The 44,474-nt window shown below is 42.7% G+C and carries 44 protein-coding genes, 1 tRNA gene and 1 pseudogene; 28 read left to right on the top strand and 18 right to left on the bottom strand.

Going from position 1 to position 44,474, the window contains the following annotated elements:
- The 3 genes from AC1DPZ_RS02045 to pfkA form a co-directional block, all read left to right on the top strand.
- On the top strand, window positions 1-333 hold a 333-nt coding region (locus tag AC1DPZ_RS02045; RefSeq protein ID WP_477400893.1), incomplete at its 5' end, for a protein-disulfide reductase DsbD domain-containing protein.
- Between the two features lie 18 nt (window positions 334-351).
- Window positions 352-2,085, top strand: a complete 1,734-nt coding sequence (locus AC1DPZ_RS02040) for a protein-disulfide reductase DsbD family protein (protein WP_477400891.1) — start codon at window positions 352-354, stop codon at window positions 2,083-2,085.
- A 150-nt stretch (window positions 2,086-2,235) separates the two neighbouring features.
- Entirely contained in the window at window positions 2,236-3,213 is a 978-nt protein-coding gene (gene pfkA, locus AC1DPZ_RS02035) for a 6-phosphofructokinase (RefSeq protein ID WP_477400889.1), read from the top strand.
- A 128-nt stretch (window positions 3,214-3,341) separates the two neighbouring features.
- On the opposite strand, the gene AC1DPZ_RS02030 is transcribed toward pfkA, so the two are convergent.
- Window positions 3,342-3,884, bottom strand: a complete 543-nt coding sequence (locus AC1DPZ_RS02030; RefSeq protein ID WP_477400887.1) for a 5' nucleotidase, NT5C type — start codon at window positions 3,882-3,884, stop codon at window positions 3,342-3,344.
- 145 nt (window positions 3,885-4,029) lie between these two features.
- Here AC1DPZ_RS02030 and AC1DPZ_RS02025 point away from each other — a divergent pair, with 145 nt between their 5' ends.
- The 5 genes from AC1DPZ_RS02025 to AC1DPZ_RS02005 all read left to right on the top strand — a co-directional run bounded on the left by AC1DPZ_RS02025 (window position 4,030) and on the right by AC1DPZ_RS02005 (window position 9,898).
- Window positions 4,030-4,557 (top strand): 30S ribosomal protein S16, encoded by a 528-nt coding sequence (locus AC1DPZ_RS02025; protein WP_477400886.1) that lies wholly within the window; start codon window positions 4,030-4,032, stop codon window positions 4,555-4,557.
- Window positions 4,558-4,636: 79 nt separating this feature from the next.
- A complete protein-coding gene (rimM, locus tag AC1DPZ_RS02020) occupies window positions 4,637-5,164 on the top strand; it encodes a ribosome maturation factor RimM (RefSeq protein ID WP_477400885.1) in 528 nt (175 codons plus the stop codon).
- A 126-nt stretch (window positions 5,165-5,290) separates the two neighbouring features.
- Window positions 5,291-6,646, top strand: coding sequence for an APC family permease (locus tag AC1DPZ_RS02015; protein ID WP_477400884.1), 1,356 nt, complete (start codon window positions 5,291-5,293; stop codon window positions 6,644-6,646).
- A gap of 130 nt (window positions 6,647-6,776) precedes the next feature.
- On the top strand, window positions 6,777-8,189 hold the full coding sequence (locus AC1DPZ_RS02010; RefSeq protein ID WP_477400882.1) for a glycosyl hydrolase 53 family protein: 1,413 nt from the start codon (window positions 6,777-6,779) through the stop codon (window positions 8,187-8,189).
- Window positions 8,190-8,245: 56 nt separating this feature from the next.
- Entirely contained in the window at window positions 8,246-9,898 is a 1,653-nt protein-coding gene (locus tag AC1DPZ_RS02005) for a M28 family metallopeptidase (RefSeq protein ID WP_477400880.1), read from the top strand.
- Between the two features lie 179 nt (window positions 9,899-10,077).
- Here AC1DPZ_RS02005 and AC1DPZ_RS02000 read toward each other — a convergent pair whose 3' ends face one another.
- Window positions 10,078-10,440 carry a TM2 domain-containing protein gene (locus AC1DPZ_RS02000; protein ID WP_477400879.1) on the bottom strand — a complete coding sequence of 121 codons (363 nt, stop codon included), beginning with the start codon at window positions 10,438-10,440 and terminating at the stop codon, window positions 10,078-10,080.
- A 354-nt stretch (window positions 10,441-10,794) separates the two neighbouring features.
- Complete coding sequence (gene gltX, locus AC1DPZ_RS01995) at window positions 10,795-12,315, bottom strand: glutamate--tRNA ligase (protein ID WP_477400878.1); 1,521 nt, start codon at window positions 12,313-12,315, stop codon at window positions 10,795-10,797.
- A gap of 654 nt (window positions 12,316-12,969) precedes the next feature.
- On the opposite strand from gltX, the gene AC1DPZ_RS01990 reads away from it, so the two are divergent.
- Window positions 12,970-14,181 (top strand): sensor histidine kinase, encoded by a 1,212-nt coding sequence (locus AC1DPZ_RS01990; protein ID WP_477400876.1) that lies wholly within the window; start codon window positions 12,970-12,972, stop codon window positions 14,179-14,181.
- On the top strand, window positions 14,159-14,674 hold the full coding sequence (locus AC1DPZ_RS01985; RefSeq protein WP_477400874.1) for a DinB family protein: 516 nt from the start codon (window positions 14,159-14,161) through the stop codon (window positions 14,672-14,674). The genes AC1DPZ_RS01990 and AC1DPZ_RS01985 overlap by 23 nt, the downstream gene beginning before the upstream one ends.
- Before the next feature lie 105 nt (window positions 14,675-14,779).
- On the opposite strand, the gene AC1DPZ_RS01980 is transcribed toward AC1DPZ_RS01985, so the two are convergent.
- The 3 genes from AC1DPZ_RS01980 to dusB all read right to left on the bottom strand — a co-directional run bounded on the left by AC1DPZ_RS01980 (window position 14,780) and on the right by dusB (window position 16,853).
- Window positions 14,780-15,154, bottom strand: a complete 375-nt coding sequence (locus AC1DPZ_RS01980; protein ID WP_477400873.1) for a DUF6249 domain-containing protein — start codon at window positions 15,152-15,154, stop codon at window positions 14,780-14,782.
- A gap of 272 nt (window positions 15,155-15,426) precedes the next feature.
- Window positions 15,427-15,813 (bottom strand): Co2+/Mg2+ efflux protein ApaG, encoded by a 387-nt coding sequence (gene apaG / locus AC1DPZ_RS01975; protein ID WP_477400872.1) that lies wholly within the window; start codon window positions 15,811-15,813, stop codon window positions 15,427-15,429.
- Window positions 15,814-15,860: 47 nt separating this feature from the next.
- Complete coding sequence (gene dusB / locus AC1DPZ_RS01970; protein WP_477400894.1) at window positions 15,861-16,853, bottom strand: tRNA dihydrouridine synthase DusB; 993 nt, start codon at window positions 16,851-16,853, stop codon at window positions 15,861-15,863.
- A gap of 40 nt (window positions 16,854-16,893) precedes the next feature.
- Between dusB and AC1DPZ_RS01965 the strand changes: the two genes are divergently transcribed.
- From AC1DPZ_RS01965 to AC1DPZ_RS01950, 4 genes and pseudogenes are all read left to right on the top strand, one after another.
- The gene (locus AC1DPZ_RS01965; RefSeq protein ID WP_477400870.1) at window positions 16,894-17,841 is read left to right on the top strand and encodes a lysostaphin resistance A-like protein; all 948 of its coding nucleotides are present in this window, start codon (window positions 16,894-16,896) and stop codon (window positions 17,839-17,841) included.
- Entirely contained in the window at window positions 17,841-18,053 is a 213-nt protein-coding gene (locus AC1DPZ_RS01960; RefSeq protein ID WP_477400869.1) for a putative signal transducing protein, read from the top strand. Before AC1DPZ_RS01965 ends, AC1DPZ_RS01960 begins: the two co-directional genes overlap by 1 nt.
- The gene (locus tag AC1DPZ_RS01955) at window positions 18,050-18,853 is read left to right on the top strand and encodes a phosphatidate cytidylyltransferase (RefSeq protein ID WP_477400867.1); all 804 of its coding nucleotides are present in this window, start codon (window positions 18,050-18,052) and stop codon (window positions 18,851-18,853) included. Before AC1DPZ_RS01960 ends, AC1DPZ_RS01955 begins: the two co-directional genes overlap by 4 nt.
- Window positions 18,854-18,876: 23 nt before the next feature.
- Window positions 18,877-19,530: pseudogene (locus AC1DPZ_RS01950) on the top strand (phosphatidylserine decarboxylase family protein); the annotation flags it as partial.
- Window positions 19,531-19,985: 455 nt separating this feature from the next.
- On the opposite strand, the gene serS reads toward AC1DPZ_RS01950, so the two are convergent.
- Window positions 19,986-21,257: a serine--tRNA ligase gene (gene serS, locus AC1DPZ_RS01945; RefSeq protein WP_477400866.1), complete on the bottom strand. Its 1,272-nt coding sequence runs from the start codon at window positions 21,255-21,257 to the stop codon at window positions 19,986-19,988.
- 148 nt (window positions 21,258-21,405) lie between these two features.
- On the opposite strand from serS, the gene rsmI reads away from it, so the two are divergent.
- From rsmI to lnt, 3 genes are read left to right on the top strand one after another with little or no spacing between them, the layout of a single operon-like run.
- Window positions 21,406-22,125, top strand: a complete 720-nt coding sequence (gene rsmI, locus AC1DPZ_RS01940) for a 16S rRNA (cytidine(1402)-2'-O)-methyltransferase (protein WP_477400865.1) — start codon at window positions 21,406-21,408, stop codon at window positions 22,123-22,125.
- Between the two features lie 7 nt (window positions 22,126-22,132).
- Window positions 22,133-22,669 carry a DUF1572 domain-containing protein gene (locus AC1DPZ_RS01935; protein WP_477400864.1) on the top strand — a complete coding sequence of 179 codons (537 nt, stop codon included), beginning with the start codon at window positions 22,133-22,135 and terminating at the stop codon, window positions 22,667-22,669.
- Between the two features lie 18 nt (window positions 22,670-22,687).
- The gene (gene lnt / locus AC1DPZ_RS01930; protein ID WP_477400863.1) at window positions 22,688-24,313 is read left to right on the top strand and encodes an apolipoprotein N-acyltransferase; all 1,626 of its coding nucleotides are present in this window, start codon (window positions 22,688-22,690) and stop codon (window positions 24,311-24,313) included.
- Between the two features lie 26 nt (window positions 24,314-24,339).
- Here the strand turns inward: lnt and AC1DPZ_RS01925 are convergent, their stop codons facing one another.
- From AC1DPZ_RS01925 to AC1DPZ_RS01900, 6 genes are all read right to left on the bottom strand, one after another.
- Window positions 24,340-25,200 carry an N-acetylglucosamine kinase gene (locus AC1DPZ_RS01925; RefSeq protein ID WP_477400862.1) on the bottom strand — a complete coding sequence of 287 codons (861 nt, stop codon included), beginning with the start codon at window positions 25,198-25,200 and terminating at the stop codon, window positions 24,340-24,342.
- The gene (locus AC1DPZ_RS01920) at window positions 25,197-25,550 is read right to left on the bottom strand and encodes a response regulator (protein ID WP_477400860.1); all 354 of its coding nucleotides are present in this window, start codon (window positions 25,548-25,550) and stop codon (window positions 25,197-25,199) included. Before AC1DPZ_RS01920 ends, AC1DPZ_RS01925 begins: the two co-directional genes overlap by 4 nt.
- A 74-nt stretch (window positions 25,551-25,624) precedes the next feature.
- Window positions 25,625-26,944, bottom strand: coding sequence for a TolC family protein (locus tag AC1DPZ_RS01915; RefSeq protein WP_477400859.1), 1,320 nt, complete (start codon window positions 26,942-26,944; stop codon window positions 25,625-25,627).
- A gap of 5 nt (window positions 26,945-26,949) precedes the next feature.
- Window positions 26,950-30,078, bottom strand: a complete 3,129-nt coding sequence (locus AC1DPZ_RS01910; protein WP_477400857.1) for an efflux RND transporter permease subunit — start codon at window positions 30,076-30,078, stop codon at window positions 26,950-26,952.
- Window positions 30,079-30,083: 5 nt separating this feature from the next.
- Window positions 30,084-31,163, bottom strand: a complete 1,080-nt coding sequence (locus tag AC1DPZ_RS01905) for an efflux RND transporter periplasmic adaptor subunit (protein WP_477400856.1) — start codon at window positions 31,161-31,163, stop codon at window positions 30,084-30,086.
- Between the two features lie 10 nt (window positions 31,164-31,173).
- Window positions 31,174-31,629 carry a MarR family winged helix-turn-helix transcriptional regulator gene (locus AC1DPZ_RS01900; RefSeq protein WP_477400854.1) on the bottom strand — a complete coding sequence of 152 codons (456 nt, stop codon included), beginning with the start codon at window positions 31,627-31,629 and terminating at the stop codon, window positions 31,174-31,176.
- Window positions 31,630-31,797: 168 nt separating this feature from the next.
- Here AC1DPZ_RS01900 and AC1DPZ_RS01895 point away from each other — a divergent pair, with 168 nt between their 5' ends.
- The 10 genes from AC1DPZ_RS01895 (at window position 31,798) to rplS (ending at window position 38,009) form a co-directional block, all read left to right on the top strand.
- The gene (locus AC1DPZ_RS01895) at window positions 31,798-33,552 is read left to right on the top strand and encodes a M61 family metallopeptidase (RefSeq protein WP_477400853.1); all 1,755 of its coding nucleotides are present in this window, start codon (window positions 31,798-31,800) and stop codon (window positions 33,550-33,552) included.
- A gap of 153 nt (window positions 33,553-33,705) precedes the next feature.
- Window positions 33,706-34,125, top strand: a complete 420-nt coding sequence (locus tag AC1DPZ_RS01890; RefSeq protein ID WP_477400852.1) for a hypothetical protein — start codon at window positions 33,706-33,708, stop codon at window positions 34,123-34,125.
- Between the two features lie 8 nt (window positions 34,126-34,133).
- Window positions 34,134-34,334, top strand: coding sequence for a helix-turn-helix transcriptional regulator (locus AC1DPZ_RS01885; protein ID WP_259091615.1), 201 nt, complete (start codon window positions 34,134-34,136; stop codon window positions 34,332-34,334).
- Between the two features lie 15 nt (window positions 34,335-34,349).
- Complete coding sequence (locus AC1DPZ_RS01880; protein ID WP_477400851.1) at window positions 34,350-34,736, top strand: VOC family protein; 387 nt, start codon at window positions 34,350-34,352, stop codon at window positions 34,734-34,736.
- A gap of 35 nt (window positions 34,737-34,771) precedes the next feature.
- Entirely contained in the window at window positions 34,772-35,143 is a 372-nt protein-coding gene (locus AC1DPZ_RS01875; RefSeq protein WP_477400849.1) for a VOC family protein, read from the top strand.
- 116 nt (window positions 35,144-35,259) lie between these two features.
- Window positions 35,260-35,934: a tRNA (guanosine(37)-N1)-methyltransferase TrmD gene (gene trmD / locus AC1DPZ_RS01870; RefSeq protein ID WP_477400848.1), complete on the top strand. Its 675-nt coding sequence runs from the start codon at window positions 35,260-35,262 to the stop codon at window positions 35,932-35,934.
- A 189-nt stretch (window positions 35,935-36,123) separates the two neighbouring features.
- A complete protein-coding gene (locus AC1DPZ_RS01865) occupies window positions 36,124-36,690 on the top strand; it encodes an RNA polymerase sigma factor (RefSeq protein ID WP_477400846.1) in 567 nt (188 codons plus the stop codon).
- A gap of 41 nt (window positions 36,691-36,731) precedes the next feature.
- Window positions 36,732-37,223 carry a hypothetical protein gene (locus AC1DPZ_RS01860; RefSeq protein ID WP_477400845.1) on the top strand — a complete coding sequence of 164 codons (492 nt, stop codon included), beginning with the start codon at window positions 36,732-36,734 and terminating at the stop codon, window positions 37,221-37,223.
- A 4-nt stretch (window positions 37,224-37,227) separates the two neighbouring features.
- Window positions 37,228-37,473 carry a hypothetical protein gene (locus AC1DPZ_RS01855; RefSeq protein ID WP_477400844.1) on the top strand — a complete coding sequence of 82 codons (246 nt, stop codon included), beginning with the start codon at window positions 37,228-37,230 and terminating at the stop codon, window positions 37,471-37,473.
- A gap of 188 nt (window positions 37,474-37,661) precedes the next feature.
- The gene (gene rplS, locus AC1DPZ_RS01850) at window positions 37,662-38,009 is read left to right on the top strand and encodes a 50S ribosomal protein L19 (protein ID WP_295720757.1); all 348 of its coding nucleotides are present in this window, start codon (window positions 37,662-37,664) and stop codon (window positions 38,007-38,009) included.
- Between the two features lie 724 nt (window positions 38,010-38,733).
- Here rplS and AC1DPZ_RS01845 read toward each other — a convergent pair.
- Genes AC1DPZ_RS01845 through AC1DPZ_RS01830 form a run of 4 tightly spaced genes read right to left on the bottom strand, consistent with a single transcriptional unit; the run spans window position 38,734 to window position 43,475 of the window.
- On the bottom strand, window positions 38,734-39,249 hold the full coding sequence (locus AC1DPZ_RS01845; protein ID WP_477400842.1) for a glutathione peroxidase: 516 nt from the start codon (window positions 39,247-39,249) through the stop codon (window positions 38,734-38,736).
- Between the two features lie 41 nt (window positions 39,250-39,290).
- A complete protein-coding gene (gene ybeY, locus AC1DPZ_RS01840) occupies window positions 39,291-39,722 on the bottom strand; it encodes an rRNA maturation RNase YbeY (protein ID WP_477400840.1) in 432 nt (143 codons plus the stop codon).
- Window positions 39,722-40,144: an ATP-binding protein gene (locus AC1DPZ_RS01835; RefSeq protein ID WP_477400838.1), complete on the bottom strand. Its 423-nt coding sequence runs from the start codon at window positions 40,142-40,144 to the stop codon at window positions 39,722-39,724. Before AC1DPZ_RS01835 ends, ybeY begins: the two co-directional genes overlap by 1 nt.
- A gap of 1 nt (window position 40,145) precedes the next feature.
- Window positions 40,146-43,475: a DUF4175 family protein gene (locus AC1DPZ_RS01830; RefSeq protein ID WP_477400837.1), complete on the bottom strand. Its 3,330-nt coding sequence runs from the start codon at window positions 43,473-43,475 to the stop codon at window positions 40,146-40,148.
- A gap of 256 nt (window positions 43,476-43,731) precedes the next feature.
- On the opposite strand from AC1DPZ_RS01830, the gene AC1DPZ_RS01825 reads away from it, so the two are divergent.
- Window positions 43,732-43,805 (top strand) — tRNA-Pro (locus AC1DPZ_RS01825).
- Between the two features lie 378 nt (window positions 43,806-44,183).
- Here AC1DPZ_RS01825 and AC1DPZ_RS01820 read toward each other — a convergent pair.
- The coding region (locus AC1DPZ_RS01820; protein WP_477400835.1) for a hypothetical protein at window positions 44,184-44,474 on the bottom strand (291 nt) is incomplete at its 5' end.

Below are 44,474 nucleotides of genomic sequence, written 5' to 3'. Positions count from 1 at the left end.
GTTTTTTTAAAAGCAACCATCCAACCCGGCTGGCATATCTATTCGCTTAATGTTGGTGACGGCGGCCCTATAAAAACATCTTTTGAGTTTGCGCCATCAAAACTTTACGCAACAAGCGGTAAAACTACCGAACCAACTCCAATATCTAAATTCGAGAAAGCATTCAGCATGAATGTTACTTATTTTGAAAAGGAAGTTGTTTTTCAGCAAAAGATCAGCCTTAAATCACCTACAGCAACTAATGTAACAGGCAAGCTAACTTACATGACCTGTAACGATAAAAAATGCCTGCCGCCAGAAGATGTTGACTTTACCATTCCATTAGGCAAATAAACATTCGCTGGTATATCCATGAAAATATTTAGCAAGATCAACTGGTTGCCTACATCTATTGCTGTGGTAACCTTACTCATCATATTTGGCATAAACGCGCCAAAGCCGGTTTATGCAGCGCAAAAAGGGGGCAAGGATACAACTGTATCAACCGGCGGTATCCAATTTACTGATATACCAACCGCTGCCGATAGTATAGCGATCAGGAAAAAAGCTGCCGACTCTGCTGCTAAGGCGGCAGCTGCCAAAATCGTTGTTAAGCATGACGCGCCCAAACCCGCGAAAGCCAAAACGCTTTGGCAGATATTTATAGAAGGCCTTATTGGCGGTTTTACTGCTGTTATTTTGCCTTGTATTTATCCATTGTTGCCATTAACTGTAAGCTTTTTTACCAAAAAGAGCGGCAGCCGGAGCAAAGCAGTTATGCAATCGCTTATTTACGGTATCTCCATCATTATTATATATGTAACACTGGGCTTGCTGATCTCTATCATATTTGGTTCAAGCGCATTAAATGAGCTTGCCACAAATGGTATCTTTAATATTTTCTTCTTCCTGCTGCTCATCGTGTTCGGGATCTCGTTCCTGGGCGCATTTGAGATTACGCTGCCCAGCTCATTGGCCAACAAGCTGGATGAAAATGCCGATAAAGGCGGCCTTGTCGGCATTTTCTTTATGGCATCAACCCTGGTAGTGGTTTCATTTTCGTGCACCGGCCCTATCATAGGCACTTTACTGGTTGATGCCGCGTCAAAAGGCGATAGGCTTGGGCCGGCAATGGGTATGTTTGGCTTTTCCCTGGCCTTAGCTCTTCCATTTACTATTTTTGCCCTGTTCCCATCAGCCTTAAAGAGCTTACCAAAATCGGGGGGGTGGCTAAATAGCGTGAAGGTAGTTTTGGGTTTTCTGGAACTTGCTTTCGCATTAAAATTTTTATCGAACGTTGACCTGGCCTATCATTGGCATTGGCTTGACAGGGAAGTGTTTTTATCCCTTTGGATAGCCATTGGGTTAATGATTGGGCTTTACCTGCTGGGCAAAATTAAATTTTCGCATGATAGCGATGCACCATATCTCTCAATCCCAAGGTTATTTTTATCAATAATTGTATTTGCATTCGTTGCCTATATGATTCCGGGTCTATGGGGCGCTCCGCTCAAATCTATCGGTGCCTTTTTACCACCAATAGGCACACAAGATTTTGATCTTTCGCCGATACCTGGGGGCGCTGCTGCCACAACAGCAAAACAAGATGGCAAAGAGCGAAAATACGCGGCAAATTATTCGGCACTCGCAATAAAAGGCCTGGCGCCCTGGTATGATTACGATCAGGCATTGCAGGTTTCAAAAGAGCTGCACAAACCAATATTGATTGATTTTACGGGCTTTGCCTGCGTTAATTGCCGCAATATGGAAGCCAACGTATGGTCGGACCCGGTGGTATTTAAAAAGCTACAGAACGAGTTTATCCTTTTACAACTTGTGGTGGATGATAAAGCGGCCTTAGATATTAAAGATCAGTATACATCAACTTACAGCTTTAAAAAGATAACTAACATTGGCGATAAGTGGAGCGAATTGGAAGCAAGCCGTTTCAACTCAAATTCGCAGCCGTTATATGTAATGCTTGATAGCGATGGCAAGGAAATGACCGATAAAAATGGAACAGTTTTGCCGCATTATAATGCCGATTACCATATTGATCGTTACATAAAATTTTTAGATAGCGGCATTGCTGCATACAAAAAGTAACATCGTTTAAAAATTAAGTGTAAATTCGCGGCAACTTTTAAAAGTTTGCCGCGTTTTTAATTTGATGGGGCTGGCTGCTTTAAAAATACTTAATTTTTTTATTATTCAATTTTTTAAGGTAGGGTTAAGCCAACCTTATCAGGATAAAAAATGACGCAGATTAAAACTATCGGACTTTTTACTTCAGGTGGAGACTCCCCGGGAATGAACGCAGCTATAAGGGCGGTTGTACGTACGGCTATATATTATGGTATTGATGTTACAGGCATCCGTCGTGGTTATGAAGGAATGACCAAAGGCGATTTTTTGCCGATGAACCGTAAATCGGTATCAAACATTATACAACGCGGCGGTACTATTTTAAAAACCGCACGCTGTGATAATTTCAGAACGCCCGAAGGCCGTAAACAGGCGTACGACCAGCTAAAAAAACATAATATTGATGCCCTTATTGGTATTGGCGGCGATGGTACATTTACCGGCGCCAAGGTATTTGGAGCCGAATATGACATCCCTATCATTGGCCTGCCCGGCACTATAGATAACGATTTAATGGGCACCGATTTTACCATCGGCTATGATACAGCTATTAATACGGTTGTTGAGGCCGTGGATAAGATCCGCGATACGGCAGAATCRCATGACAGGTTGTTTATTGTTGAGGTAATGGGTCGCGACTCGGGGCTTATTGCTTTGCGTACAGGTATCGCAGCCGGTGCCGAAGCCATTTTGATACCCGAAAGCAAGGGCGGCATGGAAGGCTTATTTAACCGCCTTGAAAATGGCCGTAAAGACAAAACCTCAAGAATTGTAATAGTTGCCGAAGGCGAAGAAGCCGGCGGTGCATTTGAAGTTGGCCGCCTGGTACAGGAAAGATTCCCTAATTATGATACCCGCATCTCGATACTGGGCCATATACAGCGCGGTGGTGCACCAAGTTGTATGGATAGGGTGCTGGCAAGTCGCGTTGGCGCCGCTGCCGTTGAAGCATTAAGAGATGGCCACCGTAACGAAATGATAGGCATCATTCACAACGAAATTGCCTATACACCTTTCGAACACGCCATTAAACACCATGTCGAGATCAATCCCAACCTGTTAAAACTTGTAGAGATCTTGTCAATGTAATTGGCGCAATCTTTACAATATCAGACTTACGAAGTAATTAAACTTCGTAAGTCCCTAATCGCTATGCCATCTCCCTTCAGATGAAGTGATCCGTTTCATAGTAGACAACACTTTTACAGGCTATTGAACTATGTGTTTAATAGCTTTTCTGCTACTTCCTGCCAGCTATTAACCCTTTCATAACCATCTATCAATAAGTTATGCGGTGAGGTAAACAGCAGTTTACGGCCTTTAAAAGTCACAAAGTTTTTTATCCGGTCGTCTATCATAATATCCACATCCAGTATTTTGTGGCCGCAAAAGATGATATTAGTCCAGGATATAAAAGGGAAATGCTCCTCCAGCCACTCCTGCTTATCCTCCAGCGAGTATTTAAATTCCATGGCTGCCGAGGCTATATATACATCGTATTTTTCCATAAGGGCCTTTACCACTTCCTGGCTCCCCGGCATCACTTTCAGATCACGGAAAAAGCCTCTCTCGTTAACGTATTCCCTTACAGAACTAACCAGGTGCGGGGGCAGGGTTTCGCCAAATTCCTTGCCATGCATATCGGCCAGTAATACTTCCGTTTCATGACGGTCTTTATATACCTCGATAAATTTATCAATAGTATCCGCCAATACCTCATCCATGTCAATAGCAATGCGTAGTTTTCTGTTGATGCTCATGGTGGCTCAAATTGCAATTTTTTTTATTGAAATGGCAACCAATAAATAATTAATTGCAAGGCCTTTAAATTGTTAAGAATAATTTATACCTTTGCATCCCCGCAGAAAGAACTCCGGGGACATGTTGAATACATAAAATAAAGAAATGGCAACTAAGATCAGACTGCAAAGACACGGTAAAAAAGGAAAGCCTTTTTACTACATCGTAGTAGCAGATGCCCGCGCTCCACGCGACGGTCGTTTTATTGAGCGTTTAGGTTCATACAACCCAAACACCAATCCTGCAACTATCGACATTAATTTCGACAAAACTTTAGAGTGGGTTAACACAGGTGCCCAGCCTACCGATACTTGTCGTGCTATCCTTTCATACAAAGGTGTGCTGTACAAAAAACACTTAGAAGGTGGTGTTAAAAAAGGTGCTTTAACCGAAGAACAAGCCGCAGCAAAATTTGCTGAGTGGACTGATTTGAAAGAAGGAAAGATCACCGGCAAAAAAACCAGCCTGGTATCTGCAAAAGACGAAGCACGTAAAGCTGCTTTGGCTGCTGAGGCTAAAAAGAAGGAAGAAAAAGCTGCTGCAATTGCTGCTAAAAACGCTCCTGTTGCCGAAGAAGTTGAAGCCACAGCTGACGAAGAAGCTCCGGCTGCTGATGCTGAAAGCGCAGAATAATTTTTTGATTAAAATTTACATAATGGCGAAGCAACCTCACAATAGGTTCTTCGCCATTATTGTTTAATAACGATTTTTTATGAAGACCGAAGATTGTTTCAGGGTTGGCAGTATCTTAAAAACCAAGGGCTTAAAAGGCGAAATGCAAATCTATGTAGATTTCGATGGCCTTGATGCTCTTAAATTCGACGCCGTTTTTATTGACATGGCTGGCAAAATGATCCCTTATTTTGTGCAATCCATTAAATACCTGCAAAAAAGCAATGCCTATTTGTTTTTGGAGGATGTGGATACCATTGAAAAGGCTGCCCTGATGGTAAAAAGAGACATATACCTGCCCAACAAACTAAAACCTAAAAAGAAAAAAGCTGAATTCACCCTGAATGATGTGGAAGGCTTTATCGCTATTGATGAAACGCATGGTGAGCTGGGCGAGATAACCCAGGTACACGAATACCCACAACAGCTAATTGCTACTATTCAATACAAAAACAAAGAAGTACTGTTCCCGCTTAATTTGGAAATCATTAAAGGAATTGATATTGAAGCCGGCGAGATCTATATTGATTTGCCGGAGGGCTTGCTGGATGTTTATTTACAAGATTGAGGATAAAGGTATATTTTAAGATAATCAGAGCTAAGTGCCGGTAGATTATAGGTTTGTGAGCAGCACATTTTAAATAAAGCACGCAAAACTTCGACAATTAGCACTTAAATTATATTTTTATACCTTATGCCATCACCCGCTGCATTAAGAAAGATAAGGCCCGTACAGCTTGTTGCTGTTATTTTCTTCACTGTATCCGGCGGGCCCTATGGTTTAGAACCGCTTTTGAGCTATGCCGGCGACCACGCCGCACTGGTAATACTCCTGCTTACCCCGCTTTTATGGGATGTACCGGCCATATTCACCGTGTTGGAGCTTAACAGCATGATGCCGGTAACAGGCGGTTATTATAAATGGGTAAAATATGCACTGGGCACGCGCTGGGGTTTTTACGAAGGCTGGTGGACCTGGCTTTATACCTTTGTAGACCTGGCTATATACCCCGTACTTTTTGTACAATATGCCTCCTTTTTTTATCCGGTTTTACTGCAGTACCAGGTGCCGGTTTGCCTGCTTATCATCTGGGCATCTGCAGGGTTAAATATATTGGGTATAGTACCGGTTGGAAAAGTAAGCCTGTTTTTAAGCGCCGTTGTTTTAGCCCCGGTGTTAATTTTAATTGTTTTGGCAATCCACCACCATCCCGGGCCATTAACAATTCCTGCACCATCATTAAAGCGCCTCACATTCCCATCTTTCGGTATGGCCTTGTACACCGTAATGTGGAACTGCCTGGGGTGGGATAACATTACAACCTATGCCGAGGAGGTTGAAAAGCCGGTTCGCTCCTACCTGGTATCTATGTTTATCGCCTTTGCCTTGGTAATAATTGTTTACTTTTTTATCACCTGGATAACACAGCAATCGGGCATTAACCATGATACCTTAACAAACAATGGCTTCCCGGCCTTGGGCGTGCTCATTGCCGGAAATTGGCTGGGGGTAGTAATTGCAATAGGCGGAATGGCCAGCACATTGGGAATATATGCGGCTGTGTTATTATCTGTATCTCGTGTGCCCCAGGTAATGGCCGGAGACAATTTATTACCCTCCGGCCTTAACAAACTGCACAAAAGATTTAAAACACCATATATATCTATCATTATTTGTTCATTGGTGGTAAGCTTCATGATCCTTTGGACCTTTGCCGATCTGCTAATCATCGATGTTACCGTTTATGGAGCCGGTTTATCATTAGAGTACATCGCTTTGGTACAGCTACGGATAAAAGAGCCGGATAAAAAAAGGCCCTTCAGGATTCCCTTAAGTATAACCGGCCTCTGCCTTGTTCTTTTATTGCCGTTTATAGTGTATGGCGTTGCATTGGGCGGTGCGCTTTCATCAACACCAAAGGCGCTTACAGCCGCGGGCTTTGCCATAACCGCCTTATTAAGTGCAGAGGTGGCATGGCGTATAATTTTACTTAGCAGGCCACATTTGAAAAACAGTTTCCCACGACCGCATTCATCGGAAAAAAAATAAAAGGCTGTCTGCTACCTTGCTTGGTCAAGAATATGCATTGTAAAAATTCGGTTATGTTGCATACACGTGGTTTTCAACTGCCTTCCCCCGCAAATAAACCGCTACCTTTAGGTGTACCAATCATATTTTCATGCAAAAATGTTTATTCAATTGTGTTACCTTAATAGCTTTGCTGCTTTTTGTTTCACCAGTCTCAGCACAACGCCGTAGAGCCCCAAAACCTGCTGGCCAACCCGCCGAAGTGCAGATCACCCCTTATAAAACTACCATGCTGGCCAATGGCACCGATGATGTCATGATAAAAGTGGTAGTAATTGACAGCAATGGTGATGAAGTAAAAACAGCAGGGAACCTCATCCGTTTTTCAGTTCGGGGAGATGCGCGCATTGCCGCCATTACAACTATTGACCAAAAAGATGCAGCAGCTACAATTGCCGATACCGCGGCGCAAGCTAATTTAAAAAATGGCCTGCTTTGGGTTAAAGTGATAGCAGGCCGTACGCCAGGTCGTATTAAATTCGAAGCAAGATCCGATAGTTTATGGACGGGCTCAACCGAGATTCATACAGTACAGCCAGGCACACCACATAAAGTTACCAATGATAAATACACAGCCAAAACGATAACAGGTAAAATATTAGGCGCCGACATTTCTTTCCTGCCCGAACTGGAAGCCAGGGGTGTCAAATTCAGCGATAATGGTATTGAAAACGATGCTATCCGGATACTAAAAGCACAAGGTTTTAATTATATCCGCCTGCGGATTTTTAATAACCCCGCGGGGCCAAAAGGCTACTCGCCCAACAAGGGCTTTTGCGATCTTGAGCATACCAAACAAATGGCCCGGCGGGTTAAAGCTGAAGGAATGAAATTATTGCTCGATTTTCATTACAGCGATTACTGGGCCGATCCGCAGCAGCAAAACAAACCGGCAGCATGGGTTGGCCAGGATTTTACTACGCTAAAAAAATCAGTTCAGGATTATACAGCTATGGTGATGCAGCAGCTAAAAGCCCAGGGCACCACACCCGATATGGTACAGGTAGGTAACGAAATAAACCATGGGATGATATGGCCCGATGGGCAGATTGGTAACCTGGATAGCCTGGCCCAGCTTATCTACTCGGGAGTAAAAGGAGTGAAAGCCGTTAGCCCTAAAACAGTAATTATGATACACATTGCTTTGGGTGGGCAAAGCCTCGAATCCCGCTTTTTTATGGATAACATGACCGCGCGCAATTTACCCTTTGATGTGATAGGCTTATCGTACTATCCCAAATGGCATGGTACACCTGCTGACCTGAAAGCCAATATGGCCGGCCTGTCTAAACGTTACAACAAGCAGATCATGGTGGCCGAGTATACCCAGTTAAAAAGAGAGGTAAACGATATCGCCTTCACCGTTCCCGGCGGTAAGGGAATAGGTGCGTTTATATGGGAGCCACTCAGCACATGGGAGCAGATCTTTGACCGCGACGGTAAATCAAATGCGTTGATAGATATTTACCCGAAAATAGCCAAAAAGTACAGCATTAAGCCATAATCCACCCGTTGCAATATAAACTTCAATTTATTTACATTTGAAAAAACCACATCCACATGAATATTAAACATAATTGTTTTTTGCTGTTAACAGGCGTTGCTTTATTTGCAGGTTGCAGCCCAAATAACAAAACTCAGGAAACAGAAAAAGCGATAACACCCGATGAAATTAAAGCGCAGATTGCCGTATTGGCAGCCGATTCGTTAATGGGCCGCAAGCCATTTACCGAAGGTGAAAATAAAGCAATAGCCTACATCTCATCGGAGTTTAAAAAAGCAGGTTTAGAGCCAGGCAATAATGGCAGCTATTTCCAGGATGTACCTATGGTAGAGATCACAAGTACGCCATCGGAAACGATGGAAATTGGCGGCGGCAAGGCCCCGATGCCCCTGCATGCCGGGGCTGATTTTGTAACCTCCACCCGCCAGGAAGTAAGTGGGGTCGAACTAAAAAAATCGCCATTGGTATTTGCCGGTTACGGCGTTGTCGCCCCTGAATATGGCTGGAATGATTATGCAGGGCTGGATGTAAAAGGTAAAACCGTAATTGTACTGGTTAATGATCCGGGGTTTAAATCGGGCAGCCCGGATTTTTTCAAAGGCGATACCATGACCTATTATGGTCGCTGGACCTATAAGTATGAGGAAGCCGCCCGCCAGGGTGCAGCCGGAGTAATTATTGTACATCAAACAGAACCGGCCAGCTATGGTTGGAAGGTGGTGCAAAACAGTTTTGCCGGTGCCAAGCTTTACCTGCAGCAAAAAGACAAACATATGTCGCGCTGCAAGGTGGAAGGCTGGATAACCGAAGATGCCGCCAAAAAACTATTAGCGGATGCCGGGATAAGCGGCGACATCCGCGCCGTTGCCCGCAAAAAAGGGTTTAAGGCCATCCCGCTAAACAGGGATATCTCTTTAACTATTAGCAATAAATTAAAATACTCCACATCGCGTAATGTTATAGGTACTATTAAAGGCAACACACGGCCAGATGAGTATGTATTATATACAGCCCACTGGGACCACCTTGGTATCGGCAAGCCTGATGCCAAGGGCGATAGCATTTACAACGGCGCGGTTGATAATGCAAGCGGTGTTGCTGCACTTGTTGGCGTAGCCAAAGCCTTTAAAAATGCCAGGGAGAAACCTCAGCGCTCTATAGTTTTCCTTGCGGTTACCGCAGAAGAACAAGGCTTATTGGGTTCGGAATATTATGCAACCCACCCGGTTTACCAGCTCAATAAAACCGTTGCCGACCTGAATATGGATGCCCTTGGCAGCTATGGCGAAACCAAAGACATTGCCATTACCGGCAAAGGCCAAAACGACCTGGAAAATTATGTGGCCGATTTTGCGAAACGGGATGGCCTAACCATAGTGGGCGACCGTACACCGGGCTCCGGAAGTTATTACCGCTCAGACCATTTTAACTTTGCAAAACTTGGTGTGCCTGCATTGGATATTAATAACGGCAGCATCAGCAAAACCCAGGGAGCAACCTATGGTGCCGATAAACAAAAGGAATATGTTGACCAGCGTTATCACCAGGCAGCCGATAACTACAGCAGCGATATGGACGCTACGGGCATGGCCCAGGTAGCCGATATTCTTTTCCGGGTGGGCACAAAACTAAGTAACGAAACCTCCTTCCCCGGCTGGAAGCCAGGATCGGAGTTTAAGGCGGTTAGGGATAAGGCAATGGGGAAATAGAGAATAAGATATAAAAGAATCTTTAAAAGCCTGAGACTCGTGTGCAGAAGCCTTACCTACCATGGTTCGACAGGTTCACCATGACAGCCAATTTTTATAAAACTAAAAAATCCACCCCGTAACAGAAGGTGGATTTTTTTGATGTATATATAGTGAAACTAATGCCCCGAGGGACAAACTTAGTTGCTCATTTTAGCGATGTTGAAGCTTTCGAAAGCCATTTTTTGGTTGTATTCGTTGGCCATGCTCTTATAATTGATCAGGTCGACAATGGTACCGATAAAGCAAAAGCCGGCTGTGAAAAAGAATAGCAAGCCCATACCAATTTGGTCTGTAAGGAAACGCTGAACGCCGGATGCTCCTACAAAACCTAATAAGGTAGCCAGCATCAGATCCTGCGGGTTTCTGCGTTTTCCGTAGTAAACGCTCATAAAATATCTTTGCTGATTTTCATTCAGGAATGCTGTAGCTTGTTGTAAAAAAGCATGTTCTTCGGGAGTCATTCCGTCGAACATCATATATGGGTTTTGGTAAGTGTCCATTTTCTAAAAGGTTAAGTTTGTGTGTGTTTTATGATATAAAGGTATATCGACACACCATAAACACCTATACATTATAGGTTAGCAGGGGAAACAAGTCGGTGAAATAGTGGGTTTCGGCGGTGAATTTTCCGGGAGGAAGGAGCTAATGGCTCAGTAATCATTGTCATCGCCAGGTCCAGGCAATTACGCCAAAAGAGTCTACAAAATTATGTGCTTCGGAAGGACGAGGCTCGGGAAGGAACATTGGAACTGCGCTAAACAGGTTAAATAAGCGCCTTATCTCATTATTTCAGTGGATAATAAGACAAGGCGGTTATTCCTAAGTGTTTACAAAATCAAGGATGGCAATTTGTATTAAGAAGTAAAAGCAATTGCGGCCTTTCCTATCCTGCTAATAGTTTCCTCTTTGCCCAACAAAGCGGCTATATCAAACACATGCGGACCAAACTTGCCACCAACCAGCATAATACGGAAAGGCAACATCACATCACCTACCTTTAACGCCTTTTCTTCGGCAAGGGCTTTAAATTTAGTTTCCAGATCATGGGCTTCGATATCGCCATCGGCGCTTAACAGGTCCGTTAATACCCTAAAGAAATCCGTTTTAGCATCTGTCCATTTTGGTTTTACAGCATTTAGGTCATATTCCTTAGGCTGCTCAAAAAAGTAGCCCGCCTGCAGATAAAAATCCGGCAGCAACACACAGCGGTCTTTTACCAGGTTGATAACCGTTTCCAGTTTTTCATCAGCGGCAACAACAATCCCTTTATCTGCCAAAATCTTGCAAACTGCCAACTTCAAACTGCCAACTTCCGAGCGTTTTATCCACTCGGCATTAAACCACTTAGCTTTTTCAAAATCAAATTTCGCACCGGCCTTGCTAACCCGATCTATCGAGAATTTTTCTATCAATTCATCAAGGGTAAATATCTCCTGGTCGGTACCATCATTCCAGCCCAGTGTCGCCAGTAAATTTAAAAATGCTTCCGGCAAGAAGCCCAGCTCGCGGAAACCAGGGGTAAGCTCTCCTGTTTTGGCATCAAACCAACTCATGGCATATACCGGGAAACCCAGGCGTGCACCATCGCGCTTGCTTAGCTTGCCGTGCCCATCGGGTTTTAATATCAACGGTAAATGTGCCCATTGCGGCATGTCGGCTTTCCAGCCAAGGTATTCCCAAAGAAGTAGGTGAACCGGCGCAGATGGCAGCCATTCTTCACCCCGGAAAGCATGCGAAATTTTCATCAGGTAATCATCAACCACAACTGCCAAATGATACGTCGGCATTCCGTCGGCCTTTAGTAAAACCTTATCGTCAACCTGGTTAGTTTCAAAACTTACGTGCCCGCGTATCATATCATTAAAGCTTACTGTTTCATCAGCAGGCATTTTTATGCGAATTACATGGGGCGTGTGAGCATCCAACAAAGCATCAACCTCATGTTGTGGCAGTGAAATAGAGTTACGCAAAGTTTCGCGATAAACCAGCCCGTATTGAAAGTTAGGAATCTCTTTACGGTTCTTATCTAGTTCCTCGGCAGTATCAAATGCATAATAAGCATGTCCCTGCATTACCAGGCGCTCCGCATACTCACGGTAAATAGCCTTACGTTCGCTTTGGCGATAGGGCGCAAATGGGCCGCCGGCAACCGGGCTTTCGTCCGGGTGTAAGCCACACCATTTAAGGCAATCTAAAATATATTGTTCGGCGCCCTCTACGTAGCGGGTTTGGTCGGTATCCTCAATCCTCAAAACAAAATCGCCATGGTGTTTTTTGGCGAATAAATAGTTAAACAACACGGTGCGTACCCCTCCCAGGTGCAAGCCACCTGTCGGGCTCGGTGCAAAACGAACTCTTACTTTTTTATCGGTCATGATGGCGCAAAGATAAGTTTATTTTAGATGTGCAGATTTCAAATTACAGATGTGCCAGGGAAGTAATCGCTTTTAAAATTAAATTAAAACTTTCACCATGGCGATGGGATTGAAACCTGGGGTGTCCGAATGATTTTTTCCGAGGACTACTGTGTGGATCCATTTTTATATATCCAAAACTGTTGCGTTCGCAACAGGCGAAACAGTAAAAAATAACATCTACCTAACAATCAACACATTACTAATTGTCATAAAATCAAAACCGCAACAAAACCGCAACAGCAGACTAAAAAGAGCGGCTATCAAAAGGCAAACCTTTTAGGTTGCAAACCAGGTGATTCCCCTATTTAACCGAAACTTTCCTCGTTTCCAATTAAGGGATCACGCATTCACCTGTCCTTTTTATTTCTTCAGAACACCCAAGGTTTCAAACCCATCGCTATTTGCCAATATTCGGTGCCAAACAGTTTCATTTAATAGCTTTTTCTGGCGTTTGACCCTTTAAATAATTTAAAAGCGATTGCTGACAGATGTGCAGATGATTTGAAAATAATAATTTCAGCTTTATTATTTTAAAAATTCGCACCTATGAAATCCGCATCTATGAAATCTCCACATTTAAATAAAAATCACGTTATTTGAGCCTTGGCCAGCATGAACCCATATCAGCGAAAAAAACGGTGGAAGTACTTACTGCTCGCGTTTGCGATTGTAATAGCCAGCGGATCTTTAATTTATACCCGGTACCTGGTTAAAAACATCGCCCGGTCTGAACGCACGCGGGCACAGGTTTGGGCTATGAGCATGAGGCAGATCCTAAACTCCGACGATAACGACTTTTTGCAATATACCATAGCCGTGCGCGATAGCTTAATTGTACCGGCCATTGTTACTGATGGCAAAGGCGATATTCGCTTATCGCGCGGATTGGATACTACAAAAACCTTTATTGACCTTCCATCAGCAGATAGTAAGAAAAAATACGACCCGGAGTATTTTAAGGAAGAGTTGGAGTACATGAAAAAACAGCATGCACCAATAAGAACCCAGATTTTGGGCGAGGAGACCCTGGTTTATTATAAAGATTCGCCCCTTTTGCAGCAACTTCGCCTTTTTCCATACATCCAGTTAACGGTAATCGCTATATTTTTGCTGATGGCTTATACTGCCTTCAGCTCCGCCCGCAAATCTGAGCAGGACCAGGTTTGGGTTGGTTTGGCCAAAGAAACCGCGCACCAGCTGGGCACGCCAATATCATCGCTAATGGCATGGATAGAACTGATGAAAGAAAAATTCAACGCCGAAGATGATGTACTGGTGGCCGAAATGGAAAACGACGTAAAACGGCTGGAAATTGTGGCTGATCGTTTCTCAAAAATCGGATCAAAACCAGTATTGGAAGAGCACGGCGTTTATGAAGTAGTAAAAGATTTTGTTGATTACTTTAGGGTGCGCGTAAGTAAAAATATAAGTTTTGAAATGAGTGGAAACCCTCACCTTAACGCGGGCCTGAATGTTCCGTTGTTTGATTGGGTAATAGAAAACCTGCTTAAAAACGCCGTTAATGCCATTGACGGTAAAGGCAGTATAAAGGTTGAGATTACTGGTAATAAAATAAAAAACCAGGTATATATTGATGTAACCGATACGGGTAAAGGCATCCCGCGTTCTAAATTCGATACCGTTTTTCAGCCGGGATRCACCACCCGCAAACGCGGTTGGGGTTTAGGTTTATCCTTAACCAAACGGATGATAGAGAACTACCACAACGGGCAGATATTTGTAAAAGATTCGGAAGTGGGCAAAGGGACAACTTTTAGAATAGTATTAAAAAACACACGCAATGATAAGCAGACCCAATCCTGATGAATATTCGCCATTTGCGGCAGGCTATGTTGGCCTTGTACCCAATGAAAATGTAATTGACTTATTGGAGCAACTAATGGCATCAAGTTATCAACTGTTTAGCAACATTACTCCCGAACAGGCAAATTTTGCCTATGCACCCGGCAAGTGGACCGTTAAACAGGCTCTCGCCCATATGATAGACACCGAGAGAACCTTTGCCTACCGGGCCATGGTATTTTCGCGTAACCATATTGAACTGCCTGGGTTTGACCAGGATGTTTATGTTGCTAATACCGATGTAAGCGGAATTAGCATTAAGGATCTGGCCGGGGAATTTAAAGCCTCCCGCTTATCGAACATATACATGATCAAAGGCTTTAGCAATGATCAGCTATTACGCGATGGTATTGCAAGCAATAGCCGGTTTACGGTAAGGGCATTTGTTTACATGCTGGCTGGGCACGAACTGCACCATTTGAATATTTTTAGGGAGCGGTATAACATTGGGTAGAGTTTCCAAAAACCATCATGCCGAAACTGATTTCGGCATGAGTTCCGCTAAAATAAAACGCCCTCATTAATTAATGAAGGCGTTTTATTTTAACTGCGATCGCTCTTACTTCTGTATACTCACTTCTTCCCTATCCAATACTTCCTTTTTTTCGATCTTATATGACAGGAACAAGCCAGCACCGCCAAAGATGGCTATAAGCGATAAGTAAAGGAAGAATACATCGTCATCCATGTTTTGAAATACCGAATGATCCAATATAAATGCAAGGAACAACCCAATACCTGAACCAATAAGCAGCAATCCCCATTTTAAGTTTTGATAGGGTGCTGATTGTGGCTTGTAACTGCGGGGGTCCATACCTCTTTCAATCATTGCCATTCTTTCGCGTTTATATAAGTAAACAACGGCAAAGATCATGGCGAAAAAGCCTAATGATATAACGATGCCTGCTAATATTCCTAAATTCCCGGTGTCCATTTTATTTTAATTTTAATAAGTTAATAAATTTCGTTTTTTAACCACCATAACTGGTGTATTTGTAAGTTATGACAACATGGATTTGAAGCAGGTTACAGGCCCGCATAAAAATAATTGAAAATAAGTGTTCGGTTTTGTAAATGAATGGTAGTAGCTGGTCCTGAGCTATCTGCCCCCCTACGGCTATCCAAAATTTTGACAAAAAAAAGCCCGGACAATTTCTCATCCGGGCTTTCTATATTTTTATTCCTTCCCCTTGAATGGGGCAGGGTTTAATTCATCCTATAAGGTGCAATCAAATAAAATTCGGGGATCTGTACATTAAAGCTTGCATTATCAAGCAGTCGTATCATCTGGTATTCACCTTTCATGCTGCCCATATCGGTTTTAAGATTACAGCCAGATACATATTCGTGCGCATGTCCTGGTTCTATAACTGGTTGCTGACCAACCACGCCTTCACCTTCAACTTCGCGCTTGGCTCCGTTTGAGTCAAAAATATACCAATGGCGGCCAATTAATTGTATCGCGTAGTTGCTCATGTTCTCGATATTTACCTTGTAGGCAAACATAAAATGATCATTAGCCGGATTAGAATATTCGGGTTGGTATATGGTCTCTATAGAAACCTTAACGCCTTCTGTTATAGTGGTAACCATTTGCATCAGTCTCTTATTACTTCAAATATAATGAAAGAGAGCAAATATTACGCCATTTCAATGGCATATTTTTCATCTATTTCGGCAAGTATCTGTTGTACTTCGTCTAAAGTACCTGCAGTTACCAGCCTCATCCGAAACTCTTTAAAGTGATCCACACCTTTAAAATAGTTAGAATAATGCCTGCGCATTTCAAAAATTCCGGTTTTAGGCCCTTTCCACTCTATAGATTTTTGCAAATGCGTTGAGCACGCTGCAATACGCTCGGTAATGGTTGGCTTTTCTAAGTGCTCCCCGGTTTTAAAAAAATGCTTTATCTCCCTAAATATCCATGGGTAACCAATTGCCGCACGGCCTATCATCATGCCATCCACGTCAAATTCCATTTTCCAATTCGCGGCTTTTTCTGGTGAATCGATGTCTCCGTTGCCGAAAATGGGGATTTTTATCCGCGGGTTTTTTTTAATATCGCGAATCAACGACCAATCTGCAACGCCTTTGTACATCTGTGCGCGGGTGCGGCCATGTATGGTAAGGGCTTTAATACCCACATCCTGCAGGCGCTCGGCCACTTCATATACGTTTTTGGTATTATCATCCCAGCCAAGACGCGTTTTCACGGTTACAGGCAGGTGTGTTGCTTCAACAACGGCCCTGGTCATGGCCACCATTTTATCAATATCCTGTAATAAACTGGCACCGGCACCGCGGCAGGCCACCTGTTTTACAGGACAGCCATAATTGATATCCATCAGATCGGGGCCGGCCAGCGAGGCTATTTCCGTGGCTTCGCGCATGTGGTCGATATCACTGCCAAAGATCTGGATGCCGATAGGGCGCTCGTACTCAAATATATCCAGCTTTGCGCGGCTTTTGGCAGCATCGCGGATTAATCCTTCTGATGAGATAAATTCGGTGTACATCATATCCGCACCGTTTTGCTTGCACACATAACGGAATGGCGGATCGCTCACGTCTTCCATCGGCGCCAGCAACAGCGGGAACTCTCCTAAATCAATATTTCCTATTTGTACAGACATGCTTATCTTTAGCGTTGCAAAAATAAGCATTTTACCCCAAATGATAAAAGAACCCATAAAGGACTACATACCACAGACAAACCAGCCGGCAATATTTGTACAGTTTTTAGCTATTGTTGGGATAACCATTGGCTTAGTAATTATTTTTTCATTTATTGCAGCGGGAATTATACTGGCAATATTCGGATTTAAAACCCTTGCAGATACATTCAGTTTCGATACTCAAAACCCGCATGTTGGCACCACATTATGGATATTGCAGATAGTTAGCACCACGCTGCCGCTGTTTGTTGCGCCTGTGCTTTTTGCCCGGTTTATCGTATCAGATACATCAACCTATTTAAAGCCTACCTTTAGGTTTCTGCCCGTTTTTTTATTGCTGATATTCACTGTCATGCTGTTTTCATCGCCCGTTATGGAAATGCTTAGCAATATCAATCAAAAGCTAACATTGCCGGCGGCGCTTAAAGAGCTTGAGGATAAGATGCGCGCAATGGAGCTATCGGCACAAAAAGCAACGGAGGCTATGCTAAAAATGAAAACTATCTGGGCCATGCTTTGGGCTGTGCTTGTGGTTGGCCTGTTAACGGCCATTGCCGAAGAGTTTTTATTCAGGGGCGTAATTCAAACTATTTTTGTTCAGTGGACCAAAAACAAACATACTGCTATCTGGATAACAGCAATCCTGTTTAGCGCTTTTCATATGGAGTTTTTTACCTTTTTACCCCGGGTATTCCTGGGCGCCCTTTTTGGCTATTTTGTTGCCTATAGCGGCAGCATCTGGACGGGTGTTTGGGGTCACTTTTTAAATAATGGCTCGGCCGTGGTTATTACCTACTTATATCAGCGTAAAACTATTACACTGGATCCCGATGATCAACATGTATTTAATTATCCGGTGTATGCTTTTAGCTTAATAATTGTTTTATTTTTGCTTTTTATATACAGGAATATCGCAATGAGCAAAAAACCGGAGTTAAGTAATTGATGGAAAAAAACTGGATCAAAATATTTAGTTCATCCAATTTTTATCAATCAGAGATTGTTAAGCAAGTGCTTACCGGGCACCAAATTGACACTGTTTTATTAAACAAACAAGACTCTTCGCATCGCGCCTTTGGCGACATTGAAGTTTATATTCACCAGGAGGATTTTAGCAACGCCATTGAGATCATGATCCTCAACCAAATTAATTTATGAGATTACGCGCCATTACCGGCTTCTTTTTTATCATCGTGATGATTGCCTCCAATTTACTCGGGGCGTATGTTTTTAGTGTGTTTTACTTATCGCTTGCATCATTTTGCCTGTTTGAGTTTTATAAACTGATAAAAGAGGGAGGTATAAAAGCCAGCCGCGAAAGCGGCATCGTCAACGGAGCATTGCTTTTTGCTTTCATTGCGGCCAATTGTTATTTCCCTGCGTGGCGTTTTATTTTCTTTTTACCAGTAAGTTTTAGTGCCATTTATATACAGGAGCTTTATAAAAAAACCCAGGCCCCATTCAGTAATATTGCCTTTACTTTTTTAGGGATAATGTTTGCGGTTGTACCCTTCATTTTTTTTCATGCCCTGGCCTTTATTAATGGCGCTTTTAACTTCCACATTCCATTGGCATTTTTGATCATTTTGTGGAGCAACGATACCGGGGCCTATTTAGTAGGAAGCAAAATGGGTAAAACAAAGCTATTTGAGCGGCATTCGCCCAAGAAAACATACGAGGGCTTAATTGGCGGTATCATCATCAGCGCTGTAGCCGCACTGATATTGAGTCGTTTTTATGTTGAGCTTACCTGGAAACAGTGGGTAACTATATCTGTCCTTATTTCCTGCTTTGGTACTATGGGCGACCTGGTAGAATCTATGTTCAAACGCAGCATTAATGTAAAGGACAGCGGGGGCATATTACCTGGCCATGGCGGCCTGTTAGATAGGTTCGACGGCTTATTAATGGCTGCACCTATTGTTTATGCATACCTGTACTTCATTTCAAATTTGTAGCTTTGTAATAAATCATCTATAATATGACTTTTCATAAAGAAGGATACACTTCACTGGCACTCACCATACTGTTCATTTTTGTGCTGAATGCGCTGATACAGTTTTATTTCCCGCAAGCGCATACGCTAAAATGGATCATCTACATTTTATCGGGATTTTTCTTTTTGGTGATTGTGCAGTTTTTCCGCAGTCCGTTCCTTGATATCAGTACCGATGAAACTACTGTGCTTTGCCCTGCCGATGGAAAAGTAGTAGTAATTGAAGAAACAGAAGAAACAGAATTTTTAAAAGACAAACGGATCCAACTATCGGTATTTATGTCGCCGGTAAATGTGCACGTAAATCGCAACCCGATTGCCGGTGTGGTAAGCTATTTTAAATATCACAAAGGTAAATACCTGGTAGCCTGGCATCCCAAATCATCAACCGAGAATGAGCGGACCACAATTTGTGTTCAAAACAGCGAGGGCGTATCGGTATTATTCAGGCAAATTGCAGGTGCTTTGGCCCGCCGTATTGTATGGTATGTAAAGGAGGGTGATATTGTTGAGCAAGGTCAGCAATTTGGCTTTATCAAATTTGGTTCGAGGGTTGACGTGTTTTTACCATTAGGCTCCAAAATATTAGTAAACATTGGCGATGTTGTAAAAGGCGGCAGAACCATCCTGGCCGAACTGCCAAGTGCTTTAACGGCAGTAACAGAAAAAATAGCCGCCAAAGTAATGCCGGTTAATGATGCTGAGCCAACCATGATCATCAATGAAAGCCATCAGCAGGAATTACCATTGGTTATTGATCATCCTGAGGTTGAAAAACCAAAACCGGCGGAAAAAAAGGTCGCCCCGAAAAAGAAGCCTGCTGCTAAGCCTAAGAAGACGGAAGAGTAATCTTACTAACAATAAGACAACACCCTTTTGTCATCCTGGAACGCTGTGAAGGATCTGTTATTCGCCGTGTTTTTTAGCATTGTAAAGTATGCTAATAGATTCTTTACAATGCTGAATGACAAATCTTTCAAACGTCACTTCTTTAGCCCCTCCCGGATTTTACAACAAATACATATATATAAAGAGAAAGGCCACGGATTCCCGCGGCCTTTCTCTTTTCCAAAACTCCTGAATGAGGCAGAGGGTTAATCAATCCATTCAAACTTAGTATATGGGACCAGCACCTCGGGCACTTTAATACCTTTTTCGGTTTGGTTGTTCTCAAGTAATGTAGCCACAATACGGGGCAAAGCCAGTGCGCTGCCATTAAGTGTATGCGCCAATTGTGTTTTACCTTCGGCATTGCGGAAACGCAGTTTAAGGCGGTTGCTCTGGAACGTCTCGAAATTAGATACAGAAGAAACTTCAAGCCAGCGTTGTTGCGCGGCACTCCAGGTTTCCATATCATAAGTTAAAGCCGAGCCAAAGCCCATATCCCCTCCGCAAAGGCGAAGCACACGGTAAGTCAAGCCCAGTTTTTGCAACAGGCCTTGTACGTGGGCGCTCATTAGCTCCAGCGTTTCGTATGATTTATCGGGGTGTACAACCTGCACAATTTCCACCTTATCAAACTGGTGCAGGCGGTTAAGCCCACGTACGTGCGCACCGTATGAACCGGCTTCGCGACGGAAACAAGGCGTGTGCCCGCAATTTTTAACCGGTAATTCATCTGCCTTTAATATCACATCGCGGTATAAGTTGGTAATTGGCACCTCCGCGGTAGGGATCAGGTATAATTCATCTTCATTTACAAAATACATCTGCCCCTCTTTATCAGGAAGTTGCCCGGTTCCAAAACCAGAGTCTTTATTAACCATCAGCGGTACACTAACTTCGCTGTAGCCCGCTTTTTCGGCTTCGTCAATAAAATAATTAATCAAAGCGCGTTGCAATTTGGCTCCTTTATTTTTATATACCGGAAAACCGGCGCCGGTTATTTTAACACCCAGTTCAAAATCTATCAGGCTGTATTTTGCAGCCAGCTCCCAATGAGGCAATGCATTTTGGGGTAATTGAGGCACTGTTCCGTTCTCTAAAACCACCTCGTTTTCCTCTGGGGTTAACCCTTTTGGTACCGAGCTGTGTGGCAGGTTGGGCAGCAAAACCAGTTTTTGGTATAGTTCGTCTTCGGTAACCGCTAACTGATCGCCAAACTTTTTTATATCTTCTTTCCAGGCGCCTGTTTTTGATTTTATTTCCTCGGCTTCGGCTTTTTTTCCGGCGCGCATCAACTCGCCAATTTGTTTTGCAGCTGCATTGGCCTCGGCCGAAACGTTGTCCATACTGGTTTGAGTTGAACGACGTTTATCATCTAACCCTATTATCTCATCAACCAGTTCGGGCTGTTTAAAATTTTTTACAGCCAAACGTTCTAAAACCTGTTCCCTGTTATCGCGGATATAACTAACTTGCAGCATTATTTTATTTTTTGACAAAGATATAATTTGTTTTAGTTAATAGTCCATGGTCCATAGTCGATGGCTCCTGGAATTACGTATAATGATTTGGTTTTGAAGCTAAAAAACTATGGACCATCGACTATGGCCATCGACAAAAAACGTATAAATGCCCGGTAAACTATACTTAGTACCCACCCCAATTGGTAACCTGGAGGATATCACCTTCCGGGCGATCCGTGTTTTAAAGGAGGTCGACCTGGTCCTGGCTGAGGATACACGCACATCGGCCCCGCTATTAAAACATTTCGATATCCACCAGAAAGTATTTGCACATCACCAGCATAATGAGCACCAGTCATCAAACGAGATCATTAAGTTTTTGCTGCAGGGCAAAAATATCGCGCTGATATCTGACGCCGGCACACCCGCCATATCCGATCCCGGCTTTTTCCTGGTTCGCGAAGCTTTAAAGTTTAATATCGCGGTAGAATGCCTGCCTGGCGCTACGGCTTTTGTACCCGCGTTGGTAAACTCAGGCTTCCCTACAGATAGATTTTGCTTTGAGGGCTTTTTGCCATTGAAAAAAGGCAGGCAAACCCGGTACAAGTTTTTGGCACAGGAAGAGCGCACCATTATACTATACGAATCACCCCATCGTTTATTAAAAACACTGGATGAAATGGCTACTTATTTTGGTGCCGACAGACAGATCTCGGTATCGCGCGAACTAACCAAAATGTTCGAGGAGACTGTACGGGGCACGGTTGCCGAGGTTAAACTATATTTTGAAACGCATCCTTTAAAGGGCGAGTTTGTAATGTGTGTGGCAGGGGCCGAAGCAAAATCATCAAAGGATAAGTACAGGGACGAAGAAACCGAAGAATAAGGCGATTATGGAAAATTATTTAGATAGCGCCATAAAGCGATTTGCGTACTACAAAATGCTTGGAGAGCAAACATTTGAGCAATTGAATGATGCCGACTTATTTTGGCGTTTTAATGAAGAAAGCAACAGTATTGCCATTATAGTTAAACACCTATCGGGCAATATGCTATCGCGCTGGACTGATTTTTTAAACGCCGATGGAGAAAAACCATGGCGCCATAGGGATGCCGAGTTTGAAGATAAAATTAACACCCGTGCCGAACTGCTAAGTATCTGGAACGAGGGCTGGGAATGCCTGTTTGCTGCTTTAAACTCCATAGCTCCGGATGATTGGCAAAAAGTTATTTACATCCGTAATGAGGCGCATACCGTTGTGGACTCTATTAACAGGCAGCTTGCACATTATCCATATCATGTTGGTCAGATTGTATTTATTGGGAAAATGATAGCCGGTTCAAAATGGAAGTCGTTATCAATCCCTAAAGGCAAATCGGAAACGTTTAATGCAGATAAATTTTCAAACCCCGACGGTGCAGTCAAATAGATCTACATAATATATTTAATGAAAAAAAATCTTCCGTTAGCTATACTTTCCGGCTTATTACTGTGGATAGCATGGCCGCCTACCCCATATACCACTTTCCTGCTTTTTATTGGTTTTGTACCGATGCTACTGGCGATGGAGAACATTATTCAATCAGCATCCCCCAAAAAAGGTAAGCAGATCTTCAACGTAACCTTTATCGGCTTTTTTGTTTGGAACACTGCATCTATCTATTGGGTATATAACGCCCTTAAGCAGGTAGGCAATTTAGTGGCTATCCCTATTACATTAATACCATACGCGCTTGGTCCGTTGCTGATGGCTACGGCATGCTGGTTGTATTACCGCCTGCGTATTTTAACCAACCGCAGTTTGGGTTTGGCCGGTTTGGTATGCTTGTGGATTGGCTACGAATACCTGCACCAAAGCTGGGATTTGAATTTCCCCTGGATGACTTTAGGAAACGGGTTTGCTGTAACCCACCAATGGGTTCAATGGTATGAGTATACCGGAGTTTATGGGGGTACAATTTGGGTATGGGCTGCAAATATCCTGGCTTTTTTAATTTATGCAGGCCTGCGCGAAGCCCAAACAAAACAAGTAAGGCTTAAGCTTATTAGTGCTTTTGTGCTTACATTGCTGCTGCCAATATGCTTTTCGTTATACACCTACTACAATTATACCGAACAAAAAAACCCTTCAAACATAGTAGCCGTTCAGCCTAATATTGATCCTTATGAAAAAGGAGGAACTATACCTGTAGCAACACAGATAGATATTCTCATCCGCCTGTCGCAAAGTGTGGCACAGCCTAATACGGAGTTTTTTTTATGGCCCGAAACCGCCATTCCCGGCTATATAGATGAGGATAGGATTCTTGAAAGCCAATACTATAAGCAGGCCCATCATTTGTTACGTAATTATAAAAATGGAAACCTGGTAACCGGGAGTGAAACATACCGGTTATTTAATAGCCGCGCCACACCAACCGCAAGCCCAACATTGCAACCAGGCGTATTTGCCGATAGCTATAGCTCGGCGCTTAATATCGAAAATGGCGACAAGGTACAATTCTACCATAAATCGAGGTTAGTGCCAGGAGCCGAATCATTGCCATTTGGTAATGTATTATCATTTTTAAAACCAGTTTTTGAACATTTGGGGGGCGCTACAGGTGCTTATGGCAGTCAGCCGGATGCGGATGTTTTTTATTCGCAAAGCGGCATCGGGGTTGATCCTGTTATCTGTTTTGAATCTATCTGGGGGGCATATGTGGCCCGTTCTGTAAAAAAGGGAGCCCAGTTTATCACTGTTATCACTAATGATGGCTGGTGGGAAAATACATCAGGGAAAGATCAACACCTGGATTATGCCAAGCTTCGCGCTATCGAAACCCGCAGGTGGGTAGCCCGCTCTGCAAATACAGGTATTTCGGCTTTTATTAACCAGCGCGGCGATATTGTACAACAAACCAAATGGTGGACAAAAACCGCTATCAAGCAGGATATCAACCTTAACTCCGATATTACATTTTACGTTCAGCATGGCGATTATTTACCAAAAGCAGGAAGCGGAATTGCCGTATTACTAATGCTGTTTATTATAGTAAAGCCGCGGTTGAAAAAGAGGGTAGCAGCAGCGTAAATGAAAATGTTGAAATAACGGGTTATTTACGCCAGCTGTTCGTTCCGCTTTAAAATAAATGCCATCAGATCATTTATTGGCTGCTTAATAACCTTGCCGGTTTTTACACCTTGCTCATGGCAAAGCGCGATAAGTTCTTCGGCAAAAAAGTAGGCTATGGACCCTACAAAATGGCACTTGTATTTGTGATATTCGTGGTACGATTTAATGTTGGTTTTAATGAACTCCATCAACCCCCGCTCTAAAATTTCCTGCCCGTATGGCGTGGTCTTTATCTCACTTACAAATTTTGAGAAAGAAGCCAGGTAGGTGTTACCATTAGGCTTTTGGTAAACATTTTTGATGACGATATCTTTGTTCAGGTGATAGGCTTCTTCAAACCTTGTATTGATTACCTCTGGCATCCGGCCATATAAAAAATCGGTAATCAGGGTTTTGCCAAACCATGTGCCCGAGCCCTCATCGCCCAAAACATAACCCAGGCCATGTTGGCCTTCAAATATTTCCTCCCCATCAAAAAATGATATGTTTGACCCGGTACCCATCACGCAGCAAATGCCCTTTTCATGACCACAGGTTGCATAGGCGCAACCTAAAAGGTCGCTATCTACAGATACATATGCTTTGGGAAAATACAGGCTGATAGCATTGGAAACAATCTCGTGCCTGTCAGGGCTCGAGCAACCCGCTCCGAAGAAATAGATTTCCTCAATCTTATCGGCATAGGCAAGCATGCCGGGTGCCTGATCGTGAATTACCTTGGCGATTTCTTTTTCGCTCAAAAAATATGGGTTTAAGCCCGCGGTTTTAAAAGACACCGAATCCTGCTGACCGACGTGCAGCAACCAGTCTGTTTTTGAAGATCCGCTATCAGCTACTAAAATCATGCACTAAGTTCTTCAAGGGCTTTTGTGGTTAATGGCTTATGTATATGCTGAGTAATATATTTATTGTTTGCCGATTGCTCCATTTCAGTAGGATCAAGCGAAGATGAAAGCATAAATATTTTTATGCTTTCCTTATCAATTTCCAACAGGTCATATTCCTCCAAAAACTCAAAACCGCTCATTGTAGGCATACGGATATCAAGGAAGATAACATCCGGTTTAACGATTCCCAACCTGAGCGAATCAATAGCTTCGGCGGGCGATTGGCGCACAATTATAGTTTCCGCAAAATTGCTGGCCTCTAAAACCTTACGCGTAACAAAGTTGTCGATGTAGTTATCATCGATCAATAAGCAAATTTTGTAGGGGTTAGACATACATCAAATATATATCTTTTTACAAACAAATTATAAAATATGCCTTTTTATTGAATATTTATGGTGTTGGTTATTTGTTTAAGTGTAATTTCTGCTTGCTTTGATTGGTACTGGGCTGCAAAAAACTTTGATTGCGCATCAAGGTAGTTGCGTTGCGCTTCGCGGATCTCCAGGGGGGTGATGTTGCCCAGCTTATATTTTTCGAGCGAAATATCCAGGTTCTTCTTGGCTATCACTACGTTAGCCTGTCCTAATTTTATCAAATCAAGCCCCGATAGGTATGCGGCATAAAGGCTGTTCACCTGGGTTTCTATATTCAGCTGAATTTGCTTTGCATTAATATTTGCGTTGTCTATCTGTATCCTGGCGTTTCGTTCGCGGCGGGTTTGGTTGAAACCATCAAAAATATTAATGGTAGCGGTTAAGCCGTAGTTTAAGCCACGCGTATTTTGCTGTAAAGTAAAACCTGCCGGGGTTTTGTTATTGCTAAAGGTATAACCGGATGATACAGCCACCTGCGGGTAGCGGGTTGATTTTACCTGTTTCAGGTTGATCTCGGCCAGGCGGCGGTTTATCTGTGTAGATAGAATAGCCGGATTTTGCAATTGGGCTTTTGATAAAATATCGCCCAATATCAGCTTATCATCAACCACAATGGTATCGGCTACAGCAAAGTCGGTTTGCAGGTCGCGCACCAGGATCTGGTTTAGCTGAATTTTGGTTGTTTTAAACAGCTGGTATTGCGTAACCAGGTTGGCGGTATCTGTATTTAAATTTACCTGCGCGTTTAAAACATCCAGTCTTGATGCCCGGCCAACGTGAAACTTATCATTGGCATAACGTAGTTGCGTACGCGAAATATCAATAGCCCCTTTCAACGCTTTTATTTGTTCATTTTGGCTGATAAGATCATAATAAGTGCCTATCACATTGGCAACCGTATTTTGTAGGGTGTCCTGCAGTCGTAAAGCGCCCAGCTTATCCAGCTGTTGCAACTGGTCATAGGTGGCAAACATATTAAAACCATCAAAAATGGTCCAGTTAAGTGCCACGCCATAATTAACGCCGGTATTTGCCGCATTGCGGATGTTGTTCACGGTACCGTCGCTACGGGTTTGCTTGGTTGTTTGGCGACTGTTGGTTGATGCAAAATTGCCGTTCAACTGCGGTAAAATACCCGCATTGCCCAGTGTAACATTGTTGGCAGCAATGGTTTTATTGTTTTGCGATAACTTTATATTATAGTTGTTTTTTAAAGCTATTTCAACCGCATCCTTTAATGTAAGCAGCGGTGCATCCTGCGCCCAAGTATTTGTACCCCAAAAGGTACAGCAAAAAACCAGGAAAGCTATTTTTTTAATGATCATATCGCTTAAAAATTTTCAATAAGTTTTATTGGTTTTTTCTTTGGTTTTGATTCTTCTTCCAGCTCTTCCTCGGGATCGCGACGTGTTTTTGAAGCAAAGATCACATACATCATTGGAATGATATACAGTGTTAATACCAGGGAAAACAGCATACCGCCCATAATTACAATACCCAATGATACCCGGCTTTTTGCCCCTGCGCCCAACGCGAATGCTATAGGCACCGAACCCAATACTACGGCCAAACTGGTCATCAATATGGGGCGTAAACGGGCCGTGGCGGCTTCAACGGCGGCTTCGTATTTGGTGATACCATGCTCCATACGTTGATTAGCGAATTCAACAATCAGGATCCCGTTTTTGGTTACCAGCCCTACCAGGGTAATTATACCTATCTCGCTGAAAATATTAAGTGTTTGATTAAATAACCATAAGGACATAAATGCCCCCGAAATAGCCAACGGCACAGTAAGCATCACGATAAATGGATCCATAAAGCTCTCAAACTGCGCTGCTAATACCAGATATATCAGCAAGAGGGCAAAGCCAAAGGCAAACAGAATATTTGATGATCCCTCGGCATAATCACGAGACGGTCCGCTTAAAGCAGTACTAAACGTTTCATCAAGCAGGCTTTTCGCTATGCGGTCCATTTCGGCAATACCATCACCAACGGTTTTGCCGGGAGCCAAACCAGCTTGTATAGTGGCCGACTTATATCGGTTAAAATGATAAATAGCCGGAGGGGTTGCACCTTCGGTAGTTTTTACCACGTTGTCCAACTGTACCAAACCTCCCTTGCTGCTCCGTACATACACCGATCTCAGGTCGAGCGGCTGATCGCGGTTGGCCCTGTCAACCTGGGCAATTACCTGGTATTGCTTTCCGTTTATCAAAAAGTAATCCAACCGGCCGGCGCTATAATACAATTGCAATGTTTGGGCTATATCATCTACAGATACGCCTAAATCACGGGCGCGGTCACGATCGGTAACCACCCTTAACTCGGGTTTGGTAAATTTAAGGTTCACATCTGTTCCCTGGAAAATAGGGCTGCGGGATACTTCGGCAAAAAATTTCGGTAATACCGCACGAATCTTTTCAAAATCCTGGTTTTGTATAACGTACTGAACCGGTAATGAAGTACGCGCACCGCTACCACCACCGCTTATGGTTTGCTCCTGTATTACAATGGCKCGGGCATCGGGCATTTTACCCAGCTTTTTGTTCATCCAGTCGGCCAGTTGTTGCTGGGTTCGCGTTCGTTTATCCGGCGCCACCAAACCAATCCGGCCAAAGCCTGAGTTAGCTGAGCCACCACCGCCAAAAGATGGAGAAACGATTTCCAGGTTAACATTGGCCTCGGGAATCGAATCCTCCACAAGATTCGATACCTTATCCATGTATCGGGTCATATACTCATATGTTGCGCCCTCTGATCCCGTAACACTATAACGTAATAAGCTGCGGTCATCCAACGGTGCAAGCTCTGATGGGATCACCCTTACAAGTATCCCGATAATTAATAAAGATACTGCGAGGATTACAAACGAAACCCATCTTACCTTCATAAACTTAACCAGTGTTTCTGTATATGAGTTGGTCATGTTAACAAAGAACGGCTCCGTTTTTTCGTAGAATTTTGATTTTTTGTTATTCTTACGAATCAGTTTAACGTTCAGCATCGGTGTTAACGAAAGGGACACAAAGGCTGATATCAATACCGCCCCGGCAACTACTACAGCAAATTCGCGGAACAGCCTGCCTGTAAAGCCCTGTAAAAATACAATAGGTAAAAATACCGCTGCCAAAGTTACCGAGGTAGAAACTACCGCAAAAAAGATTTCGGCCGAGCCTTCAAAGGCCGCCTTACGGATTGCCATACCGGCCTCAACCTTTTTATAGATATTTTCTGTTACCACAATACCATCATCAACCACCAATCCCGTTGCCAATACAATGCCCAACAGTGTTAAAATATTGATGGAAAACCCGAAAACGTACATGATAAAGAACGCTCCTATCAATGATACCGGGATATCAATCAGCGGGCGGAAAGCAATGAGCCAATCCCTGAAGAACAGGTAAATGATGATTACCACCAGCACAAACGAAATGAGAAGTGTTTCCTGCACTTCGGTAATGGATTGATTGATGAACCGGGTATTATCCAATGCTACTTTTACCGAAATATCTGGCGGAAGATCTTTTTTGATCTGTTCCAGGCGGACATAGAAATCCTTTGCTATCTGTACATAGTTGGCACCGGGCTGTGGCACAAGGGCTAAACCGACCATTGGCACACCCGACTCCTTAAATATGGTTTCCTCATTTGCCGAACCCAAAACCGCGTAACCTATATCGCTAAGGTGGATCACCCGGTTGCTATCAGCGCGGATAATGAGGTTATTAAAATCTTTTTCGGTTGATAATTTACCCAGGGCCCTTATGGTTACCTCGGTATTATTGCCCTCAATTTTACCTGCCGGAAGTTCCACGTTTTCCTTTGCAAGGGCAGCGCCAATATCCGTTGCGGTAAGGCCCAGGGCCGATAGTTTGTTAGGGTCAATCCATAGGCGCATTGCATATTGCCGCTGTCCCTGTATGTTAATGGTACTTACACCAGGAATGGTTTGCAGGCCTTCCTGCAAAACGTTTTCGGCATAATCATCCAATTGGGTAATATTACGGGTATTACTGCTTACGGTAAGGGTTATTATATTATCAGCGCTGGCATCGGCCTTTGTAACTACCGGCGGGGCGTTAATATCCTGCGGAAGCTGGCGTTGTGCCTGCGAAACTTTGTCGCGCACATCGTTAGCGGCAGTTTCAAGGTCGGCATCCAAATCAAATTCAACCGTAATATTGCTTTGCCCAACAGAGCTTGTTGACGAAATATTGCGGATACCGGGCACGCCGTTAATGGATTTCTCCAGTGGTTCCGTTATTTGCGATTCAATTACATCAGCATTGGCGCCAGAGTAACTGGTGGATACTGAAATAATAGGCGGATCTACCGAAGGGAAATCCCGCACACCTAAAAATTTATAGCCAATAATACCAAACACAACAATAACTACTGACATTACTGTTGCCAATACCGGCCTTTTTATACTAACTGAGGATAAACTCATAACGGTTACTTAATAACTTTAATAATTTTTAAAGGAACTTTTGGTCGCATTTGTATAAGGCCCGATACAACAACACTATCGCCGGGTTTTAGGCCGTCTATAACTTGTATTTTAGTATCGGTTCGCATGTCGGTTTTTACCGCTTTAGTGATAGCTACTCCATTATGGTAAATATAAACCAGGCTGCTTTTTAAATCAGGAATTACAGCTTGCGTTGGCAGCAGGATGGTTTTAGGAATCTGATCGAGCGTTAAATTTATTTTGGCAAAACTACCTGCGGTTAATAACCCTTTGGGGTTGGGCGCCTTTGCACGCACGGTAATGGTACGCGAGTTAACATCTATTGATGGCTCAATAGCATATACAGTACCTGTAAAGTTTTCCCTTGAGCTCTCTATATTAAACATCACTTTACTGCCTGCACCAAGGATAGAAAGATACCTTTCAGGAACAGAGAAAGTAAGCTTTGCAGGATCTATATTTACAAGCTGCGCTATAGGGGCGGCCGGCGATAAATAACTGCCCGGGCTAACATTCCGTAAGCCGATGGTCCCGGAAAACGGTGCCCGAATTTCTGTCCGGCTTATCTGTGCTTTAATTACATCAGCGGCGGCTTTTAATGAGTTTAGCGAGGTTAGCGAGGTATCGTATTCTTCCTGGCTTATGGCTTCTTTTTGCAGCAATACTTTGTTGCGGTACTCAACCTGCTTAGCCAGGGTTACCTGGTACTGGTTTTGTGCCAATGATGCCTCCAGGTCCTGGTTATAAACCTTAACCAACAGCTGCCCTTTTTTTACTTTACTTCCCTCTGTAAAATAAATACCTGTAATGTTGCCGGCTGTTTGGCTTACAAGGCTTACTTTTTCGTTGGCATCAATGCTACCGGTTACATCAATAATATTGTTTACAGCAGTATCCTTTACAATCATGATGTTAACTGCTACAGGGCCGTTTTTCCTTTTGCCGCTTTTACCGCCGGCATTAGCAGCGGCTGTTTCTTTGGCTTTTTGGCTAAAAAACTTGTTGTAAACTAAAAAAGCAACCAGCAATGCCAGCGCTATGTAAATGATATACCTTGTTCTCATTTTGCATTAATCATTTTGTGATTTTTAAATCGGGTTGGGTTGAATGGGGTTTAATATTGTTTTGCATTTTTTGCAATACGCTTTCAAATATCTTCATTTCATGTGCCGAGATCCCCTTGGTGATATCCGAATTAATATGTTCAAATGTTTTCACTATCTGCGGTACGGCCAGTTTTGCTTTTTCGGTAACCTTAAGCAAATGTTCGCGCCGATCATTGGGGTTGGTTTCACGGTAAACAAAGCCTTTGGCCGTAAGCATATTGATGATGCTCACCATAGCCGATTTATCTTTATCCAATATCTGCGCCAATGCGTTTTGCGTAAGCTGCCCGTTGTGGTAATAGATCAGCGATAAAATAAAATGGTACCGGGTAACATCCAGGTGGGCAGTATGCCTGGCCAGCGCGTTAAGGTATAATTTACCTAAGCGTATAAGTTTCCGGGATATAGGCTCTACTAACTTCATCTTAATAAATGATTGCAAACTTAATCTGCCTGTATTTATAATAGTTACATGTATCAACCATTTTACAAGTGCTTAAAAGCCTTATATTTTAAAAAACCATAATTTTTATAACTTGCGGGCATGAAACCTATTAAGCTGACCTCAACTGTATCATTAATTTTACTATTTATGAATTTATCCGCCAGTAAGGCGCAAGCCACGGCTATTATATCTTATACTGTTTCGTTTCCAGAAGCACAGGCCCATTATGCCGAGATTGAAATGCATATCTCGGGATTAAAGCAAAACACACTCGACCTTAAAATGCCTGTCTGGACACCCGGATCATACCTGATAAGGGAGTTCGCCAAAAATATAGAAGCCTTTAGCGCCAGTATAAACGGCAAAATTGTGGCATYGCCCAAGATGAATAAAAACACCTGGCGCATTAATACAAAAAACATAAAGGAGATAACGGTAAGGTACCGCGTTTACGCYAATGAAATATCGGTACGTACCAGTTATATCGATGCATCGCATGGTTTTCTGTCAACATCCGGTATATTTATTTACCCGGCCAATATGCTGCATTCGCCATCAACCATCACCATAAAACCTTATAACGACTGGGCAAAAGTTTCAACCAGTTTAGAAATGGTAAATGGCGATCCGTTTGTAAGGCGTTCGCCTAATTTTGATATCCTGTTTGATTCGCCTATCGAAGTAGGAAACCAGGATGTTTTTGGCTTTGATGTATCGGGCGTTAAATACGAGGTGTGTATGTACGGAGGCGGCAATTACGATAAGGAACGCCTTAAAAAAGACATGCACGCCATTGTTGAGCAGGAGGTCGCGATATTTGGCGAAAACCCTAACCGGCATTATACCTTTATAGTACATAATCACCTTCGCGGGGGCGGTGGTATTGAGCATTTGAGCTCAACAGTTTTGGGGGCCTCGCGCGATAATTATGGTAACGAAAAAGCCTACCAAAGTTTTTTAGGCCTGGTAGCTCATGAACATTTTCATTTATGGAACGTAAAACGCCTGCGACCAATTGTTTTAGGCCCGTTTGATTATGATAATGAAAACTATACTACCAACCTTTGGATAGCCGAGGGTTTTACCGAGTATTACCAGGAGATAGCCATACGCCGTACCAATCTTTATTCGCCGGAAAACTACCTGGATCAGATAGCCAATGAATTTAACATATTGGAAAACCTGCCGGGTAAAGATGTACAAACGGTAGCCGAATCGAGCTATGATGCCTGGATCAAGGCCTATCGTCCTAATGAGAACTCCAATAATACCACTATATCCTATTATACAAAAGGAGCTATAATAGGCATGATGCTCGACCTGGAGATCATCAACAGCTCAAACCAAAAACACTCGCTTGATGATGTGATGAAGTATATGTATACCACGTACTACAAAACCAAACAACGCGGCTATACCGATGCAGAGTTTAAAAAAAGCTTTGAAATGTTTGCAGGCAAAAAGCTGGATGATTTTTATAAAAAATACATTAACGGACTTGATCCTGTTGACTACAATAAATACCTGGGTTACGCCGGCTACAAAATAAACGATGAGCTGGCCGACAATAATGAAGCGGCCCTGGGTATTACAACCGCGACAACAGCAACAAAAAAAGTAATTGTAACCACTGTAACCCGTGGTACTGCAGCTTATATTGATGGCATTAATGTAAACGATGAAATAACTGCCATTGACGGCAACCCCATTACCGATCCCTCTACAATGATAAGTGGCAAAAAGCCCGGGGATAAAATACAGGTAACTGTAAGCCGCGACGGCCAAAATATTATTTTGCCGGTTACCTTGCTAAAAAACACAAGGGTGAAATATAAAATTACATCGATAGATAATCCCAATACCCAGCAATTGGCCGTGAGAAAAAAATGGTTGAGTTTGTAATCCGGGCTTTATAAAATTTTAAAGGCTGGCTGTCTATCGCCGGCCTTTTTTGTGTTCAGTAACTTATTAAAAAAAGCGCGAAAAAAAAATTTGTCAAATGTTTTTGACATTTGTAAAGTTTATTTTACATTTGGTAAACCAAACTTTACAAATATGAAACCATTATTCTTATTCCCTTACTGGTGCCGCTATTTGGGTTACTTTTTGGTATTTGTGCACATCCCTTTTGTATTGTACAAAAAACAGCTAATGGGTCTCCACGCAGACGATGCGGATATGGGTATCTTTAATGGCCGGCATCTGTTTTTTATGTCGACAACCTTATTAATGGCTGTTGGTTTATTCATTGCAGCATTTTCAAAGGAGAAAATTGAAGATGAACAAATAGTACAATTGCGGCTCGATTCGTTGCAATGGGCCGTATATGTTAATTATTTGTTTTTGATCATCAGCCTGGTTTTTTCTACAGATACCGAGCATATATTGTTTTTAAACCTACTGGTTCCCCTTGTATTCTTTATTGTCCGTTTCAGGTGGAAGATATTCCAGAATAACCGTTTAATTAAGGAATAAGCACAGCCATGAAAAACAACATAAGGGTAGAGCGAGCCATCAAAAACATAACCCAGGCCGACCTGGCCGAAGCTATAGGTGTATCGCGCCAGACCATAAATACCATCGAGAGCAACCGCTATGTGCCATCAACTGTACTGGCACTGAAAATAGCCCGCGTTTTTGGCAAACCGGTTGAAGAAATTTTTACATTGGATGACGAGGATTAATTAAACCATATAATTATGAAAGATAAACCAATTTTTGCCCCCATGCTGGCCATTCCCGGCGGGGTTACCGATATCAGTTTTTATATCAATGCCTTCGGCGCACGGGAACTCCGCCGGTTTGGTAATGATGATGGAAGTATTCACGTATCCGAGCTCTCAATCAATGGGGCTATGTTTCACCTGCACGAAGAAACCCCGTATTCGGGATTTTTTAGTTTGGATAAAAATAAACCATCGGTAACCATCGGTCTTTTTGTAGATGATGTGCATGCCGTAATTGATCAAGCCGTTGCATTTGGTGCAAAAATAAAATCGCCCATACAGGATTATGATTACGGCTACCGCCAGGGAGAGATTGAAGACCCCTTCGGCCATCGCTGGCAGATCCAGAAATCCATTTGAAGATAAAAGGCTAAAGGCCAAAAAATTAAATCATCATGGCAAACGAACCAACTTACGGCAATGGCAAGATCTGCTATATCGAAATTCCGGCAAATGACATTACCAAATCAGCTATATTTTTTCAAAAAGTTTTTGGCTGGCAGATCCGTATCAACAACGAAGGCTTCGCTTCCTTTGATGATGGCGTTGGCCAGGTAAGCGGCATGTGGGTAACCGGGCGAAAGCCAATGAGCGAGCCCGGCCTGCTCATATCCATTATGGTTGATGATGCAGAAGCTACAGTTGAGTCTATTATGGCCAATGGTGGCACTATTGTACAACCTATCGGTAAAGATTTTCCAGAGATAACAGCGCATTTTACTGATCCAGCCGGGAATTTATGGGGAATCTATCAACATAGAGGATAGGGTTAATATGTAGACAAAAAAGCCGGGATTAAGGATTTTCTTCACGAATGATGTTCTATTAACCATTTCTTTTCTTCATTTGCACATTTGAAATCTGAAATTTGCACATTTGCACTATGCGTTTCGACATCATTTCTGTATTACCCGGTTTGCTGGATAGCCCATTTGCACATTCTATTTTGCAGCGCGCTCAAAAAAAGGGCATCGCCGAAATACATGTGCATAACCTGCGCGATTACTCCACCAGCAAACAAAAAAGCGTTGATGACTACCCCTATGGTGGTGGCAGCGGCATGGTAATGACCATTCCTCCGTTTGCAGCCTGTATCGAAAAGCTAAAATCCGAACGTGAGTACGATGAAGTGATATTCATGTCGCCCGATGGCGAGCGGCTTAACCAGGCCATTGCCAACCAGCTATCAATTAAWGGCAACATCATTATTTTATGCGGGCATTATAAGGGCATAGATCAACGCATCCGCGACATTTATGTAACCCGGGAGATAAGTATAGGCGATTATGTATTATCCGGCGGCGAACTCCCGGCGGCGGTTTTGGTTGATGCTGTTGTCCGGCTCATCCCCGGCGTACTGAGTGACGAAACGTCGGCCCTATCCGACTCCTTCCAGGACGATATGCTGGATGCCCCTGTATACACCCGCCCAGCCGATTGGAATGGCTACAAGGTGCCCGAGATCCTGTTAAGCGGCAATACCCCCGAAATTGAAAAATGGCGCTTTGAGCAGGCATTGGAACGTACCAGGGTGCGCAGGCCGGATTTATTGGAGTAAATTGGTGAGGGGTTGATTAGGTTGGATCAAGTGAGTGGGTAACTTGCTTAATACCGAAGCACAGTCACTCCCACGACAAGAGTTCTTCAATAAACATGAGTATTTACCTATTCAACCAAAACCCATTCACTTTCCCTAAATTAGATTGCAACCAAATGATGCCTATTGCATTACAGGTATGTTGCAACTATGAACCCCAGCCAGGAAGCCCAGCTTATTGAACAATGCAGAACAGAGCCCGCTGCTTTTGGGCAGGTGTTTGATAGGTGGTATAAGCCTGTTTTTGGGTATATTATGCGCCGCACCGGCGATTATGACCTTTCAAAAGATATTGCCGCCGAAACATTTTTAAAGGCGTTTCTTAAGATTGGCACTTTTCAATGGAGGGGCATTCGCTTATCATCCTGGCTGTACCGCATCGCCACCAACGAGCTTAACCAATATTACCGCAGTAGCAAATACAAACCGCAATCGCTACAACAATTACTGGAGAACCCACAGATGGAGAAGCTGTTGCACGAAAATGCTGATAATGAGCGGGAAATAATGGAGCAGGAGATTAAAGCATACAATGATTATAACTTAATACGCCAGAACCTGCTTAAGCTTGATATCAAGTACCAGGAGGTTGTGGCGCTACGCTATTTTGAACAAAAAACCAATACCGAGATCAGCGAGATCCTGGGTAAAAATGAGGGAACAGTAAAATCATTGATGTCCCGTGGCTTAGAAAAATTAAGAAATATGTTGTTTTAATGCAACCAAATTCAACTAAATGCATTTTAAACGTAATTAACATGAAAAATAACGATGATTTTTTACAGCAGATGGAAAATTTAAAAGTACCGGATATAAATCCTTCACATCATCAAAATACGGTGAAGATGGCCATCATGAACGCAAGCCGTTCTGCAGCCCTTGGGGTTTGGCTTATTGCAGTGCCCTGCTATTTTTTACTATGTGTATTTATGTTCTACTTTTTTCATGCCCGGATGGGATGGTTTGCGGCTATGTTTACGCTGCTGTCTGGCCTGGCAAAAATTCCTTTTATAGATTTCCTGGGACCAATAGTATTATTTGTTTTGCCGATTGTATGCATTATTATTAATGTACTATCCATTTTGCATGTACAGGTTCAACAGATTGACCCCGATCGGCGCAAAGTAAAGGAGCTCAGTATCACCGTAAAAATAAAATTATGGAACATTTTGCTGATCCTTATCAGCCTGGCTATCGTGTTTGTTTTTATAGGTTATGTGATGACAGAAAGTATCTCCATTAAAAATTAAGATCATGAAATTAAACTGGTTCACCCGCAAAGGAATTATTTACCTTCCCGCAGCTGTTGCCGGCTGGGTAATATTGGCTATAGCATTTGCTTATGCCGTTTATACATTTATTGATATCGACAGCCGCTCGCATTCGGTAAGTGATACCCTTATTAACTTTGTATTTAACCTGCTTATTATTGGTTTAGGATACACCGTGGTGGCTTATTTTACCGAAAAAAAGCCGGATGCCCCCGTTTTAGAGGATTAGTTATCTTTGACCGTTGATTTACCGATAATGAAAACAAACCGCCCACAGAATCAATATAATCACCATCAAATTGTTAACAAAATGCAAATTGTGGAAATTTTTAAAATAGACTTTCATTTATAAAAAATAATCCCTATAATTGCAATCCGATTTTTACGGGCTAAAAATCGCTTTAAGAGCTAAAAATCATGGATTTAGTAAAATTTGTTGAAGAGCAATCAATAGAAAAAAGACAGTTTCCTTCCTTTAAGGCTGGTGATACTGTAAGTGTGCATTATAAAATCAGAGAAGGAAACAAAGAACGTATCCAGGTTTACCAGGGTGTTGTTATACAACGTAACAGTGCAGGTAACTCAGAAACATTCACCGTTCGTAAAGTTTCTAATGGTATAGGTGTTGAGCGTATCTTCCCTATTAACTCTCCAAACATTGATAAAATTGAAGTGAACAGTCACGGTAAAGTGCGTCGCTCTAAATTATACTATCTGCGTGCCCTTACCGGTAAAGCAGCTCGTATCAAATCAAAAAGAGTTTAATTACCCTTCCTCTTTTTTAAGAGGGCATACAAAAGCTTTTAAAAAGGCCTTTTCTGATCTTATCGGGAAAGGCCTTTTTAATGGTGAAAAATTGGGCGGATAGGAAAAGCTTTAGTCATCCTGAATGCCGTGAAGGATCTATTGGCAGACTGTACAGCGCGAAGATGCATGACGAATAAACTGTGACACGCAACCCTCTTAATCGTCATTGCGAGTGGTAAAATCCGTGGACTCTGAAGGGGGAATGACGTTACTAAAAGGGCTGTCATGCTGAGCCTGTCGAAGCATAGCGGGCAAAGGCCCCTCCGCACGAGTCTTCGACAGGCTCAGACTGACAGGCCTTTATACCTTGAAAGTCTAATACGTCATGGGTAGGCACGAAGCAATCCCCGAATTACAGAGTAGCTATGCAGATCCGCTTTATATAGTTGGGGATTGCTTCGTCGTACCTCTCGCAGTGACGCTCTTTTTTAAGATGTCATTGTTTTCCCTGGGTTTTTACAGTGAGTCCCACCCATGACACGTTGGAGAATCCCAGACTTACGAAGTTTTTAAAACTTCGTAAGTCTTTCGCCGGTTTGTCATTTCCCCTTCAGAATTTCGCGAAATTTTACCACTCAGCACAACAGAAAGTTTTTTTTGCAAAAACATCATGGGTCGCCTTCCCCAACAAAAAAAGGCCCCGGTAAACCCAGGACCTCGCTATATATAATACCAGCCTACCTTAGTTAAGATATTTGGTAATATCGTCAGATAATGGCGTGGTTTGCGATCTGAAACGGTGTATCAGTTTGCCATTCTCGTCAACCAGGAATTTTTCGAAGTTCCATTTGATGTCGCCGGTAAATTCCGGGTTTGGCGCTGTGGTAAGGTATTGAAACAAGGGATCAATATCCAAACCTAAAACACTCACCTTGCCGCTCATGGGGAAGGTAACATTAAAGTTTTCTTTGCAAAAGGTTTTAATATCCTGGTTGGTGCCGGGCTCCTGTCCGCCAAAATTGTTTGCCGGAAAGCCTACTACCACCAGTTTACCTTTGTATTTTTCGGCCAATGCTTCAAGGTCTTTATATTGCTTGGTAAAGCCGCATTTGGAGGCTGTATTTACAATAAGTACTTTCTTGCCTTTATATTTGGCCAGGGAAAAGTTGTCGCCGTCGATGGTTTTTAATTTAAAATCATAAACCGAGGATGGGGGCGACATTAAAAAGAAAGCTAATATTAGCGTAATTAATTTCATGGTTATAAATAATTGATGGTTAAACAAATGACTAAGTAAAATTAGCTAATAAAATTTCTCTTAGCCAAGTACTCATCCTCTTTCTGTGTCATTTTTTTCTTTGTAACAACACTTTTATCTGTATAGCCTAAAAGATGCAGTGCGCCATGAATAATTACCCGGTGAAGTTCCTCTGTGTCGGTTATCCCAAACTTTGCAGCATTTTCGCGGATGCGCTCCACAGAGATAAAAATATCGCCCACAATGCTGCCTTCTGTCTCGCTGTTATCAAAGGTGATAATGTCAGTATAGGTATCATGATCAAGGTATTGCTGGTTAAGCTGCAGCAGATACGCGTCCGAACAAAAGATATAGGTAAGCTCTTTGAGTTTAAAACCCTCGGTGGTAATGGTATCTTTTATCCATTGCCGTACCTGGGTTTTATTTTTTAATTTGTAGCTGATATCTTCTTCAAAAAACTGGATGGCCGGCATTATATTTTAAAATGTAGTTCTATTTCGTTGCCGGCAGTGTTAAAAATACATTGATCGGCCAGGTGTTTAATAATGAACACGCCGCGTCCGGTAAGGTTTTCCAGGTTTTCGGGGGCCGTTGGGTCGGCCAGGTGATCATAGTCAAAGCCTTCGCCCTCATCAGTCACTGTCCATATAATGCGCTTGGGCTCAACCTCGGCATTAACGATCACTTTTTTTGATATATCGAGTTTATTGCCATGCATAATGGCATTTATAGCTGCTTCGTTTAAGCAGGTCATCATGTTGGCGAAGGTATCCTCAGCAACATTATGTTTATCAGCAATCTCTTCTATCAGCGCTTCAAGCTGCGTTATGCTCTCCGGGGTCGACGGTAGCTGTAACGTGTATAATTCGCTGGTTCGAACATTTGCCTGTTCCATATTATTTGGCATTAAGTTGATCAAAGTATGATTTTATTTTTTGCTTGTAATACAAATTAAGTGCCGGAGATACAGTTTTTATCTGCTCCGTTTGTTTTGCTCTCTGTTGCTGGTATCCCTGCAGTGCTTTTATGTACCCCGGAGGTACATCTTTGCCGGTTTTACTTTCTCTTTGCTGGTCTTGTTCCCGTTCCTGTTGTGCCTTCTCAGCTTCCAATAACCGGCTCTGAATTTGTTGTTGCCTCTTCAGCGTTTCATTTGTGATTTTCCTGTTTACGAGATCATGCTCATTTTGTTCCATTTCTTGCGAAATTTTATCTAAATTACCTAAATCACCCGTCCCATTCTTATTTTCTTCCCTATTTATCTGCTCCAGTTGCTGTCTTATCATTTGCTGCTGGCGGGCCATCCGGGCCAGTTGCTCGCTCATATTTCCCTGGCCGCCCTGCTTTTCTTTACCCTGGTTGCCCTGCTGTTGCATCTGCTCGCGCGCCTTTTGCATATTTTGGTTTAGCTGCTGCTGCATTTTTGATAGCTGCGATAGCGACTGGGGCTTGCCTTTGCCGCCCTTGCCTTTGTTCATCATTTTTTGCAGCTGATCCAATGCCTCGCTCAGCATCAGGGCCAGGTTATTCATGGATGTCATGGCATATTGCTGGTTGCGGTTGGCTTCGGCTGTGCGCCTTTCGCCAAGGTTATCCAGCGCCTGGTCAATATGGGTATTAATACTGGTGATCTCCTGGTTTACGGTCGACTGGATTTGCGGAATCCGCCTGCTCAGCGCATACAAACTATCTTCGGCCGTTTTCAGGTTATCTTTAATATCCTTTTGATTTTGCGATAGCGTAATATAAGATGGATCTGCAGGGCTGGTGCTTTTCAATGTCTGCATCAGCTTTTCCTGGTTAAAAGAGCTGTTTACCAGGCTTTTCAACAACTCGCGCAGTTGCTGCGCATCAATTGAATTTTCCTTGCTTTCGCCCTCCTGGTCTTGTTGCTGCAGCTTACCGGCCAGTTGCTGCATTTCTTTAGCCGCCTGCTGCTGCGCCTTGCTTGCCTTGCCCTTGTTGTTCTTTTGCAGTTCGCCGGCACTTTGCTCCATTTGTTGGTCTATACTCTGCGTTTCTTTTTCGGGGTTCTTAAAGTCGCTTTTATGCTCGGCCTCGTCATTTGTTTTCTGCAGGTCATCAAGCCCTTTTTTAATATCTTCAAAGTCTTTTTTCAGGTTATCCTGCTCCTGCTGTAATTGTTGCTTATCGGTGCCCTGCTGGTTGGTTTTTTCGGATAGCTTTTGTTCCTTATCGGCCAGTTTATTAAGCTGATCTATATGCTGATTCAGTTTTTGGTCAAACTCCAGCTTTTTATAAAGCTCCAGCATTCGGTCGAGTTCTTTTTTTAACGATTTATTATCCATCTGCATTTTGGATAAATTGTCGCGTGTGGCATCTTTTTGCTGCTCGTTTAATAGCCGCTGCAGGTTTTGAAGCAACTCCTTTGTTTTTTGATCAAGCACGTTATTAAACAAATCTTCTATTTGTTTTTGCTTGGCTAATATTTCTTCGTTCTGTTGTTGGTTTTCCTGGCGGTTGTATAGGTTTTTCTTGTTGTCGTCCTTAATTTCCTTCACCAGGTCTTCCAGGTCTTTCCGTTTTTGCAGTAGGTCTTCCACCTGCTTTTTTTCATCAAAAGAGAGGGTGTTTTTATTAAGTAGTAATTGATTCAGTTTTTGCGAATCGTGCTCAACCTGCCCTGCCAGTTTAATGGCCGACTGCATTTTTTGTTTGATAGCCTGTGTGCCGGCATTCAACTGCTCATTTATCTCCTTTGCATCGGGCAGGTTTAGCGTACGCGCGGGGGTGCGGGCCTTTTTAGGTCCGTTTACTCCATCGTTATCGGCCACCTCGAAAAAATAGGATACCTGGTCGCCGGGGTTAATGCCCAAATCCTTTAAATTCCAAAAATAGAAGAAATCCGCCTGCGTTTGCCTCATATCTGCTTCCACCCGTTTTATAAACGTTTTGGGATTGCCCTTATTGCCGGATGACTGTACACTATAATGGAAATTTAAAGCCGAAAATCCATGGTCGTCCTGTATTTTCCCATTAAAATACAACGACTTCATGCTTACCGAATCCGGCTTCTCCTCTACGCTGATCACCGGCGCTTCATCCAATACCACATTGATATGATAGGTAGCAGAATCGCTGTGGTTTACCTGTGTATTTAGGGGACTAAGCTTATAAACGGCATTTTTATAAACATTTTCGCTATGCTCAAAAACGTCGTTACCACTGGGTAGCGTCGGGCGTATAACATTGTTCATTAAAAAGGTTATGCCGGTAGCATATTGGGTATGCAGCTGCCATTTAATATTGGTGCCGGCGGGTACCACCAGGTCGCCGGCGTTTACCAGCGTTTCGTTTTTTTTATGCAGATAGGCGGGATAGCTCAGCTCCACATCAAAATGCAGCAGGGCGGGCTTCTGGTTTACCTTAATCTCGTATAATTGCGAGGCAAAGCCATTCGCCATAAGTTTAAACCGGGTGTTTTGCTGAAGGTTGCTGAATAGGTAATGAAAACGGCTGATGGTTTCTTTATCCAGCTTAAAAGTATTATTGGCGGTTTCTATATATACATCTGCCGGTAGTTTATCCCCATCCAGTTTTAAGTCGATTTTAAGGTCATCGCCCTGAACAACGGACAGTGTTTTGTTTAGCACATTAAACTTAAAAGGCGCGGCCGGTATAAAATATTCATTATGCCTGATAAGCCTTTTTGTGCTTTCGGTTAAAACAGATGGCGCAGCAAAGGCAATTACTATAATAACGGCTGCCGGAGCCAGGATCCATTTTAAATATTTGGTGTTCTCGCGGATGTTAATAGCCGACGGAAAGCTTACCGGCTTTAATGATTCTATCTTTTGATCAATACTGGCCTCAATAAGCTCCCGGTGATTTACATCGGCAGCGACTAATTTTTTAAGCTGAAGCGTATTTAGCAGCTTATCGTTCACATCATGAAAATGCCTGCCAATAATTTCGGCGGCTTCGTCATGTGTAAGTGATTTGCCCAATTTAAACCAGGCTAACAATGGCGGCAATATTAACCAGCATATCAAACCAATATTAAGCAGGATGAAAAAGTAAAAAAGAATGGTGCGGAAAAGGGTATTAAAGTTGCCGAAATACTCGCTAAGTGTAATAACAACATAGGCCGTAAACAAGCCTGCGCCCAGGAATATTAAACCGCGCAAAAAATTATTGAAATAATACTTTCTTATAAAGATGTTAATCTTTACTATCAGTAATTCATAATTTTCAACAGATGGCATAGTTCAGCACTAAAGTATCGGATACAAAATTAAACGGAAAACATCGGCAAATAATATTTGTCAAGGCCGTTAAGTTAAAAACTTAAAATCGCAATAATATGATACACTTATAATATTTAAAAATAAAATGACATAAGCCCGCTTTGGGGTTGTAAAACAAGCGAAAAAAATTTTTTGAGGTCGAAAAGGGATGGTAATTAATTTACAGTTTTAAATTATACCTGCAAATTATATATTTGCACTCCCTACATTATTTCGGGATGTAGCGTAGCCCGGTATCGCGCCAGCATGGGGTGCTGGAGGTCGGAAGTTCGAATCTTCTCATCCCGACAGGAAACAAAAGCAAAAAAGAGCATATTTGAAAGGTTTTAGGACCGATTGGATATGCTTTTTTTAGTTTTGCAGGCTGCCCTGTTGACCTCCGTGTTAGCCTTTACTGTCTGTGAATGGCATTCAAGTAGTTGTAAATTGTGTTTATACGGATTACAGTCATGCTGATTATATTGCATCTTTAAGCCTTATCACGTCATGAATCTATTTGAAGGTGAAAAAATCCTTCCAAAAATAAGACAGCAACATCGTTATAGCAGTTATCCTGTTTTACTTGAATTCGCGTGCATCATGGCCTTTGCAGCGACACTCATAGGTGTAAAGCCGGTGATGCAACCGCAACGCAAGAATTTTCACATCATTTTTAAATAAGGGATGTTATTTGACTCGCTTGTATATTTCTACAGATCGGCCATTTGTAGCGCTATTAATCACCTGGGTATATTCGTCATGACCATTCATCGTGACTTTAACAGTAAATTTATTGCCCTGAAGAAGCCTGTAATTTGATATTTGCTCTTCTTCCTTAAGCGTATCATTACTAAAAGAAAATACCCCGGTGCCAAACCCATTTTTAAAGATGGTTTTTTCCTTATTCTGAGCGAACCTGTGTATAAAAATAAAATGTCCTCCCCAGAATATTTTATACTGTGTTACATCAGTTGGGAT

The sequence above is a fragment of the Mucilaginibacter sp. P4_G9 genome, assembly GCF_056400985.1.
This window is presented reverse-complemented; position numbering and strand designations above follow the sequence as displayed.

Excerpts from the sequence above, each read along its gene's own strand:
- AC1DPZ_RS01865 (WP_477400846.1), top strand. The coding sequence starts at position 36,124 with ATGAACCCCAGCCAGGAAGCCCAGCTTATTGAACAATGCAGAACAGAG.
- AC1DPZ_RS02000 (WP_477400879.1), bottom strand. The coding sequence starts at position 10,440 with ATGGACACTTACCAAAACCCATATATGATGTTCGACGGAATGACTCCC.
- dusB (WP_477400894.1), bottom strand. The coding sequence starts at position 16,853 with ATGTCTGTACAAATAGGAAATATTGATTTAGGAGAGTTCCCGCTGTTG.
- gltX (WP_477400878.1), bottom strand. The coding sequence starts at position 12,315 with ATGACCGATAAAAAAGTAAGAGTTCGTTTTGCACCGAGCCCGACAGGT.
- AC1DPZ_RS01900 (WP_477400854.1), bottom strand. The coding sequence starts at position 31,629 with ATGAAGTTAGTAGAGCCTATATCCCGGAAACTTATACGCTTAGGTAAA.
- AC1DPZ_RS01855 (WP_477400844.1), top strand. The coding sequence starts at position 37,228 with ATGAAATTAAACTGGTTCACCCGCAAAGGAATTATTTACCTTCCCGCA.
- AC1DPZ_RS02030 (WP_477400887.1), bottom strand. The coding sequence starts at position 3,884 with ATGAGCATCAACAGAAAACTACGCATTGCTATTGACATGGATGAGGTA.
- ybeY (WP_477400840.1), bottom strand. The coding sequence starts at position 39,722 with ATGCCGGCCATCCAGTTTTTTGAAGAAGATATCAGCTACAAATTAAAA.
- AC1DPZ_RS01935 (WP_477400864.1), top strand. The coding sequence starts at position 22,133 with ATGGAAAATTATTTAGATAGCGCCATAAAGCGATTTGCGTACTACAAA.
- AC1DPZ_RS01925 (WP_477400862.1), bottom strand. The coding sequence starts at position 25,200 with ATGATTTTAGTAGCTGATAGCGGATCTTCAAAAACAGACTGGTTGCTG.
- AC1DPZ_RS02015 (WP_477400884.1), top strand. The coding sequence starts at position 5,291 with ATGCCATCACCCGCTGCATTAAGAAAGATAAGGCCCGTACAGCTTGTT.
- rplS (WP_295720757.1), top strand. The coding sequence starts at position 37,662 with ATGGATTTAGTAAAATTTGTTGAAGAGCAATCAATAGAAAAAAGACAG.
- AC1DPZ_RS01845 (WP_477400842.1), bottom strand. The coding sequence starts at position 39,249 with ATGAAATTAATTACGCTAATATTAGCTTTCTTTTTAATGTCGCCCCCA.
- AC1DPZ_RS01885 (WP_259091615.1), top strand. The coding sequence starts at position 34,134 with ATGAAAAACAACATAAGGGTAGAGCGAGCCATCAAAAACATAACCCAG.
- AC1DPZ_RS01880 (WP_477400851.1), top strand. The coding sequence starts at position 34,350 with ATGAAAGATAAACCAATTTTTGCCCCCATGCTGGCCATTCCCGGCGGG.
- AC1DPZ_RS01955 (WP_477400867.1), top strand. The coding sequence starts at position 18,050 with ATGAGATTACGCGCCATTACCGGCTTCTTTTTTATCATCGTGATGATT.
- AC1DPZ_RS01960 (WP_477400869.1), top strand. The coding sequence starts at position 17,841 with ATGGAAAAAAACTGGATCAAAATATTTAGTTCATCCAATTTTTATCAA.
- lnt (WP_477400863.1), top strand. The coding sequence starts at position 22,688 with ATGAAAAAAAATCTTCCGTTAGCTATACTTTCCGGCTTATTACTGTGG.
- AC1DPZ_RS01980 (WP_477400873.1), bottom strand. The coding sequence starts at position 15,154 with ATGGACACCGGGAATTTAGGAATATTAGCAGGCATCGTTATATCATTA.
- AC1DPZ_RS01835 (WP_477400838.1), bottom strand. The coding sequence starts at position 40,144 with ATGGAACAGGCAAATGTTCGAACCAGCGAATTATACACGTTACAGCTA.
- AC1DPZ_RS02040 (WP_477400891.1), top strand. The coding sequence starts at position 352 with ATGAAAATATTTAGCAAGATCAACTGGTTGCCTACATCTATTGCTGTG.
- AC1DPZ_RS01965 (WP_477400870.1), top strand. The coding sequence starts at position 16,894 with ATGATAAAAGAACCCATAAAGGACTACATACCACAGACAAACCAGCCG.
- AC1DPZ_RS01830 (WP_477400837.1), bottom strand. The coding sequence starts at position 43,475 with ATGCCATCTGTTGAAAATTATGAATTACTGATAGTAAAGATTAACATC.
- AC1DPZ_RS01860 (WP_477400845.1), top strand. The coding sequence starts at position 36,732 with ATGAAAAATAACGATGATTTTTTACAGCAGATGGAAAATTTAAAAGTA.
- AC1DPZ_RS01915 (WP_477400859.1), bottom strand. The coding sequence starts at position 26,944 with ATGATCATTAAAAAAATAGCTTTCCTGGTTTTTTGCTGTACCTTTTGG.
- AC1DPZ_RS02010 (WP_477400882.1), top strand. The coding sequence starts at position 6,777 with ATGCAAAAATGTTTATTCAATTGTGTTACCTTAATAGCTTTGCTGCTT.
- AC1DPZ_RS02025 (WP_477400886.1), top strand. The coding sequence starts at position 4,030 with ATGGCAACTAAGATCAGACTGCAAAGACACGGTAAAAAAGGAAAGCCT.
- AC1DPZ_RS01890 (WP_477400852.1), top strand. The coding sequence starts at position 33,706 with ATGAAACCATTATTCTTATTCCCTTACTGGTGCCGCTATTTGGGTTAC.
- AC1DPZ_RS01875 (WP_477400849.1), top strand. The coding sequence starts at position 34,772 with ATGGCAAACGAACCAACTTACGGCAATGGCAAGATCTGCTATATCGAA.
- rimM (WP_477400885.1), top strand. The coding sequence starts at position 4,637 with ATGAAGACCGAAGATTGTTTCAGGGTTGGCAGTATCTTAAAAACCAAG.
- AC1DPZ_RS01985 (WP_477400874.1), top strand. The coding sequence starts at position 14,159 with ATGATAAGCAGACCCAATCCTGATGAATATTCGCCATTTGCGGCAGGC.
- serS (WP_477400866.1), bottom strand. The coding sequence starts at position 21,257 with ATGCTGCAAGTTAGTTATATCCGCGATAACAGGGAACAGGTTTTAGAA.
- apaG (WP_477400872.1), bottom strand. The coding sequence starts at position 15,813 with ATGGTTACCACTATAACAGAAGGCGTTAAGGTTTCTATAGAGACCATA.
- AC1DPZ_RS02005 (WP_477400880.1), top strand. The coding sequence starts at position 8,246 with ATGAATATTAAACATAATTGTTTTTTGCTGTTAACAGGCGTTGCTTTA.
- rsmI (WP_477400865.1), top strand. The coding sequence starts at position 21,406 with ATGCCCGGTAAACTATACTTAGTACCCACCCCAATTGGTAACCTGGAG.
- AC1DPZ_RS01905 (WP_477400856.1), bottom strand. The coding sequence starts at position 31,163 with ATGAGAACAAGGTATATCATTTACATAGCGCTGGCATTGCTGGTTGCT.